At 47.3% G+C, this 57671-nt stretch carries 55 protein-coding genes and 2 pseudogenes (1 of these 57 running past the window's edge); 14 read left to right on the forward strand and 43 right to left on the reverse strand.

From position 1 onward, the window contains the following. Both rpmF and ACE3T3_RS11870 read right to left on the reverse strand, forming a co-directional pair. Window positions 1-83, reverse strand: an 83-nt coding sequence (rpmF, locus tag ACE3T3_RS11865) for a 50S ribosomal protein L32 (RefSeq protein WP_374667293.1), incomplete at its 3' end; no start/stop codon positions are given. A gap of 77 nt (window positions 84-160) precedes the next feature. Next, the gene (locus tag ACE3T3_RS11870; protein WP_374667175.1) at window positions 161-718 is read right to left on the reverse strand and encodes a DUF177 domain-containing protein; all 558 of its coding nucleotides are present in this window, start codon (window positions 716-718) and stop codon (window positions 161-163) included. 97 nt (window positions 719-815) lie between these two features. Between ACE3T3_RS11870 and ACE3T3_RS11875 the strand changes: the two genes are divergently transcribed. From ACE3T3_RS11875 to ACE3T3_RS11885, 3 genes are all read left to right on the forward strand, one after another. Beyond that, complete coding sequence (locus tag ACE3T3_RS11875) at window positions 816-1478, forward strand: elongation factor P hydroxylase (protein ID WP_374667177.1); 663 nt, start codon at window positions 816-818, stop codon at window positions 1476-1478. A 131-nt stretch (window positions 1479-1609) separates the two neighbouring features. Then, complete coding sequence (locus tag ACE3T3_RS11880; protein ID WP_374667178.1) at window positions 1610-2227, forward strand: L-threonylcarbamoyladenylate synthase; 618 nt, start codon at window positions 1610-1612, stop codon at window positions 2225-2227. 44 nt (window positions 2228-2271) lie between these two features. Beyond that, window positions 2272-2541, forward strand: a complete 270-nt coding sequence (locus tag ACE3T3_RS11885) for a hypothetical protein (protein ID WP_374667180.1) — start codon at window positions 2272-2274, stop codon at window positions 2539-2541. A 30-nt stretch (window positions 2542-2571) separates the two neighbouring features. On the opposite strand, the gene ACE3T3_RS11890 is transcribed toward ACE3T3_RS11885, so the two are convergent. Next, window positions 2572-3306 (reverse strand): GNAT family N-acetyltransferase, encoded by a 735-nt coding sequence (locus ACE3T3_RS11890; protein WP_374667182.1) that lies wholly within the window; start codon window positions 3304-3306, stop codon window positions 2572-2574. A gap of 287 nt (window positions 3307-3593) precedes the next feature. On the opposite strand from ACE3T3_RS11890, the gene ACE3T3_RS11895 reads away from it, so the two are divergent. The 3 genes and pseudogenes from ACE3T3_RS11895 to rluB form a co-directional block, all read left to right on the forward strand. Beyond that, window positions 3594-4388, forward strand: a complete 795-nt coding sequence (locus ACE3T3_RS11895) for a ScpA family protein (RefSeq protein ID WP_374667184.1) — start codon at window positions 3594-3596, stop codon at window positions 4386-4388. Window positions 4389-4396: 8 nt separating this feature from the next. Further along, window positions 4397-4990: an SMC-Scp complex subunit ScpB gene (scpB, locus tag ACE3T3_RS11900; RefSeq protein WP_374667295.1), complete on the forward strand. Its 594-nt coding sequence runs from the start codon at window positions 4397-4399 to the stop codon at window positions 4988-4990. Between the two features lie 41 nt (window positions 4991-5031). Then, window positions 5032-5889 (forward strand): annotated as a pseudogene (gene rluB / locus ACE3T3_RS11905) (23S rRNA pseudouridine(2605) synthase RluB); the annotation flags it as partial. Window positions 5890-6241: 352 nt separating this feature from the next. On the opposite strand, the gene bioD reads toward rluB, so the two are convergent. The 5 genes from bioD to ACE3T3_RS11930 form a co-directional block, all read right to left on the reverse strand. Next, a complete protein-coding gene (bioD, locus tag ACE3T3_RS11910; RefSeq protein WP_374667186.1) occupies window positions 6242-6883 on the reverse strand; it encodes a dethiobiotin synthase in 642 nt (213 codons plus the stop codon). Beyond that, window positions 6880-7686, reverse strand: a complete 807-nt coding sequence (bioC, locus tag ACE3T3_RS11915) for a malonyl-ACP O-methyltransferase BioC (RefSeq protein ID WP_374667188.1) — start codon at window positions 7684-7686, stop codon at window positions 6880-6882. Before bioC ends, bioD begins: the two co-directional genes overlap by 4 nt. Window positions 7687-7700: 14 nt before the next feature. Continuing rightward, window positions 7701-8864, reverse strand: a complete 1164-nt coding sequence (locus ACE3T3_RS11920) for an 8-amino-7-oxononanoate synthase (RefSeq protein WP_374667190.1) — start codon at window positions 8862-8864, stop codon at window positions 7701-7703. Beyond that, entirely contained in the window at window positions 8861-10153 is a 1293-nt protein-coding gene (gene bioA / locus ACE3T3_RS11925; protein ID WP_374667192.1) for an adenosylmethionine--8-amino-7-oxononanoate transaminase, read from the reverse strand. Before bioA ends, ACE3T3_RS11920 begins: the two co-directional genes overlap by 4 nt. 85 nt (window positions 10154-10238) lie before the next feature. After that, on the reverse strand, window positions 10239-10988 hold the full coding sequence (locus ACE3T3_RS11930) for a hydrolase (protein WP_374667194.1): 750 nt from the start codon (window positions 10986-10988) through the stop codon (window positions 10239-10241). A 378-nt stretch (window positions 10989-11366) separates the two neighbouring features. Here ACE3T3_RS11930 and ACE3T3_RS11935 point away from each other — a divergent pair, with 378 nt between their 5' ends. After that, the gene (locus ACE3T3_RS11935; RefSeq protein ID WP_374667196.1) at window positions 11367-11939 is read left to right on the forward strand and encodes a peroxiredoxin; all 573 of its coding nucleotides are present in this window, start codon (window positions 11367-11369) and stop codon (window positions 11937-11939) included. 110 nt (window positions 11940-12049) lie between these two features. Here the strand turns inward: ACE3T3_RS11935 and bfr are convergent, their stop codons facing one another. Next, window positions 12050-12514, reverse strand: coding sequence for a bacterioferritin (bfr, locus tag ACE3T3_RS11940; RefSeq protein ID WP_374667198.1), 465 nt, complete (start codon window positions 12512-12514; stop codon window positions 12050-12052). Between the two features lie 376 nt (window positions 12515-12890). Continuing rightward, a complete protein-coding gene (rlmF, locus tag ACE3T3_RS11945) occupies window positions 12891-13865 on the reverse strand; it encodes a 23S rRNA (adenine(1618)-N(6))-methyltransferase RlmF (protein WP_374667200.1) in 975 nt (324 codons plus the stop codon). Window positions 13866-14154: 289 nt separating this feature from the next. Here rlmF and ACE3T3_RS11950 point away from each other — a divergent pair, with 289 nt between their 5' ends. After that, window positions 14155-15243 (forward strand): SDR family oxidoreductase, encoded by a 1089-nt coding sequence (locus tag ACE3T3_RS11950; protein ID WP_374667202.1) that lies wholly within the window; start codon window positions 14155-14157, stop codon window positions 15241-15243. A gap of 82 nt (window positions 15244-15325) precedes the next feature. Here ACE3T3_RS11950 and ligA read toward each other — a convergent pair whose 3' ends face one another. From ligA to ACE3T3_RS11975, 5 genes are all read right to left on the reverse strand, one after another. Continuing rightward, window positions 15326-17356 (reverse strand): NAD-dependent DNA ligase LigA, encoded by a 2031-nt coding sequence (gene ligA / locus ACE3T3_RS11955; RefSeq protein WP_374667204.1) that lies wholly within the window; start codon window positions 17354-17356, stop codon window positions 15326-15328. 107 nt (window positions 17357-17463) lie between these two features. Next, window positions 17464-18432 (reverse strand): cell division protein ZipA C-terminal FtsZ-binding domain-containing protein, encoded by a 969-nt coding sequence (locus tag ACE3T3_RS11960; RefSeq protein WP_374667206.1) that lies wholly within the window; start codon window positions 18430-18432, stop codon window positions 17464-17466. Between the two features lies 1 nt (window position 18433). Then, on the reverse strand, window positions 18434-21886 hold the full coding sequence (smc, locus tag ACE3T3_RS11965) for a chromosome segregation protein SMC (RefSeq protein ID WP_374667296.1): 3453 nt from the start codon (window positions 21884-21886) through the stop codon (window positions 18434-18436). Between the two features lie 10 nt (window positions 21887-21896). Continuing rightward, window positions 21897-22592, reverse strand: coding sequence for a GntR family transcriptional regulator (locus ACE3T3_RS11970; protein WP_374667208.1), 696 nt, complete (start codon window positions 22590-22592; stop codon window positions 21897-21899). Between the two features lie 150 nt (window positions 22593-22742). Then, entirely contained in the window at window positions 22743-23552 is an 810-nt protein-coding gene (locus ACE3T3_RS11975; RefSeq protein WP_374667210.1) for a sulfite exporter TauE/SafE family protein, read from the reverse strand. Between the two features lie 27 nt (window positions 23553-23579). Between ACE3T3_RS11975 and ACE3T3_RS11980 the strand changes: the two genes are divergently transcribed. Both ACE3T3_RS11980 and ACE3T3_RS11985 read left to right on the forward strand, forming a co-directional pair. Further along, a complete protein-coding gene (locus tag ACE3T3_RS11980) occupies window positions 23580-24362 on the forward strand; it encodes a biotin--[acetyl-CoA-carboxylase] ligase (RefSeq protein ID WP_374667212.1) in 783 nt (260 codons plus the stop codon). Next, window positions 24359-25102 (forward strand): type III pantothenate kinase, encoded by a 744-nt coding sequence (locus tag ACE3T3_RS11985; protein WP_374667214.1) that lies wholly within the window; start codon window positions 24359-24361, stop codon window positions 25100-25102. Before ACE3T3_RS11980 ends, ACE3T3_RS11985 begins: the two co-directional genes overlap by 4 nt. A 117-nt stretch (window positions 25103-25219) precedes the next feature. On the opposite strand, the gene ACE3T3_RS11990 is transcribed toward ACE3T3_RS11985, so the two are convergent. The 3 genes from ACE3T3_RS11990 to ffh all read right to left on the reverse strand — a co-directional run bounded on the left by ACE3T3_RS11990 (window position 25220) and on the right by ffh (window position 28562). Next, the gene (locus tag ACE3T3_RS11990) at window positions 25220-25804 is read right to left on the reverse strand and encodes an RBBP9/YdeN family alpha/beta hydrolase (RefSeq protein WP_374667216.1); all 585 of its coding nucleotides are present in this window, start codon (window positions 25802-25804) and stop codon (window positions 25220-25222) included. Window positions 25805-26130: 326 nt separating this feature from the next. Continuing rightward, window positions 26131-26871 (reverse strand): CsgG/HfaB family protein, encoded by a 741-nt coding sequence (locus tag ACE3T3_RS11995; protein ID WP_374667218.1) that lies wholly within the window; start codon window positions 26869-26871, stop codon window positions 26131-26133. Between the two features lie 284 nt (window positions 26872-27155). After that, window positions 27156-28562, reverse strand: coding sequence for a signal recognition particle protein (gene ffh / locus ACE3T3_RS12000; RefSeq protein WP_374667220.1), 1407 nt, complete (start codon window positions 28560-28562; stop codon window positions 27156-27158). Between the two features lie 138 nt (window positions 28563-28700). On the opposite strand from ffh, the gene ACE3T3_RS12005 reads away from it, so the two are divergent. From ACE3T3_RS12005 to ACE3T3_RS12015, 3 genes are all read left to right on the forward strand, one after another. Then, complete coding sequence (locus ACE3T3_RS12005) at window positions 28701-29510, forward strand: inner membrane protein YpjD (RefSeq protein WP_374667222.1); 810 nt, start codon at window positions 28701-28703, stop codon at window positions 29508-29510. 15 nt (window positions 29511-29525) lie between these two features. Further along, window positions 29526-29939 (forward strand): NUDIX domain-containing protein, encoded by a 414-nt coding sequence (locus ACE3T3_RS12010; protein WP_374667224.1) that lies wholly within the window; start codon window positions 29526-29528, stop codon window positions 29937-29939. Between the two features lie 175 nt (window positions 29940-30114). Beyond that, a complete protein-coding gene (locus ACE3T3_RS12015) occupies window positions 30115-31047 on the forward strand; it encodes a tRNA dihydrouridine synthase (RefSeq protein WP_374667226.1) in 933 nt (310 codons plus the stop codon). A gap of 90 nt (window positions 31048-31137) precedes the next feature. Here ACE3T3_RS12015 and ACE3T3_RS12020 read toward each other — a convergent pair whose 3' ends face one another. The 19 genes and pseudogenes from ACE3T3_RS12020 to ACE3T3_RS12110 form a co-directional block, all read right to left on the reverse strand. Further along, window positions 31138-31506, reverse strand: coding sequence for an SseB family protein (locus tag ACE3T3_RS12020; protein ID WP_374667228.1), 369 nt, complete (start codon window positions 31504-31506; stop codon window positions 31138-31140). Between the two features lie 68 nt (window positions 31507-31574). Next, window positions 31575-32234, reverse strand: a pseudogene (locus tag ACE3T3_RS12025) (nuclease-related domain-containing protein). Window positions 32235-32519: 285 nt separating this feature from the next. Then, the gene (locus ACE3T3_RS12030; protein WP_374667231.1) at window positions 32520-33002 is read right to left on the reverse strand and encodes a methylated-DNA--[protein]-cysteine S-methyltransferase; all 483 of its coding nucleotides are present in this window, start codon (window positions 33000-33002) and stop codon (window positions 32520-32522) included. A gap of 40 nt (window positions 33003-33042) precedes the next feature. Beyond that, a complete protein-coding gene (gene sugE, locus ACE3T3_RS12035; RefSeq protein WP_374667233.1) occupies window positions 33043-33360 on the reverse strand; it encodes a quaternary ammonium compound efflux SMR transporter SugE in 318 nt (105 codons plus the stop codon). Between the two features lie 131 nt (window positions 33361-33491). After that, entirely contained in the window at window positions 33492-33809 is a 318-nt protein-coding gene (gene sugE, locus ACE3T3_RS12040; protein WP_374667235.1) for a quaternary ammonium compound efflux SMR transporter SugE, read from the reverse strand. A 299-nt stretch (window positions 33810-34108) separates the two neighbouring features. Continuing rightward, on the reverse strand, window positions 34109-35107 hold the full coding sequence (locus ACE3T3_RS12045) for a copper resistance protein B (protein WP_374667237.1): 999 nt from the start codon (window positions 35105-35107) through the stop codon (window positions 34109-34111). Continuing rightward, window positions 35094-35459: a hypothetical protein gene (locus ACE3T3_RS12050; protein ID WP_374667239.1), complete on the reverse strand. Its 366-nt coding sequence runs from the start codon at window positions 35457-35459 to the stop codon at window positions 35094-35096. Before ACE3T3_RS12050 ends, ACE3T3_RS12045 begins: the two co-directional genes overlap by 14 nt. Further along, on the reverse strand, window positions 35446-37359 hold the full coding sequence (locus tag ACE3T3_RS12055; RefSeq protein WP_374667241.1) for a copper resistance system multicopper oxidase: 1914 nt from the start codon (window positions 37357-37359) through the stop codon (window positions 35446-35448). Before ACE3T3_RS12055 ends, ACE3T3_RS12050 begins: the two co-directional genes overlap by 14 nt. A gap of 56 nt (window positions 37360-37415) precedes the next feature. Next, the gene (locus ACE3T3_RS12060) at window positions 37416-38000 is read right to left on the reverse strand and encodes a hypothetical protein (RefSeq protein WP_374667243.1); all 585 of its coding nucleotides are present in this window, start codon (window positions 37998-38000) and stop codon (window positions 37416-37418) included. Between the two features lie 480 nt (window positions 38001-38480). Beyond that, the gene (gene rpe / locus ACE3T3_RS12065; RefSeq protein WP_374667246.1) at window positions 38481-39167 is read right to left on the reverse strand and encodes a ribulose-phosphate 3-epimerase; all 687 of its coding nucleotides are present in this window, start codon (window positions 39165-39167) and stop codon (window positions 38481-38483) included. Window positions 39168-39663: 496 nt separating this feature from the next. Beyond that, window positions 39664-40692: a M48 family metallopeptidase gene (locus ACE3T3_RS12070; RefSeq protein WP_374667248.1), complete on the reverse strand. Its 1029-nt coding sequence runs from the start codon at window positions 40690-40692 to the stop codon at window positions 39664-39666. A gap of 15 nt (window positions 40693-40707) precedes the next feature. Continuing rightward, window positions 40708-41817, reverse strand: a complete 1110-nt coding sequence (locus tag ACE3T3_RS12075) for a YjgN family protein (protein WP_374667250.1) — start codon at window positions 41815-41817, stop codon at window positions 40708-40710. A 382-nt stretch (window positions 41818-42199) separates the two neighbouring features. Then, window positions 42200-43039, reverse strand: coding sequence for an S-formylglutathione hydrolase (gene fghA / locus ACE3T3_RS12080; protein WP_374667252.1), 840 nt, complete (start codon window positions 43037-43039; stop codon window positions 42200-42202). Between the two features lie 240 nt (window positions 43040-43279). After that, window positions 43280-44677, reverse strand: coding sequence for a C13 family peptidase (locus ACE3T3_RS12085; protein ID WP_374667254.1), 1398 nt, complete (start codon window positions 44675-44677; stop codon window positions 43280-43282). Window positions 44678-44799: 122 nt separating this feature from the next. Then, window positions 44800-45606 (reverse strand): class I SAM-dependent methyltransferase, encoded by an 807-nt coding sequence (locus ACE3T3_RS12090; protein WP_374667256.1) that lies wholly within the window; start codon window positions 45604-45606, stop codon window positions 44800-44802. Between the two features lie 5 nt (window positions 45607-45611). Further along, window positions 45612-46436 (reverse strand): undecaprenyl-diphosphate phosphatase, encoded by an 825-nt coding sequence (locus ACE3T3_RS12095; protein ID WP_374667258.1) that lies wholly within the window; start codon window positions 46434-46436, stop codon window positions 45612-45614. 12 nt (window positions 46437-46448) lie between these two features. Beyond that, complete coding sequence (tsaB, locus tag ACE3T3_RS12100; protein WP_374667260.1) at window positions 46449-47114, reverse strand: tRNA (adenosine(37)-N6)-threonylcarbamoyltransferase complex dimerization subunit type 1 TsaB; 666 nt, start codon at window positions 47112-47114, stop codon at window positions 46449-46451. Between the two features lie 130 nt (window positions 47115-47244). Then, window positions 47245-47778 (reverse strand): gamma carbonic anhydrase family protein, encoded by a 534-nt coding sequence (locus tag ACE3T3_RS12105; protein ID WP_374667262.1) that lies wholly within the window; start codon window positions 47776-47778, stop codon window positions 47245-47247. Window positions 47779-47820: 42 nt separating this feature from the next. Continuing rightward, on the reverse strand, window positions 47821-48420 hold the full coding sequence (locus ACE3T3_RS12110; protein ID WP_374667264.1) for a CoA pyrophosphatase: 600 nt from the start codon (window positions 48418-48420) through the stop codon (window positions 47821-47823). Window positions 48421-48546: 126 nt separating this feature from the next. On the opposite strand from ACE3T3_RS12110, the gene ACE3T3_RS12115 reads away from it, so the two are divergent. Beyond that, the gene (locus ACE3T3_RS12115) at window positions 48547-49095 is read left to right on the forward strand and encodes an NUDIX hydrolase (RefSeq protein WP_374667266.1); all 549 of its coding nucleotides are present in this window, start codon (window positions 48547-48549) and stop codon (window positions 49093-49095) included. A gap of 73 nt (window positions 49096-49168) precedes the next feature. Here ACE3T3_RS12115 and ACE3T3_RS12120 read toward each other — a convergent pair whose 3' ends face one another. From ACE3T3_RS12120 to ACE3T3_RS12145, 6 genes are all read right to left on the reverse strand, one after another. After that, window positions 49169-51190: a hypothetical protein gene (locus ACE3T3_RS12120; RefSeq protein WP_374667268.1), complete on the reverse strand. Its 2022-nt coding sequence runs from the start codon at window positions 51188-51190 to the stop codon at window positions 49169-49171. A gap of 22 nt (window positions 51191-51212) precedes the next feature. Further along, window positions 51213-52625, reverse strand: coding sequence for a putative pilus assembly protein FilE (filE, locus tag ACE3T3_RS12125; protein WP_374667270.1), 1413 nt, complete (start codon window positions 52623-52625; stop codon window positions 51213-51215). Window positions 52626-52638: 13 nt separating this feature from the next. Then, on the reverse strand, window positions 52639-54303 hold the full coding sequence (locus tag ACE3T3_RS12130; protein WP_374667272.1) for an OmpP1/FadL family transporter: 1665 nt from the start codon (window positions 54301-54303) through the stop codon (window positions 52639-52641). A gap of 12 nt (window positions 54304-54315) precedes the next feature. Continuing rightward, on the reverse strand, window positions 54316-55485 hold the full coding sequence (locus ACE3T3_RS12135) for a hypothetical protein (RefSeq protein WP_374667274.1): 1170 nt from the start codon (window positions 55483-55485) through the stop codon (window positions 54316-54318). 58 nt (window positions 55486-55543) lie between these two features. Beyond that, window positions 55544-56377 (reverse strand): C39 family peptidase, encoded by an 834-nt coding sequence (locus ACE3T3_RS12140; protein WP_374667275.1) that lies wholly within the window; start codon window positions 56375-56377, stop codon window positions 55544-55546. 198 nt (window positions 56378-56575) lie between these two features. Then, window positions 56576-57671, reverse strand: partial view of a DUF6160 family protein gene (locus tag ACE3T3_RS12145; RefSeq protein WP_374667277.1) — the 3' portion only. 8 nt of this gene lie beyond the right edge of the window; 1096 of the gene's 1104 nt are visible here — the last part of the coding sequence; its start codon lies beyond the right edge, outside the window; the stop codon is at window positions 56576-56578.

Consider the following 57671-nt stretch of genomic DNA (forward strand, 5'->3'; position numbering starts at 1 on the left):
GTTAATGCATTCTCGGTTAAAGCGTCATGTGAACGGCGCATGTCACGGCGAGAGCGACTTTTACGGTTTTGCTGAACGGCCATGATGGCTCCTTACAAAGATCGAAAAAATGGATCAGAACAAATTCGATTGTCTTATACTTGGGAGTATAACACAAAAATTAGTTAAGTTTACCCTTCAAACCTGCCAAAACATCAAACGGGTTATCCCGCTTTTCTTCAGCAGCCTCTTGAACGGCAGGCTGATGCTTATGTTCACAAGCGTCATGCTTAGGAGACAACGGCAGCAGCAATAACAATTCATCCTCTATCAGCGCAAGTAAATCAGCGGTTGCAGGCGCATCATATGTGCCTTTAACTGTTGCTTCACTTTCACCTAAAACGATGAAATCAGCATCCTCATCCAAGCGCTCTATCAGTGACTCGTCATCCACGAGAGCCAGATGAAAATCTGAAACCAGTTCAATTTCAACCGCGCCTAAACAGCGCTGGCATTCCATCGGAACTTTAGTTTCAGCATGGCCATCCAGCCAAACAACGCGATGATAAGCATCCATTGATAGCTTACAGTCTATACTGATCAATTGATCATCAATTGATCCAACAGCTTCACGGGCAATGCGAACAAAGCGGGATAATGGCAGGGTTCCTGTCCATTTAAAGCCTTGTTCGGCCCATTTAAACGGCTCAATCTGTGCCGGAAAGGTATTTGCTGACATAATTAAGGCGGCAATTCTACAAATTCATCAGTACTCTGTCAAAGATTAAGATACAATTTTGCACTTATTTAGACAGACCATTTGGGTAATTCAAGTCATGCATCTGTTGCAGCCGCAAACAGAAGTGAATGTTTCATCACTTGTGAGCACACTTTCAACCGCCGATTCTGACATTTCAGCCAAGCCAGCGCAACTCTCGCAATGGGCGAAATTATCGGCAGAACCGGATCAGGTCGATTGGCTCATCTTACACTTTAATCACTGGTTTTCCCACCTAAATGTCATTTTGGTCAAAGGTGACTTCGAACCTGAATATTTTCCGGCAGATGGCGGCGCCCCTGCCCGCATTCAATTTGCCCACGGTTTCTTCAACAGCGCGCTGCATGAAATCAGCCACTGGAGCATTGCCGGCGATCAGCGCCGCCTGCTGCCGGATCTCGGCTATTGGTATGCGCCGGATGGCCGTACGCGCGAGCAGCAGGCTTTATTCGAACAGGTGGAAATCAAGCCGCAAGCCATTGAATGGCTGTTTGCACAGGCTTTTGGACGCAAATTCCGCGTCTCGCTGGACAATTTAACCGGTGACGGCGGCGATGGCGCAGCCTTTAAAGACAATGTGCATGCCCAGCTGCAGCGCTATTTTTCCGGTGAAGCGAAACTGCCGAGAGATGCGCAGCATTTTATTGACTGCATCTGCGCCTGCACGCGAAATGGCAAAACATTACAATCGAATGAGTTTCTGCGTGAAATGCTTGATTAAATTACACAAATCTACGCATGATGCATTGCGCGCCCAGATATTGCGCATCCATAATAGACACAGCTGTATCATTGTCTGCTTTAAGGCTTGCCTCAAACCGGCAGCCAAACGATAAGAATGGAGGACCAGATATGCTGCATTTACGCGTACATCCCGACAATCCTCAACCCCGCTTGATCAGTCAGGCTGTAGAGCGCATCCGCGCCGGCGATGTGATCGTCTATCCGACCGATGCCGCTTACGCCATTGGCTGCCAGATCGGCAATAAAAATGCCATGGAGCGCATTGCGCAAATCCGCCAGCTGGATGCCAAGCATCAATATGCCATTATCTGTTCAGACCTGTCTGATATTGCCACTTATGCCAAAGTGGACAATGCCATGTACCGTCTGCTGAAGAGCAATACCCCAGCCATTACCACGTTTATTCTGCCGGCCACCAGCGAAGTGCCGCGCCGTCTGATGCATCCGAAAAAGAAGACCATTGGCCTGCGCATTCCGAGCAACCCGATCTGCCAAATGCTGCTGAAAGAACTGGGGGAGCCGCTGCTGACTTCAACCTTAATTCTGCCAGGGCAGAATGACCCGATTGATGATCCTTATGATATTGAAATGCAGATCGGCAAGCTGATTGATGTCCTGATCGATGGCGGTTTGGGCACCTTAAATACCACCAGCATTGTCAATCTAGCTGGAACTCAGCCTGAAATCATCCGCCGCGGCGCCGGTGATGTCAGCGCATTTGAATAGCGTTAAACAAATCATTTGCGGAAGCCCTTCAGGAGGCTCTCAATATGGATTTATTTCAGGTGCTGCTGAACATCAGCCATTTTAATGGCAATGAAACCATTTATGCTGTTGAGCCTTGGACACCAGAGTCTGAGGTCCAAGTGATTCTCGAACCGGCAGCAGGAATCATCCAGCTGAATCAAGGTGAACTGGTCTTTGAATATTTTTTAGAGATTGATTTGCTCCAAAAAATGCTGCAGAACAGCCCATATTCAAACCTCTGCTTGCGTGATCAGTGCCTGCGTGTCATTGAATATGTCATGCAGAATGCTTAAAGCCGATCGGCCCAACCTGCAGCCAGCAGATCAATGCTGCTGATGCAGCTGCATAAAATCCTGCAGGCGGACTTTTTGCTGGCCAGACGCATCAAAATTATCCGCATTCAGCCAGGCCTGATAGGCTTGTTCCAGCTCAGGCCATTCATCATCCAGCATCGAAAACCATGCGGTATTGCGGCTGCGGCCTTTGACAACATAATGCTGGCGGAACAGCCCTTCATAGCTGAAGCCAAAACGCAGCGCGGCGCGTTTGGAAGGCTCATTCAAATCATCACATTTCCACTCAACCCGGCGATAGCCTGCGCTGAAGCAGACGTTCAGCAATAAATATATGGTTTCGGTAGCCGCGGCTGACTGCTTCAGCTGATGTGAAAAATACACATTGCCGATTTCCGCTGCGCCATGCGCAGGCTGTATATTCAGCAGCGCGGTCCAGCCCACGGCACGCCCATCAAGCTCAATGACATAATGCTGTGAATTGCTAAAACCGAAAGCGCGCTGCAGATCAGCCTGTAAGGCTTCTGCGCTGGCCATCGGCGGATAAGGCAAATAGGTCCAGCAGCGTGCATCCGGTTCTGTGCGGACACAGTCCCACAGCTGCTGCAGCCTGGCTTCGCTGAATGCCTGCGCCGAAAAAGGCAGCAAGCGGACCCTCTGTCCATGCAGCATTGCAAAGCAGTGTTCCGGCTGAATATTCAGCTGTACCGGCAGGCCAACGTGCTGGCCAAATTCATTTTGTTTATTTTTTTGGTAATTTTTCATCGCAGTCCGATCTATTTTTATGCATCTACGCTGTTGAAAAGGCATCATACCGCACAACCGGCCAGGCTATTTTGACTAAAAATGCGAACTGCACCGCCATTTTTTCGGCAATTCAAGGAATTTTTTAAGGAATTCGCCCTGCTGTGATTTATTTCAAGGCGCTTTTCCATTAGACTACCGCCATACTTTATCTTTGCTTTTTCTCATCACCTGCTGACACGCTCAGTCCCGATTTGATTTGAAATCGCTATTCATGCCTTTGAAAATTCGCGTGGCCTATAACTGCAATGAATCAACCTATCCATGAACCCGTGGAGCAATCTGCACACATCCGTGTATTGGATGAGTGGCAGGATACGATTCCAGAGGATTTGTACATTCCTCCTGCCGCATTTGAAATTCTTTTAGAACATTTCGAAGGCCCACTCGACTTTTTAATTTATCTGATTCAAAAAAACGGTTTTGATTTGCTCCAGCTGGACATTGCGCCGATCGCGGCTCAGTACCTGTCCTATATGGATGCCATGAAATCGCTGAACATTGAACTGACAGCCGATTATATGGTGATGGCGGCCCTGCTGGCCGATTTAAAATCCCGCCTGCTGCTGCCAAAACCGAAAAATGTATCGGCTGTTGAAGCCGATCCAAAACAAGAACTGATCGACCGTTTAGAAAACTATTTACGCATTAAGCAGGCCGCCGAACGCCTGGGTCAAATGACCATTTTAGAGCGCGACACCTTTGAAACCAATGTCGCTTTAGGTTATGTGTCCTTCAGCAATGACGGCTATGATGCCAGCCTGCTGCGCGATGCGATCCTGTGCGTTTTCAACCGTCCAGAGCCTGTCGTGCATCAAGTGCTGCAAGAGCCGGTGCTGCTGGAAGAGCGCATTGCCTATATCGAAAGCAAGCTGCAAAGCGGTGAGGTTTTAGAATTTGAAGCGCTGCTGAAACCCAGCCAGGGCCGTATGGGCATGGTGGTGACGTTTATGGCGATTTTAGAACTGACCCGTCAGCAACGCGTCAGCATTATTGCTTCTGGTGTAGAAGCGCCGCTGGCAATTCAAGGAGTTCAAGCATGAGCAATGACATGAATTATGAACTGAATTTAGACCAAGCGCCGCAGCCGGAAGACACCCATGAAGTGCTGATGCAGCTGGAAGCCATTATTTTTGCCAGCGATACGGCTGTTTCTGTTGCGCGCTTAAAAGAAGCTTTTGAAAACCGCTACAGCAAGCAGGAACTGCGCCAGTTTTTGCAGCAGCTGACACTGCTGCAGCATGGCCGGTCAATTGAATTGGTTGAAACTGCGCAAGGTTACAGATTTCAAGTTCGCGCAAAATATCGTAATATTATTGTACAAACCTGGCCTGAACGACCATCTCGTTTATCGCCATCGCTGCTCGAAACCCTCGCTGTGATTGCTTATCATCAGCCAGTGACGCGGGCGGACATTGAACAAATTCGTGGAGTCACCAATAACAGCCAAATGCTGCGCACGCTGTTTGACTGGAACTGGATTAAAGAATCCGGTTTCCGAGAACTCCCTGGAAGACCTGCGTTGTTAGTTACAACGCCACAATTTTTAAATGCTTTTGGCCTTCACTCTTTAGGTCAATTGCCTCCCCTTCAGGATGCCAAGGAAGCTTTTATGGTCCTCGATGCACATGCGCCGAAATCATAAATAGGTGAACTGTAGATGATAATTTCTAAGGTTATGCTGTCATGAGTGAAAAATTGCAAAAGGTGCTTGCACGTGTTGGTTTGGGTTCTCGCCGTTATATGGAAGAAGTCATTGCCGCTGGACGTGTAAGCGTAAATGGCCAAGTGGCCCAAGTGGGTGAACGCATTGAACCGGGCGATGAGCTTCGCATCGACGGCCGTAAAGTGCAATTCCAGATTGAAGATGAAATCCGCCGCCGTGTGCTGATTTACTACAAGCCGGAAGGTGAAATCTGTTCACGCAGCGATCCGGAAAACCGTCCGACTGTGTTTGAGCAATTGCCTCAAATCACCGGTGACCGCTGGGTAATGGTGGGCCGTCTGGACATCAACTCAACAGGTTTATTGCTGTTCACAAATGATGGCGAACTAGCAAACCGTTTAATGCATCCGTCAAATGAAATTGAGCGTGAATATGCTGTACGTGTTATGGGGGAAGTAACACCGCAGCTGAAAAACAACATGCTCAAAGGCGTGACGCTAGATGACGGCCCTGCGAAATTTGAATCATTCACTGAAATTGGCGGTGACGGTATTAACCGCTGGTATCAAGTTGTGGTGAAAGAAGGTCGTAACCGTGAAGTACGCCGGATTTTCGAATCTCAAGGTCTAAAAGTAAGCCGCCTGCTACGTACACGCTACGGCACTGTAATTCTGCCTCGCGAACTGCGCACTGGCCGCTGGATGGAATTAGATAAACAAGATATCGACAACTTAACCAAGTCTGTTGAATTAAAACCACGTCAAGGTACTGGCTTGTTTGGTATGGCAAAACGCCGCAACGAACGTATGCAAGACAAACCGATGGCTGCGCGCCGTGGTGGTTTCTTACGTCAGCAGCGCCGTGACAACGAAGAAGAAACACAGCAAAAACCAGTGTATGGCCGTGAACGTGAACGCCGTGATGATATGAATCAATATGGTCAGCGCCGCGACAATAAAGGTCAGTTTGGTCAGCAGAATGAACGCCGCAGCAACGGCAACCAAGGCACATATGGTCAACGCGACCGTCAGGAAGCTCCTGCAAACCGCGAGCGCCGTGACGACAATTTTGGCAACCGCGACTTTGGCAATCGTGAACGCCGTGATGAAAATGCACCGCGCAAGCCATACGGCACCAAAAAAATCTTTAAAAAGTTTTAATTCAAAACTGAAAAAAACCGCTCAATGAGCGGTTTTTTATGCCTGCTTAGCAATAGCTGAGCAATTTGATTTAAAGCGCTGGAATATCAATCCACTGTGCATGTGGAAAATGCTGCGCCAAATAGCCTTTCAAATAATCTGCCGTATCTTGTGAAATTAATTTATCTTGCGATTCATCATTGAGATTATAGGCCAGCGCATACAGTTCTATATTTCTGCTTTTTATTGCTTCTAAGCTCAAAATCGTATGATTGATACTGCCCAAACGCCCAGAACTGACTAAAATGACGGGCAGCTGTTTTTGCGCCACATAATCAATGGTCAGCAAGCGCTCGGTTAATGGCACCATCAAGCCGCCAGCACCTTCCAAAAGTACAGCATCATACAGCATAGTTAATTGCTGTGTTGCATCTTCAATTTTTTGAAAATCAATCTCACGACCATCAATTTTAGCGGCCAAATGCGGCGATGCTGGATAACTGAATATCTCAGGCATGGTCAGCTTAGTATCATCTTCTAGAAACCAGCCCATTTGCATAATTTCACGGTGCTGCTCAATATCTTCTGACACATCAATATTGCCCGTTTGAATCAGCTTTTGGGTGATGGTTTTAATGCCTTGCGCATTCCACAATTTGGCTAAATAGCCAGTAGTAAAAGTCTTGCCAATGCCGGTATCAATGCCGCTAATAAAATAAACTGGCGCTGTCATAAACGTCTCCGTGCAATGCAATAAATTGGGTGATAACTCAATGTATACTGCGACAGTCCCGCAGCATTACGCTGAGAAAATTGCTGATAATCTTGATAAAACTGTGCCAAAGACTGTTTAGTCCAGCGGTGCTTAGCGGAGCTGGCCGTCACGCCGGTCGCTTTCAAATGCTGCAGCACCGCTTTGGGGTGTTCAAAATGAATAGTTTGTACACTTTCAGAAATGTGCACCACATCAAAGCCTGTTTCATTCAGCACATTTTGTATTTCTGCTAATGTCAGATAATTCAGCCCCTGTCCTGTCAGCGCTTTAATTTCCTGCAAATTTTTTGCACCAAAAGTCGAAAAGCACAAATAACATTGTGGAATTAAGGACTGCTGCACACGCTGCATCAAGGCAGGAAAATCACTCATCCATTGCAATGCAGAGCTAGACAGCACCAAATCCAAACGCTGCGGCAAAGGCAACGCTTCAATATCGCCAATCAGCCAATCGATCTGTGTCGCTGGATATGCTGCCGCGGATACATGCTGCTGAATTTCAGGATATAAGTCATTGAGTGTGAATTGATGAATCTGAGCATGCTGCAGCAGTAAATGCGTCATACGGCCTGAACCGCAGCCGATTTCTAGCGCATGAGTAACATTTGTTTGAGAGCAATGCCGTGCAAATACATATTGCTGTATCAATTGCATTAACTGCTGGCAAATCTGCTTTTGCACAATAGCATGCGCATCATAGCTCTGATGCGCTTTGGCAAAACGCTGCGCAACGTGGGCTTTTTCAATATGGGACTGCTGCATCTGCATGCTCTGGCTCAAAGCAGCGTCGCCAGCTGATCAATCTCAGCTGCTGATATGGATGCCGTTAAAGAAATGCGCAAACGGGAACTGTGCTGCGGCACCGTTGGCGGACGCACCGGCATGATATAAAACCCTGCCGCCTGCAGCGCTTTGGCTTGAGCGACGGTTTTTTGCGACTCACCGATAATCACCGGCACAATATGCGAACTGGACGGGCAGTCATAGCCTTGGGATAGAACGGCCTGCTGCAGCTGCCGGCTGATCTGCAGCAGATGCTGGCGTTTTGCATCCAACTGCAGCACTTGGCGCAAAATAAAATCGGTCCACGCCATGCAGATGGGCGGCTGCGCGGTGCTGAAAATCAGCGGGCGCATGCTGTTGATCAAATACTCACGGATCACCGGATGGCAAATCAAATAACCGCCGACAGAGGCCATCGCCTTGCCGAAAGTGCCTACTAGAAGATCAATCTCATCGATTACAGCATACTGCTCTGCACAGCCTAACCCCCGCTCTCCACGCACACCGATTGCATGTGCTTCATCGACATATAGCATGACTTTGGCAAATTGCTTTTTAATCCGCACCAATTCAGCCAAATCCGTTTCATCACCATCCATACTAAAAATCGATTCAGTCACCACGATGATCCGCTCTATCGCCGCATCTTCATGATATTTTTCCAAAAGCTGGGTCAGATGAATCAAATCATTATGGCGATAACGCACATATTTAGCCGTGGATAATCGAATGCCATCAATCATACTGGCATGTACCAGTTTATCCGCCAAAATCAGGGTTTTACTGTCAGCCAGTGCAGGCAATATCCCGATATTCATGTGATAGCCACTATTAAACAAGAGTGCCGCCCGACCATGAAAGGCGTGGCTTAAACTGGCTTCGAGCTGTTCATATTCAGGAAAATTCCCCGTCAATAAACGTGATGACGATGAACTCATCCAACGCTGTGCATTCAGCGTTTCATCAAAAAATTGTTCACGAAGCTGAATATCTGCGGCCAAACCCAAATAATCGTTCGAAGCTAAATTCAACATGCGCTGCTGATTGATGGTGATGTAACGATCTTGCTGAAGATTGGCGCTAAATTGACGTAGATTGCCTTGTTGTTTTAATTGATCGAGCTGAGTCGAAAAATGATCAAGCAAATGTGTGCTCATGCTGCTTGCTCCATATTTTCCACCACTTCCACCAATTGCGCTAACAACGTTTTGAGTTCTGGTTCAGAAATCACATACGGCGGCATGACGTAAACCAATTTTCCAAATGGACGAACCCAAATGCCACGGCGGACAAATTCCTGCTGTAAGCTTTGCATGTCGACCTTAAAGTTCAGCTCCACCACGCCAATGGCGCCGAGCACCCGCACATCCTGCACGTGCTCCAAACGATTTAAAGCGGACAGCCCCTGCTGCAGCTGGCATTCAATGCGCTGAATATTGGCCTGCCAATCCTGTGACAGCAGCAGCTGCGTGCTTTTCAGCGCCACGGCGCAGGCCAAAGGATTCGCCATAAAAGTCGGGCCGTGCATAAACACTCCCGCTTCGCCTTGGCTGATGGTTTCCGCAACCTGCTTGCTGGTCAGTGTCGCTGACAGCGTCATATAGCCTCCCGTCAAGCCTTTGCCGATGCACATAATGTCTGGCTCGACACCGGCATGTTCCCAAGCAAATAGCTTGCCAGTGCGGCCGAAGCCGGTGGCGATTTCATCAAAAATCAACAGCACCTTATATTTTTCACACAGCAGTTTGGCTTGGCGTAAATATTCAGAATGGTAAAAACGCATGCCGCCCGCACCTTGCACAATCGGCTCAAGAATTAGTGCTGCAATACTGGCATGATGCTGCGCCAAAGTTTGCTCCAGTTCGGCAATATCTTCAGGATTCCACACTGCATCAAAAGCGGTTTGCGGTGCAGGCACAAAGATGCGGTTAGGCAGGCTGGAACCAAAAATCTGATGCATGCCCGTCACAGGATCGCACACCGACATGGCATTCCAAGTATCGCCGTGATAGCCCGAGCGCGGCGTGACAAAATTGGTTTTGTTATTTTGGCCCTTTGCAGTCCAATACTGCACCGCCATTTTCAGCGCCACTTCGACCGCTACCGAGCCGGAGTCGGCATAAAAAATTTTGGTTAAATTAGGCGGCGCAATCTCTAAAAGCAGTTTTGCCAGCTGAATGGCAGGATCATGGGTCAGGCCGCCAAACATGATGTGCGACATCTGCTGCAGTTGATCGATTGCCGCTTGATTCAGTTCAGGATGGTTATAGCCGTGAATCGCGCACCACCAGGAAGACATGCCATCAATCAGCTGGCGGCCATCGTCCAGTTCAATGATTGCGCCATAGGCTTTTTTGACTTTGAATGCCGGCAGCGGATGCGTCATGGAGGTATACGGATGCCAAATATGCTGCTGGTCAAACTGCAGATCTGTTAATTCAGTCATCTTTCACTCCATGAAAAGGCGTTTACATCAATTCAGCACGATGTTAAACCTGCACGCTTGAAAAATAAATTGCGAGATAAGTCAGTTATCCGGTTGTTTGTTTAATTTTCTTTAAATATTGGCAGATTTTGCAACTTATGCTTTCAAACTCAAACAACGGCATGCCGTGCGAGCCGCCAACCAGCTCTGTCTCTAAAAATTCCACAGCGAAATTTCGAAGATTCCGCTCAACTTTGTAACTAACTAAATAATCCTGCTTGGCAAACAGGTGATATTGATGACCTGAATAGTTTTTTAAGATACTGACATTATTCAATTGTTCAAGACAATTCAGCCCTGCGCGCAAAGTGTCTAAATTCTGCGCCTGAATCAAACTTTGCAAAGTCAAAAAATCCTGCTTGGTGTTTGGCGTGCCTTGGCAGACCATAAAGCCGAATTTTTTTAAAGTCGCAATCGCATCGGCTTCAAAAGACTGCTTAAAGTTTTGAAATGCCGGCTGATCCATGGCGGTTTTCCATTCGTCATTGGCCACAAAACACGGATTGGATGCCAAGGTAATCAAAATTTTCTGTTCGGAAAATTGCTGGGCAATGTGATCCGCCAAGAGCGTTGCCAATTGGCCGCCCAAGGACCAGCCAATGATCACATCAAAAGCCCGCGCCCGTTCCACCTGCTGCTGCAGAATTTCGGGATCCAGCGCATTGAAAATATTGATCAGCTCGACTTGATGGCCCTGCTGCATCAAAGCTTCCTGTAAAGGCTGCAGCAATTTGGTGCCGCCGCCCCAGCCGGTAATAAGTAAAATACGCTGATTCAATGCAAACTCGAAGATCATGAATGATTTGAAACAGTATAGAACGTCGCACTCAGCAGCGCTATTTCAAATCACATCTGAAATCTGCTGCCGCGGCAGGCGGCCTGCATGTCTTGGTTGCTCAAGAGCGATAAGGATATCCCTATTGAGCAGCAAAAGATTCTGCTGCTTTTGCCCTATCCAAAGTAAAAAAATGCTGTAGATATGGCCAAAGATCAGATGCTCTGATGAAAACAAACAGCTGAGCCGCTTTAAAACAGCCGATAGCTTATTCAGCTGGATACTCCTTGCTGCAGCATGCCCCTCTCATCCTGAGCAAAGCTAAAAGAATGGCCTTTTGCTCAATGCTATCTGAAAATCTGCTACGATCTAGGCAAAATGACCTAAAAAGTACGCGCCATGAAAATAACTGCACTCATGCAAATCAGCTTGCTCACCTTTGCGGCATCCAGCGCTTTTACTGTTCCCGCCTATGCTGAAAATTCGATCTTTAATGCGTTAAACAGCGATCAAAAACAATGGATAGCGAAACCTGCGCCCGCGTTCAAACTGCAGGATCAACACGGCAAATGGCATGATTTAAAACAATATCAGGGCAAATGGCTAGTGCTGTATTTTTATCCTAAAGATAATACCCCCGGCTGCACCCAAGAAGCCAATCAATTTAAAGCGCTGTACCCGCAATTTGTAAAAAACAATGCAGCAGTACTGGGCGTGAGTCTGGATGATGTGGCCTCCCATCAAAAATTTTCTGAAAAACTGGGCCTGCCTTTTCCAATTCTGGCTGACAGCAATCACCAATTGGCAGATCAGTTAGGCATCGTGCGCAATTTCGGCATTGCCAAAATCGCCAAACGGGAAACGTTTCTGATTGATCCGCAAGGCTCGATTATCTACCACTACAGCAGTGTCGACACGCAAACCCACGCTTCGCAGGTCTTGGCAGATATTCAAAAATTGAATAAGAAATAAAACGGCTCTCCATCCCTGAACCATAAAAAAAGCCTTTGGACACACATCCAAAGGCTTTTTTATTCAGCTGAGTTTTGCCTTTAGGCAAAACTCAATTTGAAAAACAGATCTTACATTTGAGACTGAATATAGTTTTGCAGACCAATCAATTGAATTAGACGCAACTGTTTTTCCAGCCAATACGTATGGTCTTCTTCGGTATCTGACATTTGCTGACGCAGCATATCGCGGGTGACGTAATCGCCTTTTTCTTCACACAGCTTCACGCCTTGCGCCAGTTTTTCACGCACATGGTATTCAAGCGCCAAATCGGCTTTTAAGCAGCTCACTACATCTTCACCGGTCACAATATCGTCGCGGTTCATGTTGGGCGTTCCTTCCAAGAACAGCACACGGCGGATGATCGCGTCAGCATGCTGCGCTTCTTCCTGCATTTCGTGATCAATGCGCTCATAAATCTTAGAAAGGCCCCAATCTTCATACATGCGGGAATGAATCAGGTATTGATCTCGGGCAGCCAGCTCGCCGCCGATCAGCATATTTAAGTAGTCTACGACTTCTGGATTGCCACGCATTTTCTTTACTCCATACCCTTTTCAAATATTATGGACAAGTTCTCAGGTGAATGCAAAATATAATTTTTGTAAGTTTATGATTTATATAAATTTTAAATGATAAACATACGCATTTGCAGTTCAATTCCACGCAATTTCCACATATAAAATAAGCCTTTGCAGAATATTCAAAGCGCTTAGAACACGAAATAATCAAAAATCGCTGAATGCTGTTTTTTGTAACAATTAACAATGCGTCTTGTTTAGCACAAATATCGCCTGATTTATTCAACACGCCACGCTTGAGCTGCTTGCACTTATCAATATAGGAAACTCTGTACTGATGCTTTATATACTGCAGTCAAAGACAAAGCTGATATTTCCAAAGAAGACCGGCTTAAGCTGAAGTCCAACGCGCATTCTTCCACGCTTGCTGTTGCGTTGAATCTAGAAAAGTCCAAGCGACAAAACGGCTTTCTTTTTGTCCCTGCGTCATTTTAATGGTTTTCACATCCACTGCTCCGCTCTTCGCTAAGGCATTTAAGAGCACAGGCAATGTTGTTTTCTTGGAAACCAGCGTACTAAACCAAAGGCATTGCTCAGCAAACTGAATGCTCTCTTGCACCATTTGGCAGACAAATCGTTCTTCGCCGCCATCACACCAGAGTTCGTTTTTTTGACCGCCAAAGTTCAACACCACCTTGGTTCGATCAACTGGCTTGCCCAGTTTTCTTAATTTTTGAGTTGCTGTCGCGTTTGCTTCATCCTGCGAGGCATGAAATGGCGGATTACACATGGTCAAATCAAAACGGTCTGAGGGTTTAATCACGCCGTTGAAAATATTGCTCGCTGTCTTCTGCAATCGAATCTGAATCCCTTTACGCAGATTCGGATTTGCCTCCACAATAAATTGAGCGCTTTTAACCGATGCAAAATGAATGTCTGAGCCGACAAATTTCCAACCATAGCTCCGATGACCAATGATCGGATAAATACAGTTCGCGCCAACCCCAATATCCAACACTTGAACGGCGTGTCCTGTTGGAATCTGCGCTTTATTGCTGGCACTCAGCAAATCCGCTAAATAGTGGATATAGTCCGCTCTGCCCGGAATAGGCGGGCAAAGAAAATTTTGAGGAATATCCCAATATTGAATGCCATAAAAATGCTTGAGCAACGCTTTATTGAGCATTTTTACAGCGTGTGGATCAGAAAAATCTACCGATAAATCGTTATATTTATTGGGGCTGACAAAAGGTGCAAGTTCCGGACAACTCTTGATTAACTGAGGAAAATCATAACGACTGCGATGCAGATTTCGTCCATGTAATTCCGATTTTTGCTGCGGAAAAGATTTCTTTGCTTGCGCCATGTGTGTGCCAATCATCAACGGGAGAACAGAATCATCTGATAAGGCAGGATCTATACCTGCAAATTAATCGATATTGTACGTGAATTTGACCATCAATGACGCCCCTATCCTTTTATTTGTCTATCCAGCATTCATCCCATCTTATGGTTTTTTGAAATCAATAAAAAATCGCTTTTGCAGCGTTTACATGAAATTTCTGCTGAATTTAGAGTACATCAAACACAATAATAAAAATATATTTTTTCAAATTAATCAAAGACAAAACTATATATTCTCAATATGATAAAAAATGAGTCAATTGAATTTGAAGAATATGAACACCCAGACAACAACACAGATACTCGTCACGGGCGCCACAGGCTATATCGCCAGCTGGGTCATTAAGAATTTGCTGGAGCAAGGCTGCACCGTGCATGCCACCGTTCGGGATTTAAATAAGAAAAAGAGTTTTGCCCATTTAGAAAAAATTGCCGCGCAAAGTTCCGGTTCGCTGCAGCTGTTCCAAGCCAATTTGCTGGAGCCGCATTCTTTTGACGCAGCCATGCAAGGCTGTGAAATTGTCATCCACATGGCCTCGCCTTTTGTGGTGACCAACTTTAAAGATGCGGTGAAAGATATTATTGAACCGGCCATTTTAGGCACAGAAAATGTGCTGAATAGCGTGAATAATACCGCCTCGGTCAAGCGCGTTGTGGTGACGTCCAGTATTGCTTCGACCTATGGCGATGCCATTGATATTCGTAAAACAGCAGACAATATCTTTGATGAGTCACACTGGAACAGCACCAGTTCAGAAACGCATCAGCCTTATTCATATTCCAAAGTGATGGCGGAGCGTAAAGCGTGGGAGATGCAAAAGGCGCAAAACCGCTGGGAACTGGTCTGTGTCAATCCCGCCTTGGTGCTCGGCCCGTCGCTGACGGCAATGACCAAATCTGGCAGTGTCGAAGTCTTGGAACAGTTTGCCAATGGCATGACGCTGGCCGGTGTTCCGCCGATGTGGAACGGCATAGTTGATGTGCGCGATGTCGCGGATGCGCATTTGCAGGCAGCGTTTAACCCTCAAGCGTCAGGCCGTTATATCATCAGCGGCGGCACACTCAGCCTGCTGGAAATGGGCAAAATTCTGCGCCAGCACTTTGGCCCGAAATTTCCTTTTCCACGCAATCAATTGCCGAAAGCGGCCTTTAAACTGTTTGGGCCATTGGCGGGTTTTCCACGTAAATTTGTTGAACTGAATATGGGTTATCCGATTTACTTTAATGCTGAAAAAAGTAAGAAAGAATTGGGCATTGAATATCGAGATATTGAAAACAGTGTGGTTGAGCATTTCCAACAACTGTTAGATGATGGCGTAGTCAAAAAATATATTCCTTAAACCAAATCGCAAAAACTATTTGTTGAATAAAAAAAATGGGGCATTAATATGCCCCATTTCATCATCAATTTAACGCTTCACTTTAGCTGTTATATTGTTGCACAAAAACCAAAAACTCATCTTCCGTCATAACTTGCACACCCAGTTTTTCCGCTTTTTCCAGTTTAGATCCGGCTTTTTCACCAGCCACCACACATTTGGTTTTACCTGATACGCTACCACTGACGCGTGCGCCCAAGGCTTGCAAAATCTGGGTCGCTTCATCACGCCCCATGGTACTGAGTGTGCCGGTAATCACCCAACTTTCACCATTTAACGGTTGGCGAGTAGGCGCAACTGGCGCATCCCAATGTATACCCGCGGCCAATAAACGGTCTACCACCTCAAGGTTATGCGGGGCTTGGAAAAAGTCGACAATCCATTCAGCGGTAATATCACCGACATCTGGAGTTTTCTTTAACGCTTCAAGATCAGCATGACGAATCGCATCAAAGGTCTGAAAGGTATTGGCCAGCATGCGCGCCGTGGTTTCACCGACACCGCGGATACCCAGCGCATAGATAAAGGCCGCCAAGGTGGTTTTCTTGCTGTTTTCAATTGAATCAATGAGATTCTGAACGGATTTTTCGCCCATTTTTTCAATGGTCAGCAGCTGTTCACTATGTTCATACAGGCTGTAAATATCCGCCACATCTTTCAGCAGATCCAAATGCAGCAGCGACTCCACCCAGCGGTCACCCAGTCCTTCAATATCCATCGCTTTACGTGACACAAAGTGGCGTATGGCTTCAATACGCTGTGCTGCACAGTACAAGCCGCCTGAACAACGCGCTAAGGCTTCACCTTCTGGCATCACTACGGGAGAAGAACAGACGGGACAGCATTCAGGTAAGTGCACTTCGATGCTATCGACAGGACGAAACTCTGGCCAAACTTTTTCCACTTTGGGAATCACGTCACCGCTGCGATAAACACTGACTGTATCGCCAATACGCACATCCAAACGGTGGATTTCACCAATGTTGTGTAAGGTCACATTCGATACGGTGACACCGCCCACTGCCACAGGGTTTAAACGTGCAACAGGGGTTAAAGTCCCGGTACGTCCAACTTGCCAATCGATATTTTCCACTGTGGTTAAAGCCGCAACCGCAGGAAATTTATAGGCAGTGGCCCAACGCGGTTCACGGCTTAAAAAACCTAAGGTTTGTTGTTGTTTCAGACTATTGACCTTAATCACCATGCCATCAATTTCAACACTGAGGCTTGGACGTTCAATAATCATTTGCTCATAGGCTTTTTGCACATCGTGAATATTATCGCAAATAAAGTGCCGCTCACCCACGGCAAAGCCGAACTGCATAAGCCATTCCAAACTTGCCGACATGGTGCTTTGCCCATGATTCGGTTCGCATTGCGCAATACCGTAAGCATAAAATGCGAGCGGGCGCGCCCCTGCAATATTGGGATCAAGCTGGCGTAAACTGCCTGCAGCAGCATTTCGTGGATTGGCAAAAGTCTTTTCGCCCTTGGCTTCATTTTCCGCATTCAGTTTGTCAAAGCCGGATTTCGGCATCAGCACTTCACCGCGCACTTCCAGCAGTTCAGGCACATCCGCCTTAGCGCTGCTGAGCACCTTCGGCAGGTTGCGGATGGTTTTGACGTTTTGAGTAATGTCTTCGCCTGTTTCGCCGTCGCCGCGTGTGACGCCGCGCACCAGCACGCCATGTTCATACCATAGTGAAATCGCCAAGCCATCAAATTTCAGCTCGACATCATATTCAATGCTTTGATTCGGCAGGCGCTCTTCGGCGCGGCGCGCAAAAGCGAATAGCTCTTCCTGATTAAAGACGTTGCCCAAAGACAGCATCGGCACGGCATGCGTCACACTAACAAACTTGGATAAAGGCTTGCCGCCGACAGTATTGGTCGGGGTATCCGGCTGAACCAAATCAGGATGCTGTTCTTCCAGCGCTTTGAGCTGATGAAATAACTGATCATATTCACTGTCTTCAATGGTCGGCTGATCCATTACATAATAGGCATGATTATGCTTGGCCAGAATTTGGATCAGCTGACGCATTTGCGCAACCACAGTGTTTTGCTGTGTCATATATATTCACCATAAAAAAGGGCGGTAAAATCTCCGCCCTCAAAAAACCGTCTTCTGCAGCTATTATAAAAATCCGCAGAATTGACTGCAATGAAAAAAATGCAGTCTTATGCTTCCGCCGCCGTTTGGCCAGGACGGTAATCAATCGCCTGATGGCGCCAATGCTCACGCAGCTGCGGGGTAAATTCCTGATTATTCTGATCGTAGACCGTGCCTTCAATTTCCCGCGCGATCAAACGCGAAACGCTGTCCATGGTGTCAAAAGCAATCTGCACATCGCCATGCGGCAAGGCCAAGAAAAAGGCCAAGCCTTTCACTTGCTCTGTGGACAAGGTTTCCAAATCAAAGCCGGTAGCGCCGTCATTGCTGATTTGCAGCACAGAAAACAGCAAGCGGCTGCCGTCTTCGCTGTAACGGTGGAAGCACGCCATTTCGCCAAAGCGCAGGCCGTATTTCAGCAGCACTTTCAGCATTTTTTCACCGGATAAAGCGCGGCTGTCTGGATAGACATTCAGCGCAATATAGGTTTCTGCAGTCGCCAGCGCGCTTTCATCATCGACCAATTTCTGTTCATACAGATGCGCATCTAAAATGTTGCTTTCATCTTCAAATTCACTGATTTCAGCTTTTTCGATTTGATTCAGGCTCAATTCCGGCGCTTTTTCAGCTTCCTGAGTTTCAGTCAGCTTTTCTGCAGGCGTTTCTTGAGCCGTTTCAGCGCTTGCAGGCGCCTGCCCCTCCGCTGCGGCATCAGCCGCATCAGGTGTTTCAGCTGCGGGCTGTTCAGCAGCCTCTTCGGCTTTTAAGTCTAGTTCAGTTTCAGCCTGTGCCGCTGGCGCGGCTTCTTCGGCTTCCGCAGCGGCCAAAGTCGGCTCTACCCGCTCTGCTGGCGCATCGGCAGCATTCAGCTGGCTGCGCACATGGCGCGGGATCACCGGCTGCTGGCTGTCTGGGTCGATATGCAGTTCAGAATCCAAGGATGGCGCTGCATCGGATGGCTTCTTTAAAACCAGCTTGAGGCCAACTAAAATCAGAATGACCGCAACGACAATCCCAACGATTGTGGTGATTTCCATGTTATGACTCCGCAACTAACCCGTATTCTTTTGCCTGTTCTAAATTCACAGTCACTAATTTTGAAGTTCCCGGTTCCGGCATGGTCACACCGAGCAAGTCAGTCGCCATGGTCATCGCCAGTTTGTTATGTGTAATGTAAATGAATTGAACCTGTTCAGAAAGTTCTTTTACCAAATTACAAAATCTTCCTACATTCGCATCGTCTAAAGGCGCATCCACTTCATCCAGCACGCAGAATGGCGCAGGATTCAAACGGAAAATCGCAAAGACCAATGCCAATGCCGTCAGCGCTTTTTCACCGCCGGAGAGCAGCGCTAAAGAACTGTTGCGCTTGCCCGGCGGGCGCGCCATCAGTTTTACACCCGATTGCCATCCATCTTCAAGGCTTAAACTGGCTTCACCGCCATTAAAAACTTTAGGAAACAGCTCCTGCAGCTCAGCATTGACCTGATCAAAGGTGGTCATGAACAGTTTGCGGGTTTCCTGATCGATGCTTTTCATCGCGCCTTGCAGCTGATCGACGGTTTTTTCCAGATCTTCAATCTGGTGGCTCAGCTCTTCATAGCGCTTCGAGACCTCTTCATATTCGGCAGAAGCCGCCAAATTCACTGCGCCGAGCTTATCAAACTGCTGCTGGGCTTTTTCCAGCTTCTGCTGATGCGCGGCCACATCAATCGACAGCCCGGTCAGCATTTCACTGTTCAGCTCTTTCAGCTGCTCGCTGTAATGCTGCAGATCAGACTTGGCTGCCTGCCAAGCCAAGCGTTTTTCTTCCAGCTCTGTGCGCAGTTTTTCATCCTGCAGCTGATGGCTGTGGCGCTGTTCGGTCAATTCTTTTTGCTTGGCCTGCACGCTGTTGAGTTCCAGCTGCCATTCGGTCCATTTCTTCTGCAATTTTTCAGTAATTTCAGACTGTTCTGCATGCTGCGACTGCAGGCTTGGCAGTTCCAGCTGCATCGGATCGACAAATTTTTTGGCCTGCTCCATTTGCACCGTAATCTGCTGGCGCTGCGCTTTTAAGAACACCGCATCTTTTTCCAGCAGCTCAATCTGCTGCTTGCCTTGCAGCGCTTGGCGGCGGATCAGCTCGAGTTCCTGCTGCGCCTTTTGAGTGACCTGCTGAGAATCTTCCAGCTGTCCCGTCAGCTCTTCCACTTGATATTGCAAAGTCTTGTAGCTTGGCAAGGCCAGTTCCAGCTTCATATTCAGCGCATGCAGATCAATTTCCAGATCATCTTTCTGCATGGCGTCTTCTTCCAGCTGCGCTTCAACCTGCATCAGCTGATCGGCCAATTGCTGCTTTTGCACCGCGAAAGCCTGCGCCGCGCTTTGCACTTTAGCCATGGCGACATCGGCCTGCTGCAATTCTTTCTGCAGATTTTTCAGCGTATCACTCTCTGCCTGATGGCTTTTTTGCAGCACTTTCTGCTGTTCCAGCAGTACAGGCAAAGCCTGTTCCGCCAAGGCAAAGGCCGGCATTTTTTCTGCCAGCGCCTGCTCAATTTCATCTAAGCGGATACGGTGGCTCAATGCGCCCTGACCCGCTTGACTGTCTTCATCATAATGCAGGCCAATCACCCAATCGGCTCCGACTTGATAGCCATCCAGCGTCAAAATCGACTGTCCTGCCTGCAGCTCGGCCTGATACGGCAAAGCCTGCTGCAGCGTGTCTGCAACGGCGGTCTGCAGCCAAAGCGAAGACTGCGGCGCATCAATCCAGTCTGCCAAGCAAGCCAAATTGGCTAAGGCAATTTTGACCGCTTTGCTCGGCGCTTTTAACTGGCGCGCAACACTGTCTTGAAATTCATCGGCATGGCTTAAAACTTGCGCATGCAGCCATTTGGCCAAATACTTTTCAATCAGCGGCGCATGCGCCTTGCCTTGTACCGACAGCTGCAGCGCCTGCATCAGGCGCAACGTGTCGGATTTAGCTTTAGGACTGGCTTTAATCAGCAGCTGATTTAAATTCTTTTGCTCCGACTGCAGCACCTGAATGTCCGATTTCAGTTCCTGCATCACGGCTTTTTGCTGCGTCAATTCGTCATTCAGCTGTTCCAGCTTCTGCTTCAGATCGGCAATGTGCTGTTCTTTTTCAGCGCAAATCTGCTGCAGCTGCACTTTCAGCTGTTCCAGCTGCTCCAGTTCATCCTGCTGCGCATGATTTAAAATCTGTGTTGACTGCTGTTTCAGCGTATCTTTTTGCTGTTCCAAGCGGCCAATATTTTTGCTCAGCTGTTCACTTTGCGCCAGCATCTGCAGTTTTTGCTGCTGCTGCTTTTCGACCTGCGCTTTAATTTGCTCATACTGCTGCAGCACGCTGGATTGCTGCGCTTTCAAATCACTGAAACTTTGTGTACGGGTTTGGCTTTGGCTTTCCTGCTGCTTGAGCTGCTCTTCGAATTCTTCCTGCTGTGCGTGCAAGGTTTCCAGCTGCAGATCAATCAACTGCAGGCGCTCTTTGCTTTGAAATTTCTGCTGTTCCAGCTGCACCAAGCTTTCTGAATTTTGTGAATACAGCGCCTGCTTCTGCTCCAGTGTCATTTTCAGTTCGGCCAGTTTTTTCTCGGCCTGCTGCCACTCATTCTGCAAAGGGGTCGACTGCTGAATCAGGCGCTGAAACAGTTCACTGGTCGAGGTCAGGTCATGCTCCAGCGTGTTCAGTTCAGAACGCACCAGCTTAAAGCTTTCACCCAGCGCATTCATCTGCACCGTATATTCCTGCTGCAGACGGGTGCTTTGCTCACACTGAAAAGACAGCACTTCAATTTTAATGGTGCGGATTTGGGTTTCGAGTTCTTTATATTGCACCGCAGTTTCAGACTGGCGCTTTAAAGTTTTCAGCTGTGATTTCAGCTCTGAAGCAATATCTTCCAAACGGGATAAATTGGACGCGGTATGTTCTAAATGCTGCGTGGTTTCACGGCGGCGCGCCTGATAGCGGGAAACGCCGGCGGCTTCTTCAATAAACACCCGCATTTCTTCCGGCTTGGCATCGACCAAACGGTTGATCATGCCCTGCTCAATAATGGAATATGAACGCGGCCCCAAGCCTGTGCCTAAGAAAATATCGGTAATGTCACGGCGCCGGCATTTGGCGCCATTGAGAAAATATTCAGATTTGCCGTCACGGTTGACCTGACGGCGCACCGCCAGTTCGCTGTAGGCATTGTATGCGCCGCCGAGTTTGCCGTAGGTATTGTCAAAACGCAGCTCTACGCTGGCCATGCCGACCGGCTTGCGTTTGGCGGTTCCAGTAAAAATCACGTCCTGCATGCTGCCGCCGCGCAATTGGCGCGCGCTGGATTCGCCCATCACCCAGCGGATGGCGTCAATCACATTGGATTTGCCGCAGCCGTTGGGGCCAACGACTGCAGTGCGGTTCTCTTTAAATTGTAATGTGGTACTGTCGGCAAAAGATTTGAAGCCAGAAAGTTTTAAACTGCTTAAACGCATAGTGTCCTGATTAACGTCGTGAGCGCCGGGCCCACGCGAGTTCAATTTGTTTCATCCGTGTCAGCGATTCCAACACAAGGTTGCGCAAGTGTCGACAAAAATCTTCCATAAATAAAGCCGCTTGTTGTGGCTTTCTGATTAAAACAGCATCGCTTACCAACTTAAACAGCTCAAAAGATTCCTTAAGCTCACGGCGCGAGATATTTAAGGTTAAAAAATAGCTGCGGCGCAAGGACGGCAAGAGTTCCTGATAATAGCGCATCAGATAGGGATTGCCGACCATTTCATGCTGGCGCGCCAGGCCTTGGAAGATCAAATCATAAAATTTTTCGGTATGGCCTTGGCTGGTTTCAGCATTCAGCTGTTCCAGCAGCAATTGAATGCGCTCGGCCTCGTGGCTGCGCCAGGTTTCCGCCATGCGGTGCACGATCTGCCCCAGCAGCAAGGACGCCATATCAAACAAAGAGCGCACCTGCATGGCCGACATTTCAGAGACTATCGCGCCGCGGCGCGGAAAAATTTCAATCAGCTGCGTGCGCTCTAAAATCAGCAAGGCTTCACGCACAGAACCGCGGCTGACATCCAGCTCTGACGCAATGCGCAGCTCTTGAATCCGCTCTCCTTCCACCAGCTCACCGCGAATGATCTGCTCGCTGATATGCTTGGCGATTTGTTCTGACAAACTGTCCGCATCTTGTGGCTGCATGCTGTTCCCGTCTTGTTTTTATCTCAATGCAAAAAGTAGATTTCTCCGAATCTGCATTTATTTAAACGGTTTTTTTCACAATAAAATATGACATTGTCCGACAATCTTATGTCGCTAAAGCCAATTCAGCGCATGTCCAGCATGCTTTTTTTAGAAAATTTGAATCACGCCTTTAAACATAAAATAGCTTCCGATCACCGTCAGCAGGCAGGCAAAGCAGCGTTTCAGCATTGCGGGCGACAGCATGTGTGCTACTTTTGCGCCCTGCTTGGCAGTGATAAAACTCATCACACTGATGCCGAAAAAGGCATAGATATGCACATAGCCGATGGTATTCGGCATAGCAACCGCTGACTGCTTGCCAAACCACATAAAGCCCAAGGCACCCGCAATAGCAATCGGCAAGCCGCACGCTGCCGAGGTGGCAACAGCTTTTTGCATCACGACACCGTGACGGTTCAGATACGGTACGGTTAAGCTGCCGCCGCCAATACCGAAAATGGCCGAGGCGATGCCGATCCCGCCGCCCGCCATCAGCTGCATCGGCACAGAAGGCAATTGGCGCGTCGGATCTACCGCAATGCCGGCGCCGCGGAACATTTTAAACGCCACCCATAGCGCAAAACAGCCGATCAGCAGCTGCAGCCCTTGCCCCGATAGATAATCAGCAATGCCGGCGCCCAAAAATGCGCCCAAAACCAGCCCCGGCGCCAGATTGCGGAAGACCTGCCACAGCACCGCGCCTTTTTTATGATGCGCGCTGACCGAACTGAATGAAGTGACAATGATGGTCGCCAGAGACGTCCCTAAAGCCATATGCATGATGATGGAGGGGTCATAGTGCATTTGGGTAAAAACCACATACAGAATCGGGACAATAATTAACCCGCCGCCAACCCCAAATAAGCCTGCAGCAAAACCAGCGATTGCGCCGATCAGCAAATATATGATTAACTCCATCAATTATTCCACAACTCTCAGATTCAAATGGATTTAGAGACTCGATTACTGCAGCAGCTGCTGAGCGATGCGAATCAGCTTCCAGAAGTACTGCTTTTAAAGCCCGTCACCGCATCGACCAATGATGATGTACGGGAAATTGCGCTGAAAGGCGTACAGCAAGTTCTAGTGACCAGCGTCCGGCAAACTCAGGGCCGCGGACAGCGCCAGCGCCAGTGGGTATCCCCCGAAGGCAACATCTATTTAAGCACATTGCTTAATACGCGAACAGCAATTGATGGCCGTTTGGCGCTGGAAATTGCGTTAAATATCCTGCAAATGCCAAGCCTGCAAAATTTAGACCTGCAAGTCAAATGGCCAAATGACCTGTACAGCGGCGCTGGAAAATGGGGCGGCATTTTAATTGAGCCGCTGAATGCGCATCAGGCCGTGGTCGGTGTCGGCCTCAATGTCCTGCCTCTGCCTAAAGATGGCATAGACCAAGCGGTCACCTCATTGACTGAGCTGGGTTTGGCTCGATTTGACCGCATCACGCTGATTGCAGAGCTGTATCTGGCGATTCAGCAGGCAGGCAAATGGTTCAGCCATGACAGCGCCAATCTGGCTGCCCGCTTCAATCATTATGCGGCCTTTAAAGATCAGGCGGTCGAAATTGAACATTTGCAAGGCCTCAGCCAAGGGATTTTTCTCGGCATCCGCAATGACGGCGCCATTGAAATCCAGAATGAACATGGTATTGAACATTTTTTCCAAGGCCGCCTGCGCAGAATTGGCGCTTCAGCCCCATCCTTCAAGGATCATAGCCAATGAAAAACCTCTGGCTAGATATCGGCAATACCCGCCTGAAATACTGGATCACGGAAGGTGATCAAATTATTGAACATGCAGCGGAACTGCATTTGCAGTCCCCAGCCGAGCTTTTGCTGGGCCTGATTCAGCATTTTAAAAGCTTAGGCCTGCAGCAGGTTGGCGTATCCTCGGTGCAGGATAAAAAGAACAATGAGCGCATTCAAAAAATTCTCAAGTTCTTGCAAGTGCCCGTGGTCTTCGCCAAAGTGCATGCTGAATTTGCAGGACTGCGCTGCGCTTACGAAGACACCAGCAAATTCGGCATTGACCGCTGGCTGCAGATGCTGGCGGTGGTGCATGATCCGCAGCAGCACTACTGCGTGATCAGCTGCGGCACTGCTTTAACCATTGATTTGACGGATGGCTTAGCGCATTTGGGCGGCTATATTCTGCCGAATTTATATTTGCAGCGTGATTCGCTTATTCAGAATACCAAAGGCATTAAAATTCCAGATGCCTCTTTTGATGAACTCAGCCCCGGCCGCAATACCATTGATGCCGTGCATCACGGCATTTTGCTCAGCCTGCTCAGCACCATTGAAAAAGTCATGGATAAATATCCCAGCAAGCTGATTTTAACCGGCGGGGATGCGCCTTTATTTGCCAAATACCTGCAGCGCTACCAGCCTGAAATAGAAAATGATCTGCTGCTGAAAGGCCTGCAGGTGTATATTCAAACCATCTCAGCAGCAAAAACCTAAAGTTTAACGGGCGGCATGCTGTCCGTAAAAAAAATAAGCAAAACATCAACATGCAGAATGCTGGCGAATATCATTCTGCATTTTTGTGCAACAAAATGATGCTTTAAGCATCAGCGCTTAATTGGCCAATAAAGGCTTGATCAGCTCCCACATCTCATGAAATTCGGCATAGCCGTCTGTACGCATAAAATGCCCCGCATTTTTCACCTCAAAGCATTGCGCATTCAGCAGATTGCTCAATTGCAGCGTGAATGGCGGCGGCACAATCGGATCATTGGAAGACAATACGCAAAAGGCCAAAGGCATAGATGTTTGCAGTCTGGCGCTGTCCAATTTTGCCTGAACAATAAAGTCTTTCAATTCAGGGATGGCGGCTAAGGGGGCAGCAAAGCCTGAAATGAAAATGCCGGCCTGAATCGTTTGCGCAGCTGTCTGAAACTGCTGATTTAAATAATGCAGCGCAGCCACGCAGCCTAAACTGTGCGCAACAATAATGGTGTTTTCATCTAAATGCGGAATCTGCAGCGCAAGGGAGCGCTGCCAGACCTCAAAATCAGGCTGATGGGATTCCGGCAGCATCACGCGTCTAGACGAATGACCCGCAGCCTGTACTTTTCGGCTCAGCCACGGAAACCAATGATCATTGGGGGATGCTTGGCAACCATGCACTATATAGACTTTTTTCTGTATCACAGTATTCATCTTGGAATTATGACTTTAATTATTCTTCTGGCTAAGCGTGACAATAACACGTACATTTAAATATGGATAATTCAAAATTTAAGCTTTAAGCGCTTCATTCATCTATTTTTTATATACAGAACGGTATGTATTCATATTATTTTAAACAAAACGAAAAATCAGAAATTAACCTTTCAATTACAAAACGATATTTTTAAAATTTTTAATTTTATTTCAGCAGCCCAAGAAACTGCTTTCTTTCAAATAAAAAAGGAAACCTGCGTCTCCTTTTTATAGATTAATCGATTCGTTCAGAATAGATCCATATAGCTAACTCAGCTCTAGACTTATTTCATTGCGAAGCCTTTTTCCTGCGCGCCAATTTGCTCTGCAGAATACTGCGCAATCTGTTCCAGCACATTAGACACCAATGGCTCTAAAGCCGTGCCTTTAATACCCACTGCACCGCCTGCACCAGCTAAGTCATTGAAGCTGACGCGGTAGCTACGGTTTTCACCATTATCAGCAAAGGTTTTAGAAGCAAGCACTCGGCCATTTTGCACATCTAAAATTTTGATATCCAAGCTTAAATCAGCAGATTTGCTGGTTTGTTTCATGCTACCCAAAACAGGCACAAAATTTGGAATATAGCCACCTGCAATATCACGTTTTTTGGTATTCACACCAATAGAAGTAATCGAACCAGTAATGACATATTTTGCTGGATTTAACTTCAGTGATTTACCTGCCAAAGCCATTTCAGACTTCAACGTTTCCAAGGCTTCACGGTCTTGAATTTCAAAACAGCCTGTCGCTTGCAGACGTGAAGTTATCAGGCTGGATAAACTTTTTTCTGCACCCGGAAAGGTATTTGACGATTCACCAGATGCCATTTGTGCCAATTGGGCTAAACCGCTCAAGGCATTATTATTTGGCGTACTGGCGCTATTTTGACAGCCCGATGCTTTGCAAGTCAGTTCACTGACCGATACAGAAGCCACTGGCTTTACACATTCAATATTAGCCCAAGCACCAGAACTTATCACCATTGCTCCAAAGGAGAGCAATACTAAATTTGACTGTTTCATCTTATTTACCCTACAGATTTTATAAAGTCATAATCGCAGCTCATAAGGCTGCTATTTTTATATCAGTGCTCTTTATATAATAAAGTCCATCTCAATAGCTATATCTTTGATGAAAAATGCCTTTTTATTCTCTCTTTAGACAACTTATTCCTTACAAATCACGTTTTTTATCCACTTCTTCATCAATCATCGTTTGCCTATATTTTTTAATTTAGTCTATTTAATGAAACTGTCAAAAATCGACGATAAAAAAGGCGCATTAAGCGCCTTTTTATGAGAACAGATTATTTCTGATCTTTATTGCCGAATAACGGGCCCATGCCGCCGCCGCCGCCAAATTGCTTTTGCATATTGCCCAATGATTTCATCATTTTTGCCATACCTGACGGATTGGCAAATTTCTTCATCATTTTCGCCATTTGCGCATGCTGTTTGATCAGCTTGTTCACTTCCACAACTTCCATACCGCAGCCGGCAGCGATGCGCTTTTTACGGCTTGGGTTCATGAGGTCAGGGTTGCGGCGCTCTTTGATGGTCATCGATTGGATAATCGCTTCCATCTTTTTCACCTGCTTCTCAGGATTGGCCTGCGCAATCGCATCCTGGATGCCAGCATTGCTCATGCCCGGCAATTTGTCCAAGAAGCCCATCATGCCGCCCATTTTATTCATCTGCTCAAACTGCATCAGCATATCTTCAAAGTTGAAGCTGCCGCCTTTTTGCAGTTTTTTCGCCATTTTTTCGGCTTTTTCTTTGTCGATTTTGCGTTCAACTTCTTCGACCAAAGACAGCACGTCACCCATGCCCAAAATACGCTGCGCGATACGTTCAGGATGGAATGGCTCCAAGGCATCGAGTTTTTCACCCATACCCAAGAATTTGATTGGCTTGCCGGTAATGGCGCGTACAGAAAGCGCCGCGCCGCCGCGCGCATCACCATCGGTTTTCGTCAGGATCACACCGGTTAACGGCAAAGCGTCGTTAAACGCTTTTGCTGTATTGGCCGCATCCTGACCCGTCATGGCATCGACAACGAATAAAGTTTCAGTTGGCTTAATCGCCGCATGAAGCTCTTTGATTTCGTCCATCATGTCATCATCAACATGCAGACGGCCTGCAGTATCGACAATTAAGACATCAGCAAATTGAATTTTTGCCTGTTCGATTGCGCGGGTGGCAATAGTGATCGGCTTTTCATCCGCGCTGGATTCAAAGAAAATCGCGCCGACTTCGCCAGCTACTGTTTGCAGCTGTTTAATCGCTGCTGGACGGTAAACGTCGGCAGAAACCATAGCGACTTTTTTCTTTTGGCGCTCTTGTAAAAAGCGTGCAAGTTTTGCAGCAGTGGTGGTTTTACCCGCACCCTGTAAACCCGCAAGCAATACAACCACTGGCGGTTTAGCCGCGAGGTCGAGGCTCTCATTGGCCTCGCCCATCATTTTAGTGAGTTCGTCATGAACAATTTTGACGAAAGCTTGGCCCGGCGATAACTGAGTCATCACTTCCTGGCCCAATGCTTCTTCCTTAACTTTCGCGATAAACTCACGAGTTACAGGTAACGCAACATCGGCTTCAAGAAGTGCCATACGCACTTCACGTAACGTATCTTTAATATTGTCTTCGGTTAGCTGCCCTGAGCCAGTAACATTTCTTAAACTCTGCGTGAGTCGTTCTGTTAAGGTATCAAACATTGCAAAATCCGCTTAAAATAGCTAGTAGCAAAAAAATCTTTCTTAAAATAGAAAATTTATGCATAGAATGCTATAGGATACTGTAGTTCGCATCGAATTTACATCTATGAATTTTCATCATCCTGAAAAAGGTTTGACATGATTAGCCTGCCCTTGGTCTACACAATTTTAGCATTAATCGCATACACCACCTCGTTTTGGTATTTGTTTATGCATTTGATGTCTAAACGTGTACCCAATCACTGGTTTGTCGGCGTCATTTTAACTTTAGGCCTGCTGCTGCATGCCGGCGTTCTCTACAGCGACATGCTGACACCGATGGGTGTAAATTATAATGTATTCAACATTATGTCATTCACTTCGGCGCTGATGCTGCTGCTGAGCATTCTGTTCAGCACCTACCGCCCGGTTTTGCCTTTAAGCTTAATTGGCATCCCAGTAGCCGCTGCCGGCCTGATTATGGGCTTTGCCTTCAGCAAGCATGACCTGTTTATTGCGCAAAATTCCCTCGGCTTGGACATTCATATTATTCTGTCGTTGTCTGCCTATGCCGTGCTGCTGATGGCCACCATTCATGCCGTGCTGCTGTGGTTTCAAGACCGCGAACTGAAAAACAAGCAGAAGCGCCGCGTTTGGGTCAATTTGCTGCCGCCCTTTCAAGCCATGGAATCGCTGCTGTTTGACATGCTGATTGCAGGCTTTGCGCTGCTGACGCTGGCGCTGGGCTTTGGCTTCTTTACCATTGATAATTTCTTTGGCCAGCATCTCGCGCATAAAACGGCTTTCAGCATCATCTCCTGGTTTGTTTACGGCGCCTTGCTGATCGGCCATTATCAATTCGGCTGGCGCGGTCAAAAGGCCATCCGCTTTACCATCACCGGTTTCTTCTTATTGGCGGTGGGCTTTATTGGCTCTAAATTCGTTTTGGAAATGATTTTAAACCGCTAAGCGAAAAGGGCATCTATGGAAAAAGTTTGTCCGTTTATCCTCCGGAAAAATGCAGAACGCCAAACTGAAGTTTTGGTCTTTCAGCATCCAGAATCCGGCATTCAGCTGGTCAAAGGCACGCTGGAAGCCAATGAGCCTATTGTGGATGCTGCCCTGCGCGAACTGTATGAAGAATCTGGAATTATCCGCAGCGCTGAACATTGCACCTATATCGGCCAGCATCATATTGATGCTTTGGCTTGGCACTTTGTGGCCATCGACACTCAAGATTTAATTCTGGCGGAACAATGGCAATACCAGACTCTGGATGATTACGGCCATGTCTTCAGTTTTTTCTGGATGCCGGCTCCGCATCTGCTGGCCTTAGATGGCGGCAAAATCCGTTCTAAATATATTGATGCAATCCGCTACATTCTGCTTCATCGATAAACGGCAATTGAATTTTAAATAATCTCACCGTTGATTAACGCCTCAATTCTGCAATTGATTATTGCCGCCACATCCAGCAACCTCCTTTCATTCACTCCAAGCAGGCTTTTTCCCAAACTGGACAACGGCATCAAAAAGACGTATAACACCGTTTTTCTTCAAACAGGCAGCGGCAGTGAAACTTGTTTTAGCACCTATGGAAGGCTTAACTGACCCCATTATGCGGGATGTGCTGACATCCGTCGGGAGCTTTGACTGGTGTGTCACTGAGTTCATTCGTGTCACCAATTCCGTCCTGCCCGATCACGTGTATCACACCTACTGCCCTGAACTGCTCAATGGCGGAAAAACCGCAGCCGGAACACCGGTGCATGTGCAGTTTTTAGGCAATGACCCTGAAATGCTGGCGGCCAATGCCCTGCGTGCTGTCGCTTTAGGCGCGCCTGCCATAGATATGAATTTTGGCTGTCCGGCAAAAACCGTCAACCGCCACCGCGGCGGCTCCGTGCTGCTGGATGAGCCGGAAGTGGTATATGAGCTGGTCAAAGCCGTGCGTGATGCCGTGCCCAGCCATATTCCTGTCTCAGCCAAAATGCGCTTAGGCTACATGGACCGCAATTTTACACTGGAAAATGCGCATGCCATTGAAGATGCCGGCGCGGCCTGGGTCACTGTGCACGCCCGCACCAAAGCTGAGGGCTACACGCCGCCCGCCTTTTGGGATCAGCTGCGCCCAATCCGTGAAGCATTAAAAATCAACGTGATTGCCAATGGTGAAATTTGGAACAATGCCGATGCCAAGCAATGCCAGCTGGAGTCAGGCTGCACCGATTTAATGATTGGCCGCGGCGCTGTAACTACGCCTGATATTACCCAATGCATCCGTCAAAATAGCGATGAAGCGCTGATCAGCTGGAATGAACTGATTCAGCTGCAAATCCGATTTTTAAGCGGTTCTTATAAAAAAGAAATGAATATGGTTGGCCGTTATAAACAATGGCTGGGCATGATGTCGAAGCATTATCCAGAAGCTAAAGCACTTTGGAATGAAGTGAAAAAAGTGAAACCGCTGGAAGAAATTGTGCAGAAGCTGCAAAGCCATCAATAAGATTGATAGCTCAATTTTAAATTTTCCGCTTCTGCCTGGTTTGTTTTAAGCCTCAAAGCAGAGATGCCGACAAAAAAAGCCTTTGATCACTTAAAGGCTTTTATTTTGGGAAAAGTTGAGAATCGCCGCCACTTCATCGGGCAAAAATTCTTTTGAATCTTCTGAAGCCGGGTTCATGACCAAGGTTGCGCCTTTGGTGATGCTGAACAGCTTTTCCGCATTCATCATGACAAAGTCTGCATCGGCACCGGCATCTTGATTGAGCTTGGCCAACGATAAGTAAAACGCAATGGCCTGCTCGCCTTGTTCAGTCTGCAGCAATTGAAAATGCAAATGCTGCTGCGCATCACGCGTGCCCAGACAATACACCTCACTGCGCAGCAATTGCTGATAAAAAGCGGGATACTGCTCAGGATGATTTAAAGCAGTTTCATACAGTTGCTGAAGGGATGTGTTCATTCTTATTGGTCCAATTTTTATTGTGTTTAAATCAATAGCCATAAAAGCTTATCGGTGCAGAACAAAGCTTAAACGGATGAATCCTGTCTTTGTTTTAAATGTTCGACATGCTGACGGTTGGTTTTCCAAGATTTCTCCAGCACTTCTTTTTCGATACGCAGCTGAATGCGCTTTAATTTCATGGCGGGAATCACTTCCTGCTGAAAACTTTTGACATAGTCCGTCCATCCAGCGCCGCGAAAAACATTTGCGGGCATCGCCGTTTTAAATTCGCTTTCAGGCATAAAGACAATCACCGAATGCATCAGTTCAGGCGCTAAAATATCGGAAAGGACATCTTCCAAGACTTTCATATGCTTATAGTTTTGATGAAGCGGATTTTGAAATTTAAAACTCTTCTTGTAAATTTTCTGCGTCCACATTTTTTGACGCTCGCCGCCAAAGATCCAGCCCGTATAATTTTTTGTTTCGACCACAAATCAGCCGTAAGGGCTCAGCAGGATATGGTCAATTTGCGTTGTGCCGCCTTCGGCATCGGGCAGGGTTAAATCATTCAATAAAATATAAGGTTCTTTCAGATACAGTTTCACATGAACTGCAACGGCAAACTCACCCAGTTTCCCCTTTAAAAAAGGCTTAAAAGCCTTTATTGCTCCTGCGACTAAAAACAGTGGAATGATCCACCACAACATCGAAAAAAGCGGTGCAAACATTTGTGAAATATTCATTTTCCCCCGTTTATATTCAACTTCTTACATAAATCAAATATTGACCACTATTCAGCACATAATGGATGTTTCCTCTGCTTTTAAAGGATGAGCGTAGTTACGCGCAAGAGGGGGAGGATATATAAAAATGCTCCCCTCATCCCCTCGCAGAGCATGCTTCTCACCCCAAAGGGAGCGGGAGCTTTCCATTACCCGATTCATGTCTAATTCTGAACATTTTATGATTTCTGAAAGAGATCTTATATTTTTAATAAAAACAACAATAGCAATAACATAAACTTAAAACTATTCAGAAGATTCCAATTTCAATAGAATCTCTTTATTTTCCAAACCGCCGGCAAAACCAACTAATTTTCCGCTGGCGCCGACTACACGGTGGCACGGCGCAATAATCGAAATCGGATTTTTGCCATTGGCCGCGCCCACTGCGCGCACCGCTTTGACATTGCCCACCTGCTCGGCAATTTGCTTATAGCTGCGGGTTTCACCAAATGGAATGGTCAGCAGCGCCTGCCAGACTTTTTGCTGAAATGGCGTACCGGCAAAGTCCAATGGCAGATCAAACTGCTGCCGCGTTCCTGCAAAATATTCGTTCAGCTGCCGCACCGTTTCCAGCAAAATCGGATGCTGAGGATCTTCAATAAATTCAGCCAAACGCACACGGTCTGGATTTTCATTGTCCCACAAGACAGCCACCAAAGCGCTGTCATGCGCCACCAGTTTGAGCTGCCCGACTGGCGACTCTAAAAACAGATAAGAAAGCCTCATGTTCATTCCTGCCGCTTGATTCATATGCTCCTCTTATTATTTAGGAGGATGACAGCTTCATCAAGACCAATCCTGAAATAATCAGCACCGCCGCCAGCATGCGCATGGCATTGGCCGGTTCACCCAAAATCACGATGCCGACCAGAAATGAACCCACCGCGCCGATGCCTGTCCATACCGTATAGGCCGTGCCCAAAGGCAATGTTTTCATGGCATAAGACAGCAGCGCAAAGCTGGCGATCATAAACACGATGGTCAGGATGCTCGGTGCAAGTTTGCTGAAGCCATCAGAGACTTTCATGCTGTAAGCCCAGACCACTTCCAGCAAACCCGCGATAATTAAAATAACCCATGCCATACTGATAAAACCTGTATGCCGCCAGCAAAAGCCGCATTATGCGCGCTTTTGCCCGAACTGCGGACGTATTGAATAAAATGATGTGAATGAAATAAAAATACATTCAGGCACTTCAAGTGCGGTGCGATAAATTAACCGGATGAAAGCTTCATCAAAACTAGCCCCGACACAATCAGCACGGCCGCCAGCATGCGCATCGCCGTTGCCGGTTCACCTAAAATAAAGATCCCGACCAAGAATGATCCGACCGCGCCAATTCCTGTCCAAATGGTATAGGCCGTTCCCAAAGGCAAGCTTTTCATGGCATAGGCCAGCAAGCCAAAACTCAGAATCATAAAAAATAAGGTGATGAGGCTGGGCGTGAGTTTGCTGAAGCCCTCTGACAGCTTCATTGAATATGCCCAAACAATTTCAAAAATACCGGCGAAAATAAGAATAATCCAGGCCATAATGCCTCGCTCCAATTGCTAGAGTCAGGCCGTCCTGACGTTTTTTCTTGATCCGGTTCAGTCTCAAAAATGCAAATCCAGCATTGCATTCAAACCGCACCAAGGGAGGTCGTTCCCCCTCTGTGAGGGCCTATTATACTCAATTTAAACGTTATTTTTGCGCAATTTACAAAAAGCAGCCCAAGAAAGCGCCATTAGCCGCACCAAATAAAACCGCCTGTGCATAAAAAAAGCTATCCGCGAACGAATAGCTTTTGCTTCAGCATGCCTCTTTCATGCACGCGCATGCTGCATCTTGTTTAAAATTTAAAACGGATACCTGCGCCATACAGCCAGCCATGTTCAGATCCAGTCGATTCTTGCCAAGCCGTTTCTTTATGCCCTTTATCGTATTCATAGGCAATATCCAGATACGGCATTACTTTTTTGCTGATTTCATAGCGGGTTTCTACTCCGGCCGCGGCATGGCTGAGGCCGGTTTTTCCAGCGTATTTCGAATCATCGCTGAACACCGCATTCAGCTCTAAATACGGCTTGATAATCAGCTGCTGGGTCAGCAGCAGATCACGCTCCGTTTCCAAACTGAAACCTGAATAGTTGTCCTCACCGGCATATAAATAAGCATCGGTTTCAAAGAAATACGGCGCCAGGCCATGCAAGCCGATCACCGCATCCAGCGCTTCTTCTGCATCTTGGCGGTCATTTGCCAAACGCATTGTTTCAGCACGGTAGCGCGCGCCAATTTGCGCATCCCAAAAATCCGAAATCATGCGGCTGTACAGCACTTTGGCATCCCATGCAGCCTCTTCTGATTCCGCTTGATCTGCATGCACTTTGATAAAGAGTTTATTTTCATCTGTGCCGATGCGGCTTTCCAGCTCAGATTTTAAAGCACCATCGCCGTGTTCATTGACCCGCCATTGCAGATCAATGCTGCTCGCGGCATAAATTTGCCCGCCATGTTCTTTGCGGTGATCATGCATATGCGGAGCCGAAACAGGCATTGAATCAGCTGCAGCAGCTGGCTCAGCAGATGTTTCAGACTGCATTTTCAACTGTACTTTCGGCGCCTGCGCAGCCGGAACTGCAGGCTGCTGTACGGCCATTGATTCATGCTGATGCTCCGCATGCGTCATAGGATCAGCATTTGCAGCAGGCTGGGGCATATCCATCTGCGGCATCGGTTCCATATCAGCTGCCGGCATGCCATGATGCATCTTCTCTGCCATTGCGCCTGCACTCATCAGCAGCACTGAACTGGCCAGCATGGATTGAGCGCATATTTTAATGATGTTCATGCGGGCCTCCATTCATCTGCGGCATTGCACAGACATGCGCCTGATCATGCTGCTGCATTTGTGCATGCATTTCTGCAGACATTTGAGCCGAATGCTTTGCACAATTTTGGGCCGGCTTGTGCCCAGCTGCGTCAGCGTTTAAATCTGCTTGAGGTTTCTGCATCTGTTTTTCATCCGGTTGCTGTTTTTGCATAGCAGGTTCAGACGGCATGCTGCGCATGTCATGATGCATGGCATCATGCTTCATCAGCGGCACATCGGCGGAAGGTTCAGCCGCAGCCATTGTCCACGCGCTCAGCATAAGAGCCGCCGTCAATGATCCTGCTTTAAAAATAGAATTAATGATGCGCATGAGCGTCTCCTGTTGATGCGGCTGGCGCAGAAATAGGCGCTGTATCGGTTTGGCCTTCAGATACATTGGCGACGATCAGTTTATTCATCATGCCTGCGCTCATGTGGTACAGCAGATGGCAGTGAATCGCCCATTCCCCCAGTTCATCCGCGGTCAGCAGCGCGGTCACGGTTTTGCCCGGCGGCACGATGATCGTATGTTTATTCGGCATATCGGCCGCAGGCTGGCCATTTTCTAGCTGCATAAACATGCCATGCAAATGCATCGGATGCGCCATCATGCTGTCATTGATAAATTTCAGCCGGATGCGTTCGCCATATTTCACTTTCAGCGGTTCAGCATCGCTGAATTTTTTGCCGTTAATGGTCCAAATATAGCGCTCCATTGTTCCGCCTAAACGGATCACCAGTTCGCTTTGCGCTTCGCGGGTATCTGGCTGCGGATTCAAAGATTTCAAATCGCTGTATTGCAGCGCCTTATCGCCTTTTGGCGTTGAGGCATTGGCCCAGCCATAGACTGGTGCATTTTGCGCCGCGCCAGCTGGTGTCGATGCAATCGGCTGTGAATGGTCCATGCCTGCCATTGCTTCATGATTCATTTGGGAATGATCCATACCCGTCATCGCTTCATGATTCATTTGAGAATGATCCATTCCAATCATGTCTGCATGATTCATCTTGGAATGATCCATCCCCGCCATCGCATCATGATTCATTTGAGAGTGATCCATTTCAGTCATGTCTGCATGATTCATCTTGGAATGGTCCATGCCCGCAATTTCTTCATGATTCATTTGAGCATGATCATGTTCTGCGCCCGTACCGTGCCCCATATCTTCCATGGTCAAAAGCGAACGAGGCCGCGCTTTGGGCATTTCCAAAGGGCTTTGCGCTGGACTGAATTCATTCTGCAAAGTCCCAATGGCAAAGCCTGAACGGTCAATTGACTCAGCTTGTATTTGATATTGATTGGCTTTCGGCTCCACCATCACATCATAAGTTTCCGCCGCGCCAATGCGGAACTCATCGACAGGGATCGGTTTAACCGGCTGGCCGTCAGCGCTGACCACGGTCATTTTTAAATGCGGAATCCGCACATCAAAGAAGGACATGGCGGAGGCATTGATAAAGCGCAGGCGGACTTTTTCATTCGGCTTAAATTGCCCCGTCCAATTCTGTTCAGGCGTTTTGCCGTTGACCAAAAAGGTATAGCCCGTGACATCCGATAAATCGGTTTTCAGCATGCGCATCTGATTCCACATTTTGCGGTCAGTCCACATGGCTTTTAGACCATCACGTTTAGCTTGCCGCCAAACATCGCCCAAGGTCTCACGCTGATTTTGATAGTATTCCGCCGATTTTTTCAGATTATTCTGAATTTGATCACTGCTTTGCGCATGAAAATCGGACAGCATCACCACATAGTCCCGTTCGGCTTTTTCATGCTGCGCTAAAGGCTGCTGGCCCTTGGGATAAATCACCAAGGCACCGTATAAACCGTCCTGCTCTTGGCCTTTAGAATGCGCGTGATACCAATAGGTGCCGCTTTGGCGCACTTTAAATTTATAGACGAATTCCTGATTCGGCGCGATGCCCTGAAAGCCGTTAAAACCCGGCACGCCATCCATCAAGCCCGGCAGCAAAAGGCCATGCCAGTGAATAGAGGAATCTTTATTTTTCAGCTGATTTTTGACCCGAATCACGGCGTCATCGCCTTCTTCAAATTCCAGCAGCGGTGCAGGAAACTGGCCATTGACGGTAATTCTTGTTAAGGGCGTTCCCGTGATATTCACTGCGCCTTCATCAATATTGAGCTGATATTCTTTCACCGCGGCAAACAGCCACGACGACGACACCAAGCACACACCTGCAAGCAGGCTCTGGCTGAATTTAATAGACATAACTTAATCCTAATTTTATGAATAAACTTTGAAATAAAAGTGTTCTTAAAATTGAATTAAGCTTTAGGGGGACGGAGCAGTTCCTGCCAGTAACCCGGCAAATGTTCAGCGCTCAATAGCGTATTGGGCTGATCAGCAAGCACATACAATTCAGGCGCATTCAGCTGCACCGGATGCATATCTAAGGATAATGAGGCGATTTGGCAATGCCACAGCGCACAGTCTGCACATTGCGCCTTGCTGCTCATTTGCTGCATATCTGTTTGACAATGCATGGAGGCCTGCGCTGCGGCGAACGGCGCGCTGGAAGACTGAGCATGCGGCATAGATGCATGGCAATCCGGTATCGGCTGCGTAGATGCAGCGTGGCTGGCCGCAGGATTTACTGATTCTGGCTGCCCTGCGCCCGGACCATCTGCCGTATGCATGGCATGATGCGGCGCGGATGCCTGCACATTAGATTCAGACTGAACTTCGGCTTTTGCAGCATCCGCGGCCTTGATGGCGGCGGCATGCGGCTGACCCGGATCTGTCTGCAGGCGCACTGAATTTTCTGCATTCGGCGCAGTATTCATCATCAGCAAATGAATCGGCTTTTGCACAGCAAAGGCAACACTGCTCCATCCAATGACCAGAGCCATCAGACAAGCAAAGCTGGTATACCGCCGCATGAGTCTAAGCAAATTTATTCTGCCCTAAGCCGAAAATGGAAACCTGTGTGAACCGCTTCAGTGAGCATTTTTGCCAACAGCTCTGCAGCGATCCACAACACTGGATGATTTTTCTATCATAAAGAACTGCACAGTTATGCACAACAGCTGAATTGAAACAGCTGTTTGCTCCTGCCCTGTGTGCAGAAAGCAGATTAAAACAATAAAGTTATATTTTAAGCAGCAGCATTTTTAAGCAATGCTGAATAAACAGACAATAATTCAAGGGCTTTAATGGCATAAAAAAGGGCTCAAATGAGCCATTTCTATACAAATTAAGTCTAAATAATAAACCTTTGACACGCAATTGATTATACTTTATTCAAGTTATCCATATAGTTATCGACATAGATATCCATACGTTTATCCATAAAGTTATCCACAGACCGCATCTGATTTATCCATAAAAGCTTAAACTTCTGTACCGCCAGCTTTTGCCAATTCAGCACGCATTTCATCAATGACAGCTTTATAATCTGTTTTGCCGAAAATTGCTGAACCCGCAACAAACATATCTGCACCGGCTTCTGCAATTTCACGAATATTGGCAGGTGTCACACCGCCATCAACTTCCAAGCGGATATCGCGGCCGGAAGCATCAATCATTTTGCGCGCCTGACGCAGTTTTTCCAAAGTCATCGGAATAAATTTTTGACCGCCAAAACCTGGGTTCACACTCATCAATAGCACTTGGTCTACTTTATCCAAAACATAGTCTAAATAATGCAGCGGCGTTGCCGGATTGAAGACCAGACCGGCTTTGGCGCCGCCAGCTTTAATCAATTGCAGTGAACGGTCAATATGGTCTGTGGCTTCCGGATGGAAGGTAATAATATCTGCACCGGCGTCCAAAAAGTCGCCAATCATGCGGTCTACAGGCGATACCATCAAATGCACATCAATCGGCGCTTGAATGCCGTATTTTTTCAGCGCTTTGCATACGCCTGCGCCAAAAGTCAGGTTCGGAACATAGTGATTGTCCATCACGTCAAAGTGAACAACATCGGCGCCTGCCTGCAGCACATTTTCCACTTCCTCGCCCAATCGGGCAAAGTCAGCAGAGAGAATGGAAGGCGCAATTAAAAATGGCTTGGACATGATGAACCTGGCTATGGAAGAAGAATATGCGGCTTAGTATAGCAAAACTGGCTGAAAGGCGCTTGCCTGCAGCTTTGCCTTGCAACGGAAATGCACAGCGCCAATAATGGCTGCGGCATAAAATTAAACCCTCCGGTCTGATCCTGAAAAAGCGTCAAAACAGGCCTCTCCCCCTTCCAGAAATGAGCAGCGGCAATAACACTTAAAAGCGTGCCTGCAATTTTTTAGGTAAGCGGCAGGCAGATATTTGTTAGGGCCAAAGTCCGTTTGCGTCAAGTTTTAGCTGCAGGCCTCCATCGACACGCGCCCATCTCGACGCCGCACGCAGCCCGCATAGCCAAACGCATGTTCAATCCTGAAAAATGACAATGCGCGGAATAAGCACTCTCAGGGATTGCTGTATTTGATCTGAGGCAAGCTGTGCCGCTGCGTTTGCCTCAACAGATTTTATGATTAGAGGTCTAAAGCCTTCATTCTACAGACTGAGCTGCGCTCATCAAGACGCCTGTTTCGGCTGATAATTTTTCACGGTTTGAATGCGTTTATAGGTGGCCGGGTGTGAACTGAGGAAGTCCTGCCACGAATGCTTGTCTGACACTTCCTCTCCTGTACTATCGGCAAGGCGCTGCAGAAAATTGGCAAAATGCATGGTATTTAAATGATGCTGATCCATCATTTTCAAAGCATACAAATCGGCTTCTGACTCAAAATCCCGAGAGTAACTAGCGCCAATCAATGCTGCCGGCACGGCGGTCACCAAATCGGAACTGTCCCCGGTGATCATTAAGGCAATCACACTGAAGCCTAGGCTCGACAGCGCCTGCTGCAGGCTGTGCCGCTCGGCCAAGTGCCCTTGCTCATGCGCCAGCACGCCCAGCAATTCATCATCATTGTGGGCCAATTTGACCAGTTCATCAGTCAGAATAATGGTGTTATTGGGAATCGCCAGCGCATTCGAGCCAATGCTTCCGCCAGAGCGGAAAATGATTTTGGCAGGATGGGCTACGGCCGCCAGCTGCTGATATTTCTGCCGCAGCTCCTGCTGACGCGCCGCAGGCAGTTTCGATTCAGCAGTCATCTGCAAAACATACTTCTCCGCCTGATCACCCCAGCTGTACATGGTCTTTTCCGGCAAATGCCGGGACAGATGATAGGATGCTGCGGGAACGCCCCATTTCAGCACTGCAAAAGCCAGCACCACAACGAAAGCCACGCTGAACAGAATTAAGCTGGGCGTTCTTTCCAGTTTCCAGATTTTGTGCGCGCGGTCTTTCTTCGCCAAATTGAACCACTCCGGCAAGGCATCTTTAAATTCCAGCCGCGAATCATCTTTCAGCTCAATAATCGGCTTAATGCTGCCCAATTCGCCGATCAGCGTCATGTCCTCATACCCATACACGCGCTGCAAATCAAACTGCATGCCATATTTCACTAAAATGCGCCGCTCATCCAATTGAAGCACTTGCGCCAGCTGCGGCTTGGCGCTGATGCCATCATAAAATACCGCATCGGCAAAAAAATTCATGACAGACTCCGGCAATTAAAGTGAAATATCCAAATCAAAGATATCGCTGAGCTCTTCGGCAATGGCATTATGGTCCTGCTGCAGCTGATTCATTAAATCATCAGGATTATCGACCAGCACCAGCTTTAAGGATTCGGACTGATATTTATACATGCGGATCGCAGCCCAAGGCGTCAGCAGCCCAAGCGAGATAATTTTCGCCAGCCAATTGCTTAGAATGATCCATGCATAGCGCCACTGGCTGCAGTCCGTTGTGAACTGGCTGCGGCTGATGCTGGTGCTGTTCCAGGACGTGATAAAAATCCGCGCCATCATCAGCGGCCAAATAAACAAATAGCCCACCAAATAAGCGATCATGAACAGGCCTGCATAATGCTCTGCGCCTAAACCGCCGCTCAGATTGAACAGCATCGCCAGCGCAGCGGCCAATACGGCCATTGCGCCGATAAACAGAAAGACCGGCATATACATTGCGCGCATGTAGGCAGGCCAATCCGCGTTCAATTTAAACTTGAGCTGGCCCACATATAAATGGTTCCAGCATTCGCGCTTATACAGCCAAATGGCAACCGGTAAAAACAGCCCCAGCGTAAACAATGTCACAGCGATGCATTTTAAAAAGCACCCATAGGCGCTTTTATTGCTGCCCGAAAAAAAGAAGCGGCTGTTGCCGAATTTGCTGTTGCGCGCGCGGAAACGGATGGTTGAGCGAATCAGCCACGGTACCGCCAGAAAGATCAGCAGCATGCCCGCCAGCAGCAGCTCTGCCGAATATTTCATGGCTAAAGAAATGACGCCATATACCGCCAAAGCAATCAGCCGGCCCATTAAAATTTTTGAAGGCAGGCCGGTAAAATCGAAACGGCGCTGAATAAACCAGGTATTGCCGTAAAAATAGCGCAGGCGCCTGACTTTCGCCCATGGCGCGTACAGCCCTAAAGTAATGATCATCAATAAAATATTGACGATCCAAATGCCGAAATACTCTGATGCTGTGCCTTTAAAGCGGAATGAATACTGCAAGCCCAAATCCACAGAGGGCTGAGCTTGCAGCGGTACGGCAAGCTCTGTGCTGGCCTCAGGCTGTTCTAGGATTTGATCTGGATACGTATCCGAATTTTGCATAAAGTGCCTTATAAATTTATTCTAATAATTGAAGTGCAATATGCTGCAGCATAATTTCATGCAGTCCTCAAACGGGCTGCGCAGGGCGAAAAACAGCAATTTGCCTAACCTGATTTTGAATGAGGTTTAAATTTAAACCAAATGAATTTTAAAGCTTTTATCCGCAGCGTATTGTGGAAAAACTGTTTCTGCAAGGCGCTCTCTTGATGCCGCCTTTTCCGCCAAGTTCAGCTTAAACCGATGCCTTAAGGATGAACAGCAAATTGAATCTGCACCCTAATCCATACAATGCAATACATCCGCTGCGATAACATCCGCAATAGGCCCTGATGACCGATTGCGGGCAAAAGCAGGAAAAATCGCTACCATGATCAGGCTGGCACTAAGCCCCCTGCCGTTTTAATTGCGCGGCATGAAACTGGATATGTGATTCAATAAAGCTGGCAATAAAGTAATAGCTGTGGTCATAGCCTTCACGCATGTTCAAGCTCAATGGGTAGTCTTGCTCAGCGCAAGCAGCAACCAAAAGTTCCGGCTTGAGCTGCGCTGTCAAAAAAGCATCTTCTGAGCCTTGATCGACCAGCACCGGCATTTTCGGCGCGCCAGATTGAATCAGCGCGGCTGCATCATAGGCCTGCCATAAAGAGGCATCCTCCCCGAGATAGGCCGCAAAGGCTTTTTGGCCCCAAGGCGCTTGCGATGGCGCAGCAATCGGTGCAAAAGCGGAAATGCTTTGGTAAATCTCCGGGTTTCTTAGCCCTAAAACCAATGCGCCATGCCCGCCAGCGCTATGCCCCATAATGCTTTGCACTTGGCTGCTTGGAAAATTGGCATCAATTAAAGCTCGCAGCTCATGCACAATATAATCATACATTTGATAATGTTCAGACCACGGCGCCTGCGTTGCATTGACATAAAAACCCGCGCCTTGTCCTAAATCATAGGCCTCATCATTGGCGACGCCCTCGCCGCGCGGGCTGGTATCCGGCGCAACAAGAATGACCCGATGCTCGGCTGCATATTTTTGCGCGCCCGCTTTGGTAATGAAATTCTGCTCATTGCAGCTCAAGCCGGACAGCCAGTAAATCACCGGCAGTGTTTCAGCGGCAGCATGCGGCGGCAGGTAAATTGAAAAATTCATGGCGCATTTCAACACATCAGATTGATGCTGATACACTTCCTGCCAGCCGCCAAACGAAGTATGTCTTTCCAGTCTTTCCATGAACAGTTCCTTATTTTGAATTAAGGCCATATTAACCCAACTGCGCTAAATTCCTAGATCAGGCGGCATCAGAAACAGAAAATTCCCGCTGAGAAAAACCCGAAACGCCATGGCCATCTATTTCAACCGGCCAGGCTGTGCAGACTGCAAAAAAATAGCGGCTTCCAATAAAAGCCGCTATTCAAAACAGTCAAACCGCCAGCCTCTGCCTCATTGCGCATGCAGATCGGCTGAATCAGCTTAATTTAAGGCTTCCGCTTGCGCCGGTTTCGGCGCTGCTGCCGGCGGAAACAAGCGCTGTTCCAATTGTGGCAGCATCAGCTGCATATTTTTGCCAATTGACCACTGCGGTTCTGACGGTTCAAAACCTTGGGCATTTTCCCACTGCGCGACCGTTTCTTTGGTTTGATCAAATGCCGTTTCAATAGAGGGCTGCTCACGCATCGCCTGATCAAAGAACGCGCGGCCAAAGTAGGTATAATCCGCTTCGCTGGAACAGCCGAATGACTGGCGGTCTGCCGCCGAAGCGGTAATGATCAGGGTATTTTCATTTTGCAGCGCAGGAACAAAGCTGCCCGAATAGCAGGATGAAATCACAATCACCCGCCAGCGGATGCCGGCAGCGTCCAGCGTTTCGCGCAGCCATTTCGGATCCACCTGCGCCAGATCCAATGGCGCATTTTCCATTTCAAAGACATTCGGCAAGCCGTGCGAAGTCATATATAGAAACAGCACATCGCTTTCTTTATTCATTTGCTGGCCAATGCGGCGCAATGCCATTTCCATGCTGGTTTTCGATGCAATCGGAAGCTCTGTCCGGGTTGCAGGGTTATTCACCAAAGCCATAGAACGGCCAAATGTGCCGAAACGCGTATCAAATTGTTCTTTAATCCGTTCTATTTCCAGCTTAAAGACATCTTGATAACTGGCGCCGGCCACCCCGAGGAAATACCAATGGGTTTGCGCAAACTCACCGTATTCAACGCCATCCAGCGCCTTGTTCAGCAATTTGCTTTGCGCATAAAACGCATCTTCAGCAAAGGTCGGCGGCTGTTCTTCAACTTTCCAAATCGGCTGGTCTTTGACCGATATCTGCCAGACCACCAAGGTGAAAAGCGTTGCCAGCATAATCAGCGCGCGCTCCCACCACGGCCATTTCAGCTCGCGGGAAAACACCCAGACCACAGCCAGGCTTTGCCAAACGAACAGGATAATAAACAGGGTTGGAATATAGTCGTAAAGGAAATAAGGCAAAACGTCCAAATCACCTAAGTACTGGATCAGGCATTGGAACAGCATGATGTGTGTATCCAGCACCAGCCACAACAAAGCAGGCACCAGCATCAGCCGCGGATTATTGACCCGCTGTGACAGAAAAATCCCGACAATCAAGGCAATAAATGGCCAAAGCGCATAACTGACCAGGCCTTGCGGGTTGAATTCTCCGACACGGCCGCTGCTGAGCCAGCTGAATAAGGTATTTGCGCTGCCGCCTAAAATGCCCCAAAACACCAATTGCAGGATGGATGGGCGGACAATTTGCAGCGAACGCCTAGACCCCAAAAACAGCCACATCCCCGCAGTTTGGTTGCTTTTAAAATCATGCCAAAAATTGATGGAGGGTTTGAAGTCGATCATATAAATCTTATGAGGTTGTGGCTCGCCTATCGCATCAGCAAGTTTATGCCTGATGCAGTTTTTATCAATGCTATTTTTCAACTATATAGCAAATGACGGGGCGTTTTGAAGTGCTTATCGCATTAAATTGACCGTTCATGCTGAAAATAGGCATCAAAGCGGCAAGCATCGCCCTGCCATTGATGCTGCGGTTCCTGCTGCGCCAAAAATACAGCCAGCCTCGGGCGTTTCACCACCACCCGCTTCGCCACCTGCTGCGCTAAGGCCAGCAGATTATCGCCCAAATCCATTTCACCGTCTTCCGGCAGCAGCATGTGCAGCAGCTGCATCTGCTTTTTCACTTGCGCCTGCTTCTTTACCGCCTGCTGATTTTGATCGCGCTGCGGGAACATCGGATCTAAATACACCACATCCGTGTTTTTCCCCTGCTCGGCCTGCTCACGCAAATAGTCTGCGGAATCTTGAAAGACCAATTGAATGCGCGCGGCCACAGCACTGAGGAATGGATCCTGCATGGCCTGCCGGTGGGAATCTTCCAGCAGCGTAAATAAAATCGGGTGGCGCTCGACCAGCGTCACCTGTGCGCCCAAATGCGCCATCAGCAAGCTGTCATGGCCCAGGCCTGCTGTGGCGTCGATCAAATTCGGCTTTTCCGCCAAGTTGCAGGCGCGGGCAATCATTTCCGACTTCAGAGAAGCGCGCTTTAAACGCCCGGCTTCGGCTTTCCAATCGGGCTGCATTTTCATGCCGTTGGCGCAGAGCCACAGGCCGTCCGCATCAACCGTTAAGCCCAATTCAGGATTCAAGCGGAAAAAACGCGCATTGAGCTTTTCTTCCACTTGGATATTTACCGGCACCCCACGAGAAGAAAGCACAGCAGAGAACTGCTGTGCTTTCTGTTCAAACTCGGCTTCTGTGTATAAGCGCATTTCGCTTACCATAATTTCCAGCCTGTAAATGCAAACAAGAGAATCAATAAGCCTGAAGCAATCCGGTACCAAGCGAAGATCATAAAGTCACGCTTCGCGACATAGGCCACCAATGCGCGGATTAAGATCAATGCAGAAACAAAGGAAACGATAATGCCTGTGGCCAATATCGCCCAGTCTTCATTGGTTTTGAAGACATCATAGCTTTGGTATAAATCCAGCAAGCCTGCGCCGATAATGACTGGAATCCCCAGGAAGAACGAAAACTCGGTTGCAGCTTTGCGCGAAACGCCTAAGAACATGGCGCCAATAATGGTTGCGCCAGAGCGTGAAGTGCCCGGAATTAAAGACAGCACTTGAATCAAGCCGATCCAGATGGCTTCTTTATAGCTGATGTTTTCAACTTCCTGCGCATTGACTTTAGGCGGATGCTTTTCGATCCAGATAATAATCAAGCCGCCGACAATCAGGCCAATGGCGACTGCGACATCATTGAACAGCAATTCTTTTACGGTCTGGCCAAAGGTCAGGCCAATCAAGACAATCGGAATCGAAGCCATAATCAGGCCAAGCCCTAAATGGCGGCCCTTTTCTTCACCGGTAAACAAACCTGTTGCTGCGCCCCAGAGGCGTGACCAGTATTCATAAATGACCGCAGCAATCGCGCCCATTTGAATCGCGATAACAAAAACATCGCTTTTTTCTTTGGTCCAGAAATTCATCACTTCAGATGCCAGAATTAAATGCCCCGTGCTGGAAACAGGCAAAAATTCGGTAATACCTTCGACGATACCCATGATTGCTGCTTTAAGCAGCAGTAAAAGATCCATACAAATTCCTAATTATGGTTTGCCCTGTTCCGGGATTTTTTTCCAAGCATTATCACGTAAATACACCGGCAGCGCCTGTTCAGCGCTGACCCAATTCTGCTGCTGCGCATGTACGCGGGCTATTGCCGCTATATCTTGGGCAGTTGCGCTCATCGCTTTGTATTGTATTTGTTCTGGCTTAACCAAAGCTGAACCGGAACCGATGACAGCAAATTTGACCGCCTGTTCCGCGTCGCTATAGCTTAATAATTGTTCTTCATCTACCGGCTGCATGATGCCTTGGGCATCCAGTTTAAAACTGGCGATATAGACTTCCTGCATGCGCGCATCCAGCACTGCCGTCACTTCAGTCAGGCCTGCAATCCGGTACGCGGCCTGCGCCAGCGCCTGCAGGGTCGAAACTGGAATGACCGGCAAATCATTGGCCCATGCCAAAGCTTGCGTGACCGCGGCATTAATGCGCACACCGCTGAAAGAACCCGGTCCGCGGCTGAAGGCAATCGCTGTCAAATCCGTCAATGCTGCGCCTGTTTGCGCCAGCCCCTGTTCAATCAATGGCAGAATCGTTTGCGTTTGCGCTTTCGCCCGCGCATCGAGTTGGAAATACAGCTCTTGATGTTCATCTGCAATACAAACGGAACACTGCTCATTGGCAGTTTCCAGTGCCAGCACTTTCATGCACAACCTTAATTAAAACAAACTAAAAAACGGTGATTATCATACTCCACTCACCGGTGCTTCGCGAGATTTTCCATCTTCGGATACAAAAAAGCCCAGAATCGTCTGGGCTTAAGCATATGCTTGAGGCTTAATCGAGCTGTGCAGGCTCAAGCTGCATAAATTTTGGAAAATGCGCGGCATAATGCAAAGCGCTCATTTTCAGTTTAGCTGCTGCCGCTTCATCTAAGGTTTTGATGACTTTACCCGGAGACCCCATCACCACAGAATTATCGGGAATCACTTTTCCTTCTGGAATTAAAGCATTCGCGCCAATAATGCAGTTTTTCCCAATCACCGCATGATTTAAAACCACGGCATTAATCCCGATTAAACTGTTGTCTCCAACCGTGCAGCCATGCAGCATGGCTTGATGGCCAATCGTCACATAATTGCCAATATTCATTTCAATGCCGGTATCGGTATGCAGCACGGCATTTTCCTGCACATTGGTATAGTCGCCTAAGCGGATGCAGCAATTGTCCGCTCGGATTACCGCCCCGAACCAGACACTGACTTTCTGCCCCAGCTCGACTTGCCCAATGACTGTGGCATTGTCCGCCACCCAGCCATCCCAAGGCTGATGCATGGCTTGGGGTGAATGCCCTTCAAATTTATACAGCATGTTTCCTCCTTGAATATGCGCAACTTATTTTTAAATACCGATTCAGCGCAGCTTGAATGTCGGTGAGTTCACTAAGAACGGCCATTCCTTTTGATAGCCGAGGCCATATTGGAACAATGAGATCAGCATGCGCGCCGTCAAACCCCAGACGATTTCATTCTCCACCCGCATGCTTGGAAAATACAGCGATTGATGCGCATAACGCACCTCATAGGGTGTCGGCGGCGCCTGCATCAGCTGCTCCATGGAAGCAAAAAAAATCCGGTCTATTTCAGTGGGCTGGGCAATCAATTCGACTTGCGGCGGAATCAATCCCACGACTGGCTTGACCAGCATGCCGTTTCTCGCCTTTTGCATCGGCAAATCCCCCAGCAAACGCACATCAAATGGATTCAGCGCGGTCTCCTCATAAGCTTCACGCAGGGCTACGACAATATTGCTGGTATCATTCGGATCGCGCTTTCCGCCGGGAAATGAAACTTCCCCGGCATGGTTCGACAGATATGCAGAGCGGCGCGTCAGTAGAATTTTAGGATCGGCCTCATCAGTAATCGCAATTAACACAGCCGCTTGCGCATATTGCACCCGCGATGAAAACCGTAAACTTTGCTGCAGTTTTTGTGTTAATGAGCGTTCAGGCATCCATGTTTCTCTTTGTTCTTAGACTCATTTCATCATAGCTCAAATTTACAGCCCTTGCCTGAGAAATGATGCCAAAGTTCATTTTTTAAGTTATGCTGACAGCAAGTAAAATCATTGAACTTGAATATGAACTTTTGCACAAACTGCGGCGGAACTACAGCTGAAACAATCCCTCTGGGTGACCACCAAGTCCGCCGTGTTTGCACTCAGTGCGGTTATATTCATTACGTCAATCCGAAGGTCATCTGCGGCGCGTTGGCGATTTGGGACAATAAAGTGCTGCTGTGCCGGCGCGCAATTGAACCGCGCTATGGCCTGTGGACGCTGCCAGCCGGCTACATGGAACTATTTGAGACCATGGAGCAAGGCGCGGCGCGTGAAACCCGCGAAGAGGCTGAAGCCGAAGTCGAGATTCAGCAGCTGTACTGCATGTACAATATTCCGCGTATTGGTCAAATTTATGTGCTGTTTAAAGCCGATTTGGTTGAAGGCAAATTTGGCGCAGGCGAAGAAACCATTGAATCCCGCCTCTTCAGTGAAGATGAAATTCCATGGAATGATCTGGCTTTTCCAAGTGTCGAACGCACGCTGAGGCATTATTTTGAAGACCGGAAAACTGGTAGCTTCACCGCGCATTTGGAAACATTAGGCACCCGTCTAGACCATACCGGTTAATGCGTTTTACAGTTTTCTAAAATATCAATGCAAAAAGCCCATCATTTGATGGGCTTTTTACGGCTATGCCATGCTATTTCTTTTTCACAGTATAGCACGGCGCCAGATCAAAACTGATTGAACCGCCCGCTAACTTCGCCAATTCTTTTGACTCAGTATCTGCAGTATTATTTTGATTATAAATTGAATTAAAACTCGCAAAGCTGTTGGCCCATTTGACTGCGTTACCGCCTGAATCTTTAAAAGTAATAGTCGATGGCTTCGTCCCATCGGCAGCATTGATCAGATTATCAACTTTTAACAATGCCCCGCCAACAACAATACTTGTACTTGAATCCGTTGATGTTTTAATCGTAGTATTCATCCCGATCAGCGCGCCATTTAATGTTCCTAAGGCTTGATCGGCTAAGATCATGCGAAGCGATAACGCATTTGGATTCGCTTTATAGCTGCTGATAAACGTGCGGGATACCGTGCCTATGCGGTATTGCTGTGTTCCAGTGCTATCCTGCATTAACTCTGGATATTCCAATACATCTGACTGGCAGCCATCAGCGGCGGTAGATAAATCAACAATTGCATTGGATGTATTGGTAAACGCATCCGCAGGCACATTCGGATGAATATTGGTGCGGATATCCCCATTACTATCGATCACAATACCTAATTTCACGGTTTTAATATCAGTATTGGTAAATTCAAAGGTCATATCTGCATACAGCGGGAAAAAGTAGTTTTGACCTGCAGCAGTATTCGCCTCCGTTTTAAACACCGACTTATCCAAATAGCTGATTGGATACTGCTTATAAAGATCAAGTGTCCCATAATAATCCACGCCGTTAACACGTTGTGTCCATCTACCCAAACGCGCATTATCTTCAGCCGTTAAAACTGCTGAAGTGGGCAATCCTGCAAGCGCACGATAAAGTGTGGCAGCTCCTGCTATCATTTTATCAGCCAAAAGTGTGCCTTGCTTAATTGTTAACGGTTCTGCATTTTCCTCGTTGACATCAAATTTAAAACCAAGAATCCGCTTACGGTCAATTTCATGTGTAATTGGATCTATCCATGTATCCTGCTGTGTTGCAGTCATCTGTTTAGGTTTTACTTTTTTCATCATCTGCAAATTCACACCGCCAATGGTCGTGAGTGCAGTATCAATCTGGCCTCGCCATTGCAAACCACTGCCAAAAGTCATACCCTGACGGTCAGTCATAAGCATAAAATGCCCGAAAGAATTGATTTTTTTTGTATCATTCGGATCACAAACAGTTGCGTTATCACAGCCCACTAAGCCATTTGAACCATTTACAGTTGCAAAAAGCGCCTGTGAAGTAGAAAACAATGCAAACTCAGGCTGAAATACCGCCGCAGCAGAGATATTCGCCAATTTGGACACGGCGGTAAGCGCATCAGCATCACTGACTGAATTTAAATCCAGCCAAGGGCTGAACAGCGCATTAAATGCGTCATCATCTTTATTGATAAAATCAGATGCGGTAATCGAGTGAGCAATGCTCTCCAATCCAATCCGATTCTTATCATTCATATACACAGGCTGAATATCTGTTGCAGAACTAATGCTGCCGTCTTTCAAGCCAATCGCCTGAATAATTTTCGTTATACGCATGGCCACTTTTACAGTGGAATCATTGGCCGCTAATTCACTTGCTTTTTTTACATTAATACCGGCAGCGATATCTAGAAGAGTTAAACGCGGCGGTGAAGTGCTGCTGGCGACATTGGAAATGGTGCTCAGATCAACTTTGCCTAAATCAATTTTTTTATCTTCGTCCCCCATCAGATAAAAAGTCACCGTATCGCCAATTTTACAGGCGCCAGTGGAAACACTTTCATTTGGATCAAAAAGGGTAATGAACTTGTTTTTCGTATCACTGGAGCAGGTAAAGTTCAATCCATCAAATGGATAGTCGAGTACAAACTCCACACAGCCTGCGGTATTGCTGAAACATGCGCCATTTTCAGTACTGGTATCATATTTTTCTGGAATCACATTGGCGCTTTCACCGCCGCATCCGCTTAATGCTGCAACCAATGCACTGAATGCAAAAGGCAATATTTTTTTATTTTTCATCCTAATTCTCTAGCTCTCATTCCTAACGGATTGCAATTAATTTAAGTTGTCCATAATTGGCCAGTGCGCGCTGCTCAACATCAAGAGCAGTCGCTAAAGGGGTCAATAAAAGATATTCTGTCTTTTTCGGAATTTGGATCACGCCTTCTATACGCTCCCTGCGCAAATGGTCTTCCCCGCCATCCTTATTTTTAAATCCGCCGGCGCCTTCAAGCACACAGCCTTTCGCATCCAAGAAAACCACAAAAGGCCAATAAAAGGTTGGATGATTCTGCTTAGAAGCATAAGAGTTAATTTGGATATTTTGAATTGAAGGTTCAACCTTAATGACTTCAAAATCAAATTCATCCTTCAATGGCGCTCTTGGCCAGACATTCGTTTCTGAACCGGATTTTAAATGTTTTGCGCTTTTGAACTGCTTTTCCTGAAAGCATTGTTGATCCAGGCTTGCCGCTGCATCCGCCTGCGAGACACGGTAATATGATGCAGACAAGGCCACCGGCCCCTGAACAACAGGCTGATTATGCTTAAACAAAGACTCAAGAATTGACTTGCTTACGCCTTTCTCCCGTTCAACCATTTGCATTCGGGTCGCGCCAATTTTGTTATCAATAACGCCTTCCGGCATCGCGTAAAAGCGCTTTTTGCCTTCTAAGTTAAATTCATGGTCTTCTAAATATTCACTATTCACATACTGCTCGCCATTCATGGCCGAAAAGCCTGTTCTCAGCTCTGCGGGCTGCGCTAGCGGTTCAGCAGGTTTTTTTTTCACCAGCTCTGGCGGCAAAACTTTAAATGGTGAGTTCGCCTTGTTCAGCTCTTCATTTTTTTGAATTGACTGCAACACTGCAGGCGGTATTTCAACGGGATGGGCTGGCCGCACGGATATGGATTGTTGCTCTGCAGTTCCGTCCAGTATGTTTTTTTGCAATGCGGGTTGAACATCCCGCTTTACGCTAATACCTTGCTGAGATATTTCAATAGGCTCATTTATTTGAACGGAAGAATGCGCATTGATTGGCTGAGCTGGCGATACAACCGCCTTTTCCGCTTTAGGCTTTTCTATTTTTTCCGCCTTTTCTACAGGCTTGACTTTTGGCTGGGCTGCGGCCGCATTCACACGCGACGGCGCTAAGCCGCTGATCACTGTTTGCAGATTTTGCTCCTGTACAGCGCTGATATGTTCCGGCGCTTTCACATCAGGCAAAACCGCAGGCGCTGGCTGCTTTGCTTGAGCATCTATCGGTCGAAGCGCCGCATGCACTTCATCCTCTTTTTTATCCGCGCTTTTTTTCTGCCTATCCCGATCTGGCATTTGAACCACCATCGGATGGCCATCCGGCCCGATAATGGTATGAAATGCGCCTGAATGAGAAATGGAGGCCTGCATCATTGCGCATGCAAGCACCGACTTTATGAATAAATTCCCTTTCATTCCTCAGCCCATCCTACCAACGTGTTCTATAATTCAATCCTAAAATCGTGATTTTAGTATCTGTTTTAACATTTAATCCTGCATATGGATTTAACAAGATATTATTTACGCCGGTTTGATTCGCCAAGCTACTGGTATTTACAGGAATATTGTCTTTGCTGCGCAAGAAGCCAATCGACAGATCCAGATCCGTGTCAGCATCAAAACGGTAGCCTATCCCGAGGCCAAACAATTGCGCGCCATTAATTGGAATCATGGTATTGCGCTTATCATCAGGAATAGCGCTGGTCCGCGGTTCATAGCCTGCCCGCAGCTTCAAGCGGTCAGTTGCCGAATATTCCAAACCGATACCGTAATTCCATGGTGAGGTAAAGTTCAACGGCAGCGCCAATGATGAGTCACTGATATTCGAAGACAATAATTTTGCAATTTTAAGCGCGCTGACTTGACGGTCAAATTCAAAACGAAATTTGTCCCAAGCGCTGTAATCCGTCCAGCCCACGTCAAAGTTGATTTGCAAATCAGGTAAAATTTTATACTTTATGCCCGCTTGAAAATGCTGCGGATATTCAAAATCCATGGATACCAAACCAGATTCGCTGGCCGGAACAGAACTTGGAAAACCTAAAATCGCAGCTAAAATCTGTCCAGTCGGAGAAGACATCAGCCCTTTGATCAGCTCCTGAGGCGCTTTTGCATTATCAATATGATATTTGCCTTTCAGCCGCATTTTTGCGGCGCTCTGATAGACCATGCCGAAACTGAAATCTTCTCTAGGCTCCCACAGCACCCCAAGGTTATAGCTCGGACTGAGCGACTGCTCCATAGACAGCTGCAGCTGGCCAAAGCGGCCAAAAGGATTCATGCCCTCTTCGGCATTGCACATTCCCAGCAGCAAGATGTCGGTAATAATGTCTGAATTGCCCTTAAAAGGCGTACATACCACCTCATCAATCATGCGCAGCATGCCGATCAGCTCATTCGGAAAGCGCAAATCTGTTTTCAGGCCAATCGCCTGATAAGACATGCCGATCCCGCCGCCGATCGACAGCTCATCATTGACTTGATAGGCTATTGTTGGAGATAAGTAGGTAATCCGTTCCAGCGCAACTTGCTGCCCCATATAATTGCCGACATTGCCATTTTCAGCGCCAAAGCCCGCAATTAAGGGGGCATACATTGCTGTTGCAAAAGTCGCTTTTGAACCAGGCGGATTATAAGCAATTGCAGCAGTAGGCGCGGCGACCGGCATGCCCTCGCCTAAATCCACCATTTTTTTCAATATAGGGACATAAAGGCTGGCGTACTCGACATCGCCATTCACTGTGCCTTTAAAATCGGTACAGATATCTGAAGCGATTTCAGGTCCGTCATTGCAGACCATGGGGTCATCTGAATAGCCAAATACATTGTAGTCAGGAGGCACTGAAAATTGGCGCTTAATATCAAAATTAGCAACAATGCCCTGCACATCCGTCTGCAGGCCTTCAATTTTTGTTAAGGCCGCTGGGTTAAAATGCACCGCACTGATACCCGGTGGGTCAGCGGTCACGGCATTGCCCAATGCCAAAGACCGCACATCTACAGATAAATTTGTTCCCAGCTGCGCAAAAGCGGCGCTGGAGCAGCCCGTCAGAATAATCGCCGTAACGAGTGGGCTGAGCCGAATATTATTCATGCTTCTGCCCTCTTAACGGAGTTTTTTACCGAAACCTAAAATATCCAGTGGGAAAGATAAGCCTAGCGATACATCCGGCGCATCTTCCGTCAGGCCTAAGCCCACCGTGCCATTCACAATCGTATCCGGCGATACGCGGACACCCAGTGAAATGGCCAGTGTTGAACTGGTTTGGTCTGCTGGAGAATAGGATTCGCCCGTGTTGTATCGGAATTCTGAACCCGTATTGAAGCTTTGCTGATAGGACATGGTCATGGATACGTCATAGTTGAATGAGTATGCAAAACCAAAAGCAAAGCCGCCGCTGATGCCTGGATCAAATTCATTAATAACCCGTGTGCCGCGGCGCTGGTTGAGGCCTGTTTCCGGCAGGCCGTAGTTAGCTGAAACGGAAGCGAACAGCACAACAGGATCAATATACTTACGTGTACTGGCGCCCACCCCGACAGAATAATAGCCTTTACCGGTCGATAAATCTGAAGCAGCATTGACTTCATATGGGCTGTCGCCTGTTTTTGTTGATATATTCCCGAATAAAATCAATGGCAAACGGTCAGCTTTTAATGGAAGCGGCTCCCAACGCGCGCCAAAAGAAATATCTCCTAAACCGGCTGCCGTGGTATCTTTCAATAAGTCTGATTTTGCAACCAGCGGCAACGATGCAGTAAAAGTCAAGTTATCCAATATCCCGTATTGCACGGTAAAAGTATTGGTTATCGAGTGGGTTGCATTTTCCTGCACACGCAGCTGATAAAGATTGCCATTCGCCATCTCCATATCCAGCTGAGTATCCCGATAGTAAGTATAGTCAATATCATAAAAAGATGAGATTTCACCTTGCTTAATCAATGAGTACTGGCGCTCATTTGAAGTAAAGACTTCCTGCAAGTTTGTTTCTTGACTGGCATCACCCGCCTGCTGCTGCAACGCAGAAGAAGCATCGGAAGCACCCGCTGCAGCCGTATTTGCTGCCGAGGCTGATTGCTGTTCTACAGCAGGCGCATCAGCATCGGGTTCTTCGATATTGTCATAGCCCCCAACAGAAACATCCGCTGCAGCCTCTTCTGATTGGTCAACTTGTTCATATTCTCCGACTGCCGGCGCTTCTGCAGCATAAGTCGCCCCCATCACCAGCTGAATACTCATCGCCAATAGAGTTCTGTTCATCCATTTACTTTTCATGTTCCATCCCACCGCTTTTATTTTTTTAATTTCGCTTTTCCACAAACTTTTTTAAAAGTTATTTACTTTTATAATAAAGCCTCAAATAGTTGTATTGCTGCTTGCCGTAATTCTCTGATCCTTCATTCATATTTTTATCTAAACGGATCGTCGAGGCTTTATCCGCAATTTTATCCATATAAAATTGCGGATATTGAATATCAACAAAGGCATAACGGTTGACTGTTGCATCATCCACATGGCGCATATCGCTTTCTTGCAAGGCCAATAAGTTTTTCCGCTGTTCGGGCGCAACATTAATCAGATATAAAGTATTATTTTCCCAAATTTCTTTAAAACGGATTTCATCAAAGCTGATATTGCCCAAAGCAGGATCTGCAACATATACCCGGCCATTTTTATAGCCTTTGAATACCACAAAATGCTTAAATCCTGCATATGAAATCGGAACAATTGCAGGCTGGCCTTGACTGACTAAATCAGAAAACTCACCGCGATAGCCTCCGCTCTCGAGACCTAAAGCCGCGACAAACCGCTTCATATCCAGTAAAGAAAAACTGCGGCGTTCAATGATTTTCTCGGTTTCACCATACTTCAGCAAACCGTTCATAATCTGCTGCTCAGTCAGCTGAGTGCCGACATAGCCATTGAGCAAAGTTGTCAGGGCTGCTGAGCCGCAGCTGTAATCATAAGCTTGCCGGACAATTCCTCGGAACTGATCCTCAATTGCGGGTTTGATTTTGACAGATTCGCGGTGCAGGCGCGTAAACGAATCATTGCGGGAATCTAGAGTTTCAGTGTACTGCACTGTCCCTGCTGGCTTTTCCTTTATATCGAAAGACTCTTTGGCAAAGTAATACATCAATGCCGAGCCTAGTGCTATCTCTAACATATCTTCTAACTTTTTAGTTATCGGCAATGATGTGCCTTTATTATCTTTATTTTTAGAGCTAATGCTCTACATCCATGTAATATGCAAGATACCTTTTTTTTCAAAAAAAAACAGTATTTTTTTTATTTTTTTGATGCATTTTGCTTTTTTATGTAAAAAAAAGCGCGTGAATGACACGCGCTTTTCTATTTATAAAAATTAACGGCCTGATACTGTCAACACAGAGCCCGCTGTATATTGACCAAGTGATGGACTGTAATAGGTACGTAAACCTTGAATTTCTACATCACCAATTGAACCTGCAGAAGCAGAACCCAAGCGAATACCTCTTACATATGTATCTACACCAACTTCGTCTTCATTAACAATTCGCAGATATCCCTTGTCTGTATCAGATGACTTACCAATAACACTTACACTTGATTTGATGTTCAAATTTGTAGATCCCGCACTCGCCACTTTGATGCTGTCGAGATGGATTTCACCAGCAGCACGAGTAGCTGCAGTAAGACCATCACCCGAACCTAACTTTGTAGAATTATCCAAAATACCTAAATTTTGAATTTCTAAACCGCCAATCATGGTTGTATTCAATTTGATCATTGCGCCTTGTGGTGCCGCGCCTAATTGAACATTCGCTGACATTTGACCCGTTTTTAATGTCAACCCAGATAGAATAGCATTATAATTCGCTGATGCACCACGGCGAATAGCTGTTGTTGAATCAGCAGATGCCGCTACACCAATTTCACCAATACTGATATCAAGCCCTGAAACCTGTGCAGCGATATTAATAAATGCACCACCTGCAGCCGAAGTACCGGCATCAGAATCGATTTGTAAATCTGCTAAATTATGAGAAGCCAATAAAGCCTGTGTGTTCGCAGTAATGACAATACCATGGTCTTTATTTATGTCACCCGTTTTGCCATTACCTTGAATTACAATTGCACCTGCCTTACCTGTACCACCAGCAATTGCAGTAGATGACACTTGTTCATTGTCCGCAAAACCATAAACTGCAGGAACAGCCGGGGTACCAGTATCTGGATCCGCTGGTTTCGCTGGAGTAACGACTATTACTTTAGTACCACTTACAACATTTTTAGCATCTGTCGCCAAACCATCGTTATCGTGAATAAAGATTTTACCAATTTCAACTTTTGAAATGCCAATACCGATATTGATACCGTCTTGACCTGTAGAAGCACTTAGCGCTGCATCATCCATTGCCTGCATTGCCATTGCATTCGCGCTGATTGCTAGAGAAGAAACCAAAGCAAGTTGAGTGAAT

It is taken from the genome of Acinetobacter sp., from assembly GCF_041919735.1.
Taxonomy (GTDB): domain Bacteria; phylum Pseudomonadota; class Gammaproteobacteria; order Pseudomonadales; family Moraxellaceae; genus Acinetobacter.

Coding starts and splice junctions, on each gene's coding strand:
- ACE3T3_RS11870 (WP_374667175.1), bottom strand. CDS start 718: ATGTCAGCAAATACCTTTCCGGCACAGATTGAGCCGTTTAAATGGGCC.
- ACE3T3_RS11875 (WP_374667177.1), top strand. CDS start 816: ATGCATCTGTTGCAGCCGCAAACAGAAGTGAATGTTTCATCACTTGTG.
- ACE3T3_RS11880 (WP_374667178.1), top strand. CDS start 1,610: ATGCTGCATTTACGCGTACATCCCGACAATCCTCAACCCCGCTTGATC.
- ACE3T3_RS11885 (WP_374667180.1), top strand. CDS start 2,272: ATGGATTTATTTCAGGTGCTGCTGAACATCAGCCATTTTAATGGCAAT.
- ACE3T3_RS11890 (WP_374667182.1), bottom strand. CDS start 3,306: ATGAAAAATTACCAAAAAAATAAACAAAATGAATTTGGCCAGCACGTT.
- ACE3T3_RS11895 (WP_374667184.1), top strand. CDS start 3,594: ATGAATCAACCTATCCATGAACCCGTGGAGCAATCTGCACACATCCGT.
- scpB (WP_374667295.1), top strand. CDS start 4,397: ATGAATTATGAACTGAATTTAGACCAAGCGCCGCAGCCGGAAGACACC.
- bioD (WP_374667186.1), bottom strand. CDS start 6,883: ATGACAGCGCCAGTTTATTTTATTAGCGGCATTGATACCGGCATTGGC.
- bioC (WP_374667188.1), bottom strand. CDS start 7,686: ATGCAGCAGTCCCATATTGAAAAAGCCCACGTTGCGCAGCGTTTTGCC.
- ACE3T3_RS11920 (WP_374667190.1), bottom strand. CDS start 8,864: ATGAGCACACATTTGCTTGATCATTTTTCGACTCAGCTCGATCAATTA.
- bioA (WP_374667192.1), bottom strand. CDS start 10,153: ATGACTGAATTAACAGATCTGCAGTTTGACCAGCAGCATATTTGGCAT.
- ACE3T3_RS11930 (WP_374667194.1), bottom strand. CDS start 10,988: ATGATCTTCGAGTTTGCATTGAATCAGCGTATTTTACTTATTACCGGC.
- ACE3T3_RS11935 (WP_374667196.1), top strand. CDS start 11,367: ATGAAAATAACTGCACTCATGCAAATCAGCTTGCTCACCTTTGCGGCA.
- bfr (WP_374667198.1), bottom strand. CDS start 12,514: ATGCGTGGCAATCCAGAAGTCGTAGACTACTTAAATATGCTGATCGGC.
- rlmF (WP_374667200.1), bottom strand. CDS start 13,865: ATGGCGCAAGCAAAGAAATCTTTTCCGCAGCAAAAATCGGAATTACAT.
- ACE3T3_RS11950 (WP_374667202.1), top strand. CDS start 14,155: ATGAGTCAATTGAATTTGAAGAATATGAACACCCAGACAACAACACAG.
- ligA (WP_374667204.1), bottom strand. CDS start 17,356: ATGACACAGCAAAACACTGTGGTTGCGCAAATGCGTCAGCTGATCCAA.
- ACE3T3_RS11960 (WP_374667206.1), bottom strand. CDS start 18,432: ATGGAAATCACCACAATCGTTGGGATTGTCGTTGCGGTCATTCTGATT.
- smc (WP_374667296.1), bottom strand. CDS start 21,886: ATGCGTTTAAGCAGTTTAAAACTTTCTGGCTTCAAATCTTTTGCCGAC.
- ACE3T3_RS11970 (WP_374667208.1), bottom strand. CDS start 22,592: ATGCAGCCACAAGATGCGGACAGTTTGTCAGAACAAATCGCCAAGCAT.
- ACE3T3_RS11975 (WP_374667210.1), bottom strand. CDS start 23,552: ATGGAGTTAATCATATATTTGCTGATCGGCGCAATCGCTGGTTTTGCT.
- ACE3T3_RS11980 (WP_374667212.1), top strand. CDS start 23,580: ATGGATTTAGAGACTCGATTACTGCAGCAGCTGCTGAGCGATGCGAAT.
- ACE3T3_RS11985 (WP_374667214.1), top strand. CDS start 24,359: ATGAAAAACCTCTGGCTAGATATCGGCAATACCCGCCTGAAATACTGG.
- ACE3T3_RS11990 (WP_374667216.1), bottom strand. CDS start 25,804: ATGAATACTGTGATACAGAAAAAAGTCTATATAGTGCATGGTTGCCAA.
- ACE3T3_RS11995 (WP_374667218.1), bottom strand. CDS start 26,871: ATGAAACAGTCAAATTTAGTATTGCTCTCCTTTGGAGCAATGGTGATA.
- ffh (WP_374667220.1), bottom strand. CDS start 28,562: ATGTTTGATACCTTAACAGAACGACTCACGCAGAGTTTAAGAAATGTT.
- ACE3T3_RS12005 (WP_374667222.1), top strand. CDS start 28,701: ATGATTAGCCTGCCCTTGGTCTACACAATTTTAGCATTAATCGCATAC.
- ACE3T3_RS12010 (WP_374667224.1), top strand. CDS start 29,526: ATGGAAAAAGTTTGTCCGTTTATCCTCCGGAAAAATGCAGAACGCCAA.
- ACE3T3_RS12020 (WP_374667228.1), bottom strand. CDS start 31,506: ATGAACACATCCCTTCAGCAACTGTATGAAACTGCTTTAAATCATCCT.
- ACE3T3_RS12030 (WP_374667231.1), bottom strand. CDS start 33,002: ATGAGGCTTTCTTATCTGTTTTTAGAGTCGCCAGTCGGGCAGCTCAAA.
- sugE (WP_374667233.1), bottom strand. CDS start 33,360: ATGGCATGGGTTATTTTAATTATCGCGGGTTTGCTGGAAGTGGTCTGG.
- sugE (WP_374667235.1), bottom strand. CDS start 33,809: ATGGCCTGGATTATTCTTATTTTCGCCGGTATTTTTGAAATTGTTTGG.
- ACE3T3_RS12045 (WP_374667237.1), bottom strand. CDS start 35,107: ATGAACATCATTAAAATATGCGCTCAATCCATGCTGGCCAGTTCAGTG.
- ACE3T3_RS12050 (WP_374667239.1), bottom strand. CDS start 35,459: ATGCGCATCATTAATTCTATTTTTAAAGCAGGATCATTGACGGCGGCT.
- ACE3T3_RS12055 (WP_374667241.1), bottom strand. CDS start 37,359: ATGTCTATTAAATTCAGCCAGAGCCTGCTTGCAGGTGTGTGCTTGGTG.
- ACE3T3_RS12060 (WP_374667243.1), bottom strand. CDS start 38,000: ATGGCTCTGGTCATTGGATGGAGCAGTGTTGCCTTTGCTGTGCAAAAG.
- rpe (WP_374667246.1), bottom strand. CDS start 39,167: ATGTCCAAGCCATTTTTAATTGCGCCTTCCATTCTCTCTGCTGACTTT.
- ACE3T3_RS12070 (WP_374667248.1), bottom strand. CDS start 40,692: ATGAATTTTTTTGCCGATGCGGTATTTTATGATGGCATCAGCGCCAAG.
- ACE3T3_RS12075 (WP_374667250.1), bottom strand. CDS start 41,817: ATGCAAAATTCGGATACGTATCCAGATCAAATCCTAGAACAGCCTGAG.
- fghA (WP_374667252.1), bottom strand. CDS start 43,039: ATGGAAAGACTGGAAAGACATACTTCGTTTGGCGGCTGGCAGGAAGTG.
- ACE3T3_RS12085 (WP_374667254.1), bottom strand. CDS start 44,677: ATGATCGACTTCAAACCCTCCATCAATTTTTGGCATGATTTTAAAAGC.
- ACE3T3_RS12090 (WP_374667256.1), bottom strand. CDS start 45,606: ATGCGCTTATACACAGAAGCCGAGTTTGAACAGAAAGCACAGCAGTTC.
- ACE3T3_RS12095 (WP_374667258.1), bottom strand. CDS start 46,436: ATGGATCTTTTACTGCTGCTTAAAGCAGCAATCATGGGTATCGTCGAA.
- tsaB (WP_374667260.1), bottom strand. CDS start 47,114: ATGAAAGTGCTGGCACTGGAAACTGCCAATGAGCAGTGTTCCGTTTGT.
- ACE3T3_RS12105 (WP_374667262.1), bottom strand. CDS start 47,778: ATGCTGTATAAATTTGAAGGGCATTCACCCCAAGCCATGCATCAGCCT.
- ACE3T3_RS12110 (WP_374667264.1), bottom strand. CDS start 48,420: ATGCCTGAACGCTCATTAACACAAAAACTGCAGCAAAGTTTACGGTTT.
- ACE3T3_RS12115 (WP_374667266.1), top strand. CDS start 48,547: ATGAACTTTTGCACAAACTGCGGCGGAACTACAGCTGAAACAATCCCT.
- ACE3T3_RS12120 (WP_374667268.1), bottom strand. CDS start 51,190: ATGAAAAATAAAAAAATATTGCCTTTTGCATTCAGTGCATTGGTTGCA.
- filE (WP_374667270.1), bottom strand. CDS start 52,625: ATGAAAGGGAATTTATTCATAAAGTCGGTGCTTGCATGCGCAATGATG.
- ACE3T3_RS12130 (WP_374667272.1), bottom strand. CDS start 54,303: ATGAATAATATTCGGCTCAGCCCACTCGTTACGGCGATTATTCTGACG.
- ACE3T3_RS12135 (WP_374667274.1), bottom strand. CDS start 55,485: ATGAAAAGTAAATGGATGAACAGAACTCTATTGGCGATGAGTATTCAG.
- ACE3T3_RS12140 (WP_374667275.1), bottom strand. CDS start 56,377: ATGTTAGAGATAGCACTAGGCTCGGCATTGATGTATTACTTTGCCAAA.